Here is a 56,163-nt window from a genome sequence, read left to right as displayed (position 1 = left end):
CGATGCGCGGCCTGGCCGGTCCCGCCGTCGCGATGCTGGCGTGCGCGCTGGGCGGCGTCATGTCCGGGGGAGTGGCCCAGCGCGTCGCCGACTGGCTGGACGGCACCCGGGACGCGCTGGTGAGCCCGCCGGTGCTGCTGACCTGGCAGGCCTCCGCGATCCCGCCCCTGCTGCTGGTCCTGCTGGTGCTCGCCGGCTGGCTGGCCGCTCGCACCCGCCTGCTGCGGCACCGGGAGATGCGCGGGGTGGAACTCGACTACCCGGGCGAGGCGAAGGACACCGTCCGCACCCGCCGGATCGCCTCCACGCGCGCGCATGCCGCCCTCACCGACCGCGCCCCCCGGATCATCGGGATCACGTCCGCGGCCACCCTGCTCCTCGGCGCCGCGGCGCTGCTCGGAGCGGGGCTCACCGGGAAGGCGCCGGGCGAGGCCGCGCGGGGCTCGTCCGCCTTCGTGCAGGGCGCGGCCCAGACCGCGCAGGCTCTCGGGTCCTGGCTGATCGGACTCGGCTTCCTGCTCTTCGTCACCTGGGGGCGCCGCGCCTACAAGGACGCCGCCGCGCGCCGCACCATCGGCATCCTCTGGGACGTCGGCACCTTCTGGCCCCGCGCCGCGCACCCCTTCGCACCGCCCTGCTACGCGGAGCGCGCCGTCCCCGACCTGACCTGGCGCATGGACACGTGGACCCGTGCCACCGGCGGACGCCTCGTCATCTCCGGCCACTCCCAGGGCAGCGTGCTCGCGGCCGCCGCGGCCTGGCAGCTGAAGCCCGCCGTCCGCAGACGGGTCGCGCTCCTCACCTACGGCTCACCGCTGGAGCGGCTGTACGGGCGCTGGTTCCCGGCGCACTTCGGACCGGCCGCCCTGACCTCCCTGCACCGCGAGGTCGACTGCTGGCGCAACCTGTACCGTCCCACCGACCCGATCGGCGGACCCGTACGGCTGCCGGGAGACTGCGGCCCGCAGGTCGACCGCGAGGCCCTGCGCGACCCCCTCGCCTACGGCCGCACCGAGCGGCACCCGCTGCCCGCGCCGGTCCTCGGGCACAGCGACTACCAGGCCGATCCGGCGTTCGACGAGGAACGCGAGTGGCTGCTCGCCCGGCTCACGCCCGGCGTGCCGGGGCCGCGCACCCGGGAGGACGACGGACCGGCCGGCCCGTCGCCCCACGAGGACCCTCCTCAGGGCGCCTCCGGCAGGTCCTCCGCGTAGAGCAGGGTGAGGTCGTCCGTGCTCGGCTCGGCGAGCTGGGCGACCCGCCCCGCGTGCCGCTCGACCATCGCCTCGAAGGTCTGGCGCGCCGTGCGGCCGTTCCCGAAGGCGGGGCCCTTGGGGAGGTCCGTGAAGTACTTGAGCAGCGCCTCGGGCGCGCCGGGCGCGAGCCGGTACTCGTGCTCCTCGGCCTGCTGCTCCACGATCCGCAGCAGCTCCTCCGGGCCGTAGTCGCCGAAGGTGATGGTCCGTGAGAAGCGGCTGGCGACACCGGGGTTGACGGAAAGGAAGCGCTCCATCTCGGCCGTGTAGCCCGCGACGATCACCACCACCGCCTCCCGGTGGTCCTCCATCAGCTTCACGAGCGTGTCGATCGCCTCGCGGCCGAAGTCGCGGCCCGAGTCCTCCGGGGACAGCGCGTACGCCTCGTCGATGAACAGCACACCGCCGCGCGCCCTGTCGAAGGCCTCCTGGGTGCGGATCGCCGTCGAACCGATGTGCTCGCCCACCAGGTCGACGCGGGACACCTCGACCAGGTGGCCCTTCTCCAGCACACCGAGGGAGGCCAGGATCTCGCCGTAGAGCCGGGCGACGGTCGTCTTGCCGGTGCCGGGGGAGCCCGTGAAGACCAGGTGGCGGCGTGCGGAGGCCGCCTTGAGGCCCGCCTGTCGGCGCCGGCGGCCCACCTCGATCATGTCGGTGAGGGCGCGCACCTCGCGCTTGACGCTCTCCAGGCCCACCAGGGCGTCGAGTTCACCCAGTACGGCCGTCGAGGGCCGCGCGGGCCGGTCGGCCTCCGGCGCCGGCGCGACGAGCGGTTCCTGCTCGGTGGTGCGCTGGCCGGGGATGGCGCCCAGCAGGCCGGGGGAGTTGCTCGCCGTCTGTACGGCCGTCTCCTGCGCCGGGGGCCGCGGGCCCGCGCTCTCGTCGCTGGTGCAGTCCTCGACGAGCGGTCCGCCGTCGGACGCCGTGCCCGTGCCGGCGTCCGCGAACTCGTATCCGCCGCGCGCGCAGCGCTCCGTCCGGCACTTCTTCAGCGTCGTGCGGCAGCCGTCGATCACGTGGAAGCCGTAGCCGCCGCTGCCCGTGACCCGGCAGTTGTGGAAGCTGCCCCGGCCGCCCGCCGACACGTAGAAGCCCGCCTCGGCGGGTGAGTCCACCGTGCACCGCTCGATGGTGGGGTCGGCGCCCTTGGTGACGATGACGCCGGTCTGGGTGCCGTCCACGGTGCAGCCGGACAGCGTGCCGCCGCTGCCGTGGTCACGGAACCAGGCGCCCGTCGCGGCGTCCCGGATGCGGCAGTCGTCGAGCTGCGCGGTGGCGCCGTCGCTGACCGACACCGCCGTGTTCCGCACCTGCGAGAGGTCGCTGTCGACGACGTCCGCGCGCGAACCGCGGTCGAGGACGAACAGCGCGTCCGGCACGTCGTGCACCCGGCACGACTCCAGGACGACCGTCGCGCCGTCGCTGACCCACACCGCGGGGTAGTCGCCCGTGCTGTCGAAGATCTCGCACTGGTTGGCGTCGACGCGGGTGCCGGGATCCCACACGGACAGGCCGTTTCGGCCGAACTGGCGCACCGTCGTGCGCGTCAGCGTCAGCACCGAGCGGGAACGCAGGTCCACCGCGTTCTCCGGGATGTCGTGGATGCGGCAGTCGGCGAGGGTGAGGACGGCGTCGGTGTCGAGCGTCACGCCGTCCGCGGTCGTGCGGTGCACGTCGCAGTCGGTGAGGTGCGCCGTGGCCCGTCCGGTGATCTGCACCCCCGAGCCCTTGACCTCGTACACCTCGCAGCCGACGGCCTCCAGGGACGAGTTCTCGCCCGTCGCGGACAGGCCCGCGCCCGAGGCGTGGTGCACCCGGCAGCGCTCCAGCCGCGGGCGGGCACCGCCGCGCACCGCGACGCCGGACTGCCCGGCCGCGACGACCTCGCACTCCTCGAAGACCCCGCCCCCGCCGTCGACCACGGCGATGCCGATGCCCGCCGGGTTGTCGACCGTGCACCGCCGCACCGTCGGGCGGGCACCGCCGCGCACCTCGATGCCGGCCGCGGAGCGCGTGACGATCCGCAGGTCCGTCAGCTCGGGCGTGCCCTCCTCGACGAGCACCGCGGGCGCCGCCGCGTCCTGCCCCTCGATGTGCAGGTCCTGCACCACGGCCGAGGCCCGCACGGTGAGCGGCACCCCGTCGACCGGCGCGATGCGGACCGAGCCGGGTGTGCCGTCGGGGCCGCGCAGCGTCACCGCGCGCTGCACGACGAGGTTCTCCCGGTAGGTGCCTGGGGCGACGGTGAGGACGTCGCCGTCGGCCGCGGCCTCAAGGGCGGCGGCGAGCGAGGCGTACTCCCCTGTGCGGCGCCGCCACCGCGAGGTGCCGGTGTGCGTCACCTGGACCGTGCCCTGTGCCATGGCGCTGCTGTGCCCCCACCTAGTCGTACGCGGGTCCTGAGAGGCCGACCGCGTCATGCCGGAGATCCGATCCCGCCCAAGGGGGATCCGATCGTGTGTCGCAGACAGAGGACGACCTCTCACGAGGTGCCGAACAGTTCGGCCGGTCCACCGTAGCGTGCGCGGACGCGGCGGGTTGACCGGAGCGGCAAGGCTGTCAGCTGCCGGTGCCCGTCCTTCCCCAGTCGGGGCCCGCTCTGTCCCAGGCCCGGTCCCAACGCGCGTACCTGCGAAGGGTCATGCGCCACATGATCAGGCGCCGCCCTCCCTCGACGAGTCCGACGGTCAGCGCCGCCGCTCCGAACCCGGCCAGGAAGGCGTGCGTCGTCGCGGTCGCGGAGTCCAGAGGACGGGCGGCCAGGCGGCCGTGCCGGTCGGTCCACACCGTGAAGTGGTCGCCGCGGTGCGGGGTTCTGAGGTCGGCCGTCACCGCGCCGTGCCGTGCGGTGCCGTCCGGGCCGGTCCAGCCGGCCAGCACGCGGCTGTGCGCGTTGCGCGCCGACGAAGTCTCCGGATCCGGGTCGAGCGGGGAGCGGTCGAGCCTTCTGACGACGGTGGCGACGACCGGATGGCGCGCCTGGCGCTGCTCGCGGACGGACTGCTGAAGGGCCCGCTGGGCGGCGCCTCCGACGACGGCACCGACGAGGGGCGCGGCGCCCAGGACCAGCAGGACGGCCGCCAACGCCAGCCAGGCTTCGATCAGATCGGTCGTACGGCGCAGCGGATTGTGCCGCCACCGCCAGAGTCCGCCGATTGCCCGCACCGTCCCGCACCCCCTTCCCCCTCCGTGACAACCCCCGCGAAGCCGTCCACGCGTGAGCCCGGCGAAGACGGAGCGATGTCACCCGCCGGTCCCGCGAGGCCCTCTCATGGACTTCTCACAGGCTTTCAACGACCGTGCGGGGCCTTCGGGTTCCCCGCTCAAGGGTTCCCTCACGCATTCCGGCGGACACGGGGCTCGGCGGAGGGCGGCGCGTGCGGTGGTCAGCCGAGGATGCGGACGGGGTCGCCGACCCGCACGGTGCCGCGGGACTCGGGAACGAGGTTCTGCCCGAAGGCCAGCTGGTCGCCGAAGCGGCGGTGGCGGCCGAGGGTGCGCAGCGGTTCCTTGCCGCGCTCGGCCGTGCCCTGGTCGGTGGTGGTCACGACGCAGCGGCCGCACATCTTGGCGACCCGGAAGGAGACCTCGCCGATGGCGATGCGCGTCCAGTCGTCCTCGGCCCACGGCGGGGTACCGGCCACCACCACGTTGGGCCGGAAACGGTTCATGGGCAGCGGGCCCTCGTCGGGGTGGTCGCCCTGCGCGATCAGGGAGTTGAGGGCGTCCAGGGAGGACTGCGTCGTGAGCAGCAGCGGGTAGGCGTCGGCGAGGCTGACGGTCTCACCGGGAAGGGCGTGCGGGGCGTCGTCGATGGGACGGCGCGTGGCGGGGTCGTCGAGGTGGACGAGCGTGACGTCCACGCCCAGGTACGCGCTGAACCAGGTGCTCGCGGACGCGTCGGCCGCGACCGTCTCGACCTTCTGGCGCGGGAACTTGGCGGGGATCGTGACGGCCGGGTCGGGCACCGGCACGGTCAGCGGGTCGGTGCCGGGCGCGGACAGCCGGATGCCGCCGCCGGGCAAGGGCTCGGCGGCGGCCAGTGCGAGACGGGGCCGCTGCCGCTGGGTGACGACCTTGCCCGCCTCGTCGATCACTGCCCAGCGCCGGTCACCGGCCAGCCCCCAGGGCTCCACCACGGCCTCGCCGGGTGCGTGGCCCCGCAGTGCCTTGACCGGGTGGACGTGAATCGCTTGCAGCGCCGGGTTGTTCGCCATGAGGCCATGGTGCCAGGACGCGGCGGCCACCCGGGACCCGGACCCCGAGGGGCCCGGGGTGCTCAGTAGCCGCGGTACTGCTGCCCGTTGTTGTACGGGTCCTGGTACGGCGCGGGGGCGGGGCGTGGAGCCGCGGGGCGCATGGCCTCGTAGCCCGTGTTGGCCGCCATCGGACGGGGCTGCTGCTGCTGGTGCCCCGGGTAGCCGCGGGGGCCCGCCGCCTGCTGGGGGATGTAGCCCGTGGGCGCCTGGTGCAGTGGTGCGGGCTGCTGGGCCTGCGGGTAGCCGTAGGAAGGCTGGGACGGTCCGGCCGGCAGCGCGGGGAGAGCCGACGGCAGCGCGGGCAGGTGGCTGCCCGTGTCGTATGCGGAGGGGACCCGGATGGGGGCGATCTGAGGGGTGCCACGTTCCGCGACGAGGGAGTCGTAGATCGGGGTGTCCGGGAAGGACGGCGCGGAGTAGTAACCGCCGCCATAGGTGGAGCGGGGGGAGGTCATGGCACATAAGTTAAGCCCACGATGTGCTGGTTGGGGAGACCGATAAGAGGGTTGTTTTCCGTGTCGGCGGTGACGTGGGATCCCCAATGCGAGCGAACTCGGCAAAAAAGGACGCCAAAGAGGGTTCAGATCGTGTAAAGGCCGAGTTCCTGGCGGGTTACCGGCGGTTGGCCACCGGTCTTCCGGCCCGGATCATGGGCGTTCGGGGCTCGGGGGAATAGGTTTGGCCGAACGGGTCCGACGAGCCGGTCGGATCCTCTGCACTGTCCTGGGTGGCTCGGTGCGAAGACGGTGATGGGGGCGTACATGTCAATGTCCAAGGGGTCGAACGTGGCCGTGCCGACGGCCGCGCTGCGGGTCGAGCTGGGCCGGGGTTCCGGACCCGGGGTGCCCGACGCCGACGCGTCGGCGCTGCTGCTCGTCTCGGGAAAGGTGCGGTCGGACGCCGACTTCGTCTTCTACAACCAGCCGGTGCACTCCTCCGGCGCGGTCCGCCACGAGGGCAAGGGGACCGCGGGCGGCCAGGCGACCGACACGCTCCTGGTCGACCTCGCGCGCGTGGAGCCCGCGATCGAGACCATCGTCCTGGCCGCGTCGTCGGACGGCGGCACCTTCGGACAGATCCCCGGTCTGTACATCCGCGTCCTCGACGCGCAGGGCACCGAGATCGCCCGCTTCGACAGCGCCGCCACCGTCGAGACCGCCTTCGTCCTCGGGGAGTTCTACCGCCGTCAGGGCGCCTGGAAGTTCCGCGCCGTCGGACAGGGCTACGACAGCGGCCTGGAGGGACTCGCCACGGACTACGGCATCACCGTGGACGAGCCTCAGCACACGCCGCCGCCCGCCGCGCCCCGCACGCCGCCCCCGGCCGCCCCGCCCGTGAACACGTCCCGGCCGGTCGCCCCGCCGCCGGTCGCCCCGCCCGTCACCATGCCGCCGCCCCACCCGGCCCCGCCGCCCGCCCCGCCGACGGCCCCGGTCCGGCTGACCAAGGTCACGCTCACCAAGGAGGCCCCCTCGGTCTCGCTGGCCAAGCAGGGCGGCACGTCCGGCGCCATGCGCGTGAACCTCAACTGGGAGGTGCGCAAGCAGTTCTCGGGGTGGGCCAGCAAGCTCGGCCGGGCCGTCGCGATGCACTCCGACCTCGACCTCGACCTGTGCGCCCTGTACGAACTGTCGGACGGTCAAAAGGGTGTCGTCCAGGCGCTCGGCAACGCCTTCGGGGCTCTGCACCAGCCCCCGTACATCCATCTCGACGGGGACGACCGCACCGGCGCCGCGGCGAGCGGAGAGAACCTCTCCATCAACCTCGACCACAAGCAGCGCATCCGGCGCATCCTCATCTTCGTCACCATCTACGAGGGGGCCCGCTCCTTCGCCGACCTGCACGCCACGGTGACGCTGCACCCGCTGAACGGCGCGCCGATCGACTTCTCGCTCGACGAGTGCACGGTGCCCTCGAACGTCTGCGCCCTCGCGCTGATCACCAACAACGGCGGCGACCTCGTCGTCCAGCGCGAGGCCCGCTACCTGATCCCCGAGCGCGGGGTCAGCCCGCAGCGCACCGTCGACTACGCCTACGGGTGGGGCATGAACTGGACCCCCGGCAGGAAGTGAGCGCTCAGCCCTCGTCGAGGACCGCGGCGTCCGGACGTGCGTAGGTGCGGCCCTTCCAGGCCGCACCACGCCCCCGGTAGTGCTGCACCGCCGAGTCGACCGTCATCAGGAGGTAGAGGAACGCGGTGGCCGGCAGCAGCGGTGCCAGCCACGCCGGCTGACGGTAGTAGCGCAGCATCGGCAGGTAGGTCGCCGTCATCACCAGCCACGCGAGCCCGCCGGCCGCCGTCGCCCCCGCACTCCCCGCGGCCAGACCCGCCGCGAAGGTGACGGGTGGCGCCAGGTAGACGAGGGCGAGCCCCAGGACCGTGCCCAGGAGCAGCGGGGGGCTGTGCCGCAGCTGCGCGTAGGCGCTGCGGGAGACCATGCGCCACAGGTCGTGCAGCCGGGGGTAGGGGCGCACGCTGTCCACCCGGTCGGCGAGACCGAGCCAGATGTGCCCCCCGGAGCCCTTGACCGCGCGCGCGAGTGCCACGTCGTCGATGACGGCGTGCCGGATCGCGTCCGGGATCCGCGCCCGCTCGGCGGCGTCGGCGCGCAGCAGGACGCAGCCGCCCGCCGCGGCCGCGGTCCGCGACCCGCGCACCCCGATCCGGCGGAACGGGTACAGCTGGGCGAAGAAGTAGACGAAGGCGGGTACGACGAGCCGCTCCCACACGCTGTCCACGCGCAGCCGGGCCATCAGGGAGACGAGGTCGAAACCGCCGGTGCGCGCCGCCGTGACCAACTGCCTGAGGCTGTCCGGCGCGTGCGCGATGTCGGCGTCCGTCAGGAGCAGATAGGCGGGGGTACGCGCGCGTGCCAGGCCGATCCCGTGCCGGACCGCCCACAGCTTGCCCGTCCAGCCGGCGGGGGGCTCGCCGGGGGAGTCCACGGTGAGCGGCAGCCCGCCGTGCCGCCGGGACAGTTCCCGGGCCAGCTCCCCGGTGCCGTCCGTGCTGCCGTCGTCCACCAGGAAGATCTCGGCCCGCCCCGGATAGTCCTGGGCCAGCAGTGAGGGCAGGCTGTCCGGCAGCACCGCGGCCTCGTCCCGCGCGGGGACGACGACGCAGACGGACGGCCACTCGTCCTGCTCCCGGCGCGGCGGCAACCGCACGTCGGTGCGCCAGAAGAAGCCCTGGCAGAGCAGCAGCCACAGCCAGGCGGCGAGTGATCCCACGGCGATCCACACAACGGCGCTCACCCGTCGAAGTCTGCCCCACCCCGCCGGGCCGCCGGGGCGGATCGTCTATGGTGACCGGGTGAAGATCGCGCTCATGGACTCCGGAATCGGCCTGCTCGCCGCGGCCACCGCGGTACGCCGTCTGCGGCCCGACGCCGATCTCGTCCTCTCCTCGGACCCCGGCAGCATGCCCTGGGGACCCCGCACCCCGGAGGACGTGACCGCCCGCGCCCTCGCCGTCGCCGAGGCCGCCGCCCGGCTCGAGCCCGCCGCGCTGATCGTCGCCTGCAACACCGCCTCCGTACGCGCCCTGCCCGCCCTGCGGGCCCGCCTGGAGCCGGGCGTGCCCGTCGTGGGCACGGTCCCGGCGATCAAGCCGGCCGCGGCGGGCGGCGGACCCGTCGCGATCTGGGCCACGCCCGCCACCACCGGCAGCCCGTACCAGCAGGGCCTCATCCGCGAGTTCGCGAGCGGGATCGACGTCACCGAGGTGCCGTGCCCCGGGCTCGCCGACGCCGTGGAGCACGCCGACCAGAAGGCGGTCGACGCGGCGATCGCGGCGGCCGCGGCCCTCACCCCCGCCGACGTCACCACCGTCGTCCTGGGCTGCACCCACTACGAGCTGGTCGCCGAGCGCATCCGGGACGCCGTGCAGCGGCCGGGACTCCCGCCGCTCGTCCTGCACGGCTCGGCCGGCGCCGTGGCCGCCCAGGCGCTGCGCAGGATCGGTGAGCTCCCCGCTCCCGACGCCCCCGCGACCGGCTCCCTGACCGTGCTGCTCGGCGGACGCGAGGGAACGCTGCCCGAGGCCGCGCTCGCCTACGAGGAAGGCCGCCTCCTGCAGTCGCTCAGCCCCGCGAACTGACCCGGCGCGACCGACGGGTCCGCCCGCGCGCCGGCCGCCCGGCCGGAGCAGTGACTGTCCGCCACCAGGTACCAGCACAGCGAAACCTGAGTAGTCTCATACGCATGAGGGACCACCCCCACGGCGAGAACGCCCCCCACCCCGAGGTCTGGACGGGACGCGCGCGGAACCGCGTCCAGTGGCTGCCGGCCCTCGGCGGTGTCGCCTGTCTGGCGCTCGGTATCGAGCTGGCCGTCGACTCCGCATGGACCTCGGGCAGCGCTCCGCTCGTGATGTCCGTCGTCGGATGCATCGCGGCGGGACTGCTCATCCTGTTCGGCACGCTCGCCTTCGTGCACGTGGCCGTGCGGGTCGACAAGGACTGCCTCGAGGTGCGCTGCGGCCACATCGGTGTGCCGCGCCGCCGCATCCCGCTGTCGCACGTGGTCACGGCGGACTTCGCGCCCCAGGTCACCCCGCGCCAGTGGGGCGGCTGGGGATACCGGTGGCGTCCCGAGAAGGGGACGGCCGTCATCGTCCGGCGCGGTGAGGGAGTGGTCCTGCGCCTCGGCGACGGTCACACCTTCACGATCACGGTCGACAACGCGGAGGCGGCCGTACGGATCATCCGCGACCACCTGCGCCCGGGGACACCCGCGGCACCCTGACGCCCACGGGGGCCCGCAGGGCACGGAGGGCGCCGTGAGGTCCTTGCCCGACCGTCACCTCAGAACGACACCCCGCGCGAGCGTTCCCCGGCGTCGGCGTCGTCTCTCTCCTCGGCCAGCGGCCGGGCAGTGGCGATGCCCGCCAGCAGCCCCGCGCCCGCCGTCACCGTCGTGAAGCTCAGCGCGTTGCCGACCGCCGCGATGGCGGCCAGCGCGGTCAGGGCCGCCCCGGCGCTGAGCGCGACGGGCGTGGAGCGCGGCGACCGCCACAGCGCGTACAGGACCCAGCCGAAGGCCACGGCCAGCAGTGCCACGCCGACCACGCCCTGCTCGGCGGCCTGCTGGAAGGCCGCGGAGTGCGGTTTGCCGTCGGGGGACGGCGACAGCGCCGCGGTGGCGCTCAGCTCGCCGAAGCGGCCCGGGCCGGCGCCGAGCCCCGGATCGCGGCTCACCATGCCGAGCGCGTCCTGCCACAGCAGGACCCGGTGCTCGGTGAGCCGGCCCTCCAGGGCGGCGGTCGGTCCCTCGGGGAGCGCGTTCTCGGCGATCGCCCACGTGGTGCCCGCGACCAGGGCCGCCGTGAGCCCGAGGCCGGCCAGTCCCAGGGCCCGGTGCCGCAGCCGGCCGCCCGCCAGTGAGCACAGGAGCACCCCGACGCAGGCGGCGAACCCCGTCGTCGAGCCGACGAGGAGCGCGGTGAGTGTCGTCGCCGCGGCCAGCGCGAACAGTGTCAGGCGCGGTCCCGGGGAGCGGGCCGCCGAGGACGCGCAGCAGGCGGCGCCCGCGGACAGGGTCAGCAGCGCGGCGGTCGCCCCGGTGTGCCCGAGCGGCGACAACAGCGCGGGGGCGGTCGTGATGTGCGGGGCGGCGAGCGCGAGACCGAGACCGGCCAGGGCGCCCGCGCAGGGGGCGGCGACCGGAAGCAGCGCGCCGCAGATGCGTCCCGAGGCGTAGCCGGCGGCCAGTGCGAGGACGGCCAGAAGTACACCCTCCGGTCGGCCGTCGCGCGCCGCCGCCGAGACGAGGGCCCAGCCGGCGCACGCGGCGAGGACGATCATGCCCGTGGCGTCCGAGGTGCCGCGTCTCTCGCCCGCGGCGGACGCACCGGCCGCGGACTCCGTCCCCGTGGACCCCACCCCGTCGCCCCCCGACCCGTGACGCCCCCCGGCCGCCGATAGCGCCTCCGGTCGCACGTCAGAGGCGTGGGCACACCGTAACGGCTGATGTGCCGTTTGTGGACGAGTTGCGCAGAAACGTTGTGCCAGACGGGTCCCGGCCACCCCCGGGCCGCCGCCGACCGTGCTGTCGGGGCCCAGGTCACGCGCCGTAGACTCGCCGGGTGACCGCGACCGCAACCTCCGTGGACGAGCCGGAACAGCTCGGATCCCAGGCCCTGCCCCTCTCCCGCGGTGCCCGGTGGGCGCGGCGGCTCGTTCCGTCCGCCGCCGCGGCGCTCGCCGGAGTCCTGCTCTACGTCAGTTTTCCGCCACGCACCCTGTGGTGGCTCGCGCTCCCGGCCTTCGCCGTCCTCGCCTGGACGCTGCGCGGCCGCACGTGGAAGCGGGCCCTCGGTCTCGGCTACCTCTTCGGCCTCGGTTTCCTGCTGCCCCTGCTGGTGTGGACCGGCGTGGAGGTCGGGCCCGGCCCGTGGCTGGCGCTCGTCGTGGTGGAAGCGGTGTTCGTCGCGCTCGTCGGTGCCGGCATCGCGGCGGTCTCGAAGCTCCCCGGGTGGCCCCTGTGGGCGGCGGCCCTGTGGACGGCGGGAGAGGCGGCACGCGCGCGTGTGCCGTTCGGCGGCTTCCCCTGGGGCAAGATCGCCTTCGGCCAGGCCGACGGCGTCTTCCTCCCGCTGGCCGCCGTCGGCGGCACCCCGGTGCTCGGCTTCGCCGTCGTGCTCTGCGGCTTCGGGCTCTACGAAATCGTCCGCCAGGTGATCGAGGGACGCCGCACCGGTGCCGTACGGCGCGGGGCGGCGGCCGTGGCCCTGCTCAGCGTCGCCGTCCCGGTCGCCGGAGCGTTCGCGGCGCGGTCCCTCGTCAGCGACGCGGCGGAGGACGGCACGGCCACCGTGGCCGTGATCCAGGGCAACGTGCCGCGCGCGGGACTCGACTTCAACGCCCAGCGGCGAGCCGTCCTCGACCACCACGTCCGCGAGACCGAGCGCCTCGCCGCCGAGGTCGAGGCCGGCAGGGTCGCCCGGCCCGACTTCGTGCTGTGGCCGGAGAACTCCTCGGACATCGACCCCTTCGCCAACCCCGACGCACGCGCCGTGATCGACCGGGCGGCCCGGGCGATCGGCGCGCCCATCTCGGTGGGCGGTGTCGTCGAGCGCGACGGCAAGCTCTACAACGAGCAGATCCTGTGGGACCCGGACAAGGGCCCCGTCGACACGTACGACAAGCGGCAGGTCCAGCCGTTCGGCGAGTACCTGCCGCTGCGCTCGCTCCTCGGCGCCATCAACGAGAACTGGACGTCCATGGTGCGCCAGGACTTCAGCCGCGGCACCGAGCCGGGCGTGTTCACCATGGCGGGCACCCAGGTCGGCCTCGCCACCTGCTACGAGGCCGCCTTCGACTGGGCGGTGCGCGACACGGTGACCGGCGGCGCCCGGATGATCTCGGTGCCGAGCAACAACGCGACCTTCGACCGCAGCGAGATGACCTACCAGCAGCTCGCCATGTCGCGGGTCCGGGCGGTGGAGCACAGCCGCACCGTCACGGTCCCGGTGACCAGCGGCGTCAGTGCCGTGATCATGCCGGACGGGCGCATCACCCAGCGGACCGGGATGTTCGTCGCGGACTCCCTGGTCCAGAAGGTGCCGCTGCGCTCCTCGCAGACGCCCGCGACCCGTCTCGGGATCCTGCCCGAGATGGTCCTGGTGGCGCTCGCGCTGGGCGGACTCGGCTGGGCCGCCGCCTCGGCGGCCCGCGCCAGGCGGGGCGGCGACCTGTAGGACCCGGCGGCCACGGTTGCCCCCGAGGGGGCGCGGCCAGGCCGTTAGGGTCGCTCCATGGCTACTCCAGACTTCATCCGCACGATCCGCGCCTCCGCCGGCCACCAGCTCCTCTGGCTCCCCGGCGTCACCGCCCTCGTCTTCGACGACGAGGGCAGGGTGCTGCTGGGGCGCCGCACCGACACCCGCAAGTGGTCGGTCATCGGCGGCATCCCGGATCCGGGCGAGCAGCCCGCGGCCTGCGCCGTGCGGGAGGTCCACGAGGAGACGGCGGTGCACTGCGTCGTCGAGCGGGTCGTGCTGGTCCAGGCGCTGGAACCGGTGACCTACGCCAACGGGGACACCTGCCAGTACATGGACATCACGTTCCGGTGCCGTGCCGTCGGCGGTGAGGCCCGCGTCAACGACGACGAGTCGCTCGAAGTCGGCTGGTTCGACGTGGACGCCCTGCCCGAGCTCAACGAGTTCGGACTGTTCCGGATCAAGCAGGCGCTGTCGGACGCACCCACGTGGTTCGACCCCATGACCTGAGGGCGAAGTATGGGTGGCGGCCATATCGGGAGGGGTGCGGGCGCTGCCTAGGGTCGAGACATGACCGCGCTCAGTGCCCTTCCGGGTCTCCACGCCCCGTCTCTCGACCTCGGCGGCCGCACCGCCCTCGTCACCGGCGCCGCGAGCGGCATCGGCCGCGCCTGCGCGCTGCGGCTCGCCGGAGCCGGCGCCGAGGTGAGGGCGGTCGACCGCGACGCCGTGGGCCTGGACACCCTCACCGAGCAGGCGGCGGGGCTGGCGGGCACCGTCGAGTCCCACGTGCTCGACCTCACCGACCTGGACGCGGCCGAACTCGCCGCCGCGGGCACCGACGTGCTCGTCAACAACGCCGGACTGCAACTCGTGCGCCCGATCGAGGAGTTCCCGCCCGACGTCTTCCACACCGTGCTCACCGTGATGCTGGAGGCACCGTTCCGGCTGATCCGCGGAGCCCTGCCGCACATGTACGGGCAGGGGTGGGGCCGCATCGTCAACATCTCGTCGGTGCACGGGCTGCGGGCTTCCGCGTTCAAGTCGGCGTACGTGTCCGCCAAGCACGGCCTCGAAGGACTGTCCAAGACCGCCGCCCTGGAGGGCGCCCCCCACGGAGTCACCTCCAACTGTGTGAACCCCGCCTATGTGCGCACCCCACTGGTCGAGAAGCAGCTCGCCGACCAGGCGCGGGCGCACGGCATCCCCGAGGAGCAGGTCCTCACCGACATCCTGCTGCGGGACAGCGCCGTCAAGCGCCTCATCGAACCGTCGGAGGTCGCCGAGGCCGTCGCCTACCTGTGCGGCCCGCAGGCCTCCTACGTCACCGGCACGTCCCTGACGCTGGACGGCGGCTGGACCGCCCACTGATGCGCCGGCCGCCGAGTTGTCCACAGGGCTGGCGGCGCCGGCCCGCCGACAGGTAATCCTGTGAGCATGTCCCGCGATCACGTGCAGTCCGCCGAGCGCCCCGCCGTCGGCGCCGAGGCGCCCTTCCTGGAGCTGCTGGCCCGCGGCGCGTCCGCCGACGCGTACGAGCAGCCGGTCCTGCTGGCCCGCGCCGAGGGCCGCTCCGCCGAGCGCGTCGCCGCGCTGGAACAGGCGAAGCAGCTGGCGCTGCGCGTGCGCTCCGAGATGGAGGGACGCCGCCGACGCGAGGCGGAGCTGTCGGCCCTGTTCGAGACCGCCCACGACCTGGCGGGACTGCGCGACCTCGACGCCGTCCTGCAGGCCATCGTCCAGCGGGCCCGGTCCCTGCTCGGCACGGACGTGGCGTACCTGAGCCTGAACGACCCGGCCAGGGGCGACACCTACATGCGGGTCACCGAGGGTTCCGTCGCCGCCCGCTTCCAGCAGCTGCGGCTCGGCATGGGGGAGGGGCTCGGCGGCCTCGTCGCGCAGACCGCCCGCCCCTACGTCACCGACGACTACTTCAAGGACGACCGCTTCCAGCACACGCAGACCATCGACACCGGCGTGCGGGACGAGGGCCTCGTCGCGATCCTCGGCGTGCCGCTCATGATCGGGCCCCACGTGATCGGGGTGCTGTTCGCGGCGGACCGGCGCGCCCGCGTCTTCGAGCGGGAGCAGATCGCCCTGCTCGGTTCGTTCGCCGCGCTGGCCGCCGCGGCCATCGACACCGCGAACCTCCTCACCGAGACCCGCTCGGCCCTCGACCGGCTGGGCCGCGCCAACGAGATCATCCAGGACCGCAGCGCGGTGATCGAGCGCGCGTCGGACGTCCACGACCGCCTCGCCGAACTCGTGCTGCGCGGCGGCGGGGTCCACGACGTGGCCGCGGCGGTCTCCGAGGTCCTCGACGGCACCGTGGAGTTCGCCGAGGCCGGCACCACCCCCGACCCGGCCCTGGAGGCGTCCCGCGCGGAGGGCCACGCCGTGCGAAGCGGCGACGACTGGGTGGCCGCGGTGACGGCCGGCGGCGAGCTGCTGGGCGCCCTCGTGCTGCGGGGCCAGCCCGGCCTCGACCCCGTCGACCAGCGCACCCTGGAGCGCGCGGCGATGGTGACCTCGCTGCTGCTGCTCGCCAGACGCTCCGCCGCCGAGGCCGAACAGCGGGTGCGGGGCGAGCTGCTGGACGACCTGCTCGACTCCCGCGACCGCGACCCGCGCCTGCTGCGCGACCGGGCGGCCCGGCTGCACGCCGACCTCGACGCCACCCACGTGGTCCTCGCCGCCCGTCTCGACGGCACGGCTGCCGACGCCGACCAGGAGGCCGCGGCCCGCCGGCGCCTGTGGTCCGCCGCCTCCCACCTCGCCGGCACCCGGCGCGGTCTGGCCGCGGCCCGCGACGGCGGCACCGTCCTGCTGCTTCCCCTCGACCCGGGTGACACGGCGACGGACCTCGCCCGCCGTACCGCCGCACACCTCGGCACCGCCGTCCACGACGCCGTCACCGTCGGCGCCTCACCGCCCGTCGAGAACCTCGCGGCCCGTCCCGACGTGGTGGCGGCGGCCTACGCGGAGGCACAGCGCTCTCTCGAAGCACTCCGGCTGCTCGGCCGGGCGGGCGACGGCGCGGCCACCGAGGACTTCGGCTTCCTCGGTCTGCTGCTCGCCGGCGACCGGGACATCTCCGGCTTCGTCGAGCGCACCATCGGACAGGTCGTGGCGTACGACGAGCGGCGCGGCACCGATCTGCTGCGGACCGTCGACGCGTACTTCGCGTGCGGCATGAGCCCGGCGCGCACCAAGGACGAGCTGCACGTGCACGTGAACACGGTCGCCCAGCGGCTGGAGCGCGTGGGCAGACTGCTGGGGGACGACTGGCAGAGCCCGGCCCGCGCACTGGAGATCCAACTGGCCCTGCGCCTGCACCGGTTGTCGTCGGCGGCACAGCACTGACCCTCGTACGCCGGTGCGTACGAGGGCCGGTGCCGTGCGGCGGGGTCAGACGGTCCGGGCGTCCGCGGGCGGGGCCACCGGGGCGGGCTCCGCGTCGGAGGGCGCGCTCACGTCGGCCAGGTCCCGGTGCCGGGTCTCCTTCGCGACGCCCACCGCGACGAGCGTGAGGAGGACCGCCGCGATCACGTACAGCGCGATCGGGGTGGAGTCGTCGTACTCGGCGAGCAGCGCGGTCGCGATGAGCGGTGCGGGCGCGCCGGCCGCGACGGAGGCGAACTGGGCGCCGATGGAGGCTCCCGAATAGCGCATCCGGGTCGCGAACATCTCGGAGAAGAAGGCCGCCTGGGGCGCGTACATGGCCCCGTGGAACACCAGGCCGACGGTCACCGCCAGGATGAGGTTGCCGAAACCGCCGGTGTCGATCAGCCGGAAGAACGGGAACATCCACAGCCCGACCCCGGCCGCGCCCAGCAGGTAGACGGGGCGGCGGCCGACGCGGTCCGAGAGGGCGCCCCAGGCGGGGATGACGGCGAAGTGCACGGCGGAGGCGATGAGCACCGCGTTGAGGGCCGTCTGCTTGGAGACACCGGCGGACGTGGTGGCGTACACCAGGATGAAGGCGGTGATCACGTAGTAGCTGATGTTCTCCGCCATCCGGGCGCCCATCGCGACCAGCACGTCACGCCAGTGGTGGCGCAGGACGGAGACCAGCGGCATCTTCTCGGGCTCCGACGCCGAGGCGCTCGCCGCCTCCGCCGCCTTGCGGGCCTCCGCCTGGGCCAACGCCTCCTTGAACACCGGTGATTCGTCGACAGACAGACGAATCCACAAACCGACCATCACCAGGACGCCCGAGAGCAGGAACGGGATGCGCCAGCCCCAGGAACCGAAGGCGCCGTCCGAGAGCGTGGCCGTCAGCAGCGAGAGCACACCGGTGGCCAGGAGCTGACCGGCGGGCGCTCCCGTCTGCGGCCAGGACGCCCAGAAGCCGCGCCGTTCCGCGTCCCCGTGCTCCGACACCAGCAGTACGGCGCCGCCCCATTCGCCGCCGAGGGCGAAGCCCTGGACGAGACGCAGCGCGGTCAGCAGGACCGGTGCCGCGACGCCGATCGTGCCGTAGGTGGGCAGCAGGCCGATCGCGAAGGTCGCGCCGCCCATCAGCAGCAGGCTCAGCACCAGCAGCTTCTTGCGGCCGAGGCGGTCGCCGAAGTGCCCGAAGACGAGCGCGCCGATCGGCCGCGCCGCGAACCCGACGGCGTAGGTCAGGAACGAGAGCAGCGTTCCGACGAGCGGATCGGAGTTGGGGAAGAAGAGCTCGTTGAAGACGAGAGCGGCGGCCGATCCGTAGAGGAAGAAGTCGTACCACTCGATGGTGGTGCCGATGAGGCTGGCGGCGACGATGCGCTTGAGACTGGAGGGTGTCGGGGGAGCGGATGCTGCGGAGGCCATGTGCGCCACTTCCTCGTGTGCGGTGGGGACGGGTACGTGTGGCACACCGTAGGAAGATGCAGGTCAGGGTCACATGTGGTGGGGCAACATAGTTCCGGGCGTGCCTATGCGTGCGGCCACCATGCCTGCCCGTGGGCGGGCCTTCCAGGGAGACGGAGGCGGCCCCGCCGACGTGAAAATCCGTCGGTGGGGCCGCGCCCTGGTCCGGGACGAGGGGGTCAGCAGGGGGAGTTGGTCTGGGTGAGCAGGCCCATCCGCCAGGGCAGCCGGAGATAGTCGCCGCCGGCGCCGGGATCCATGCCCTGGTAGACGTACTGGAGACGGCACGGGTCGATGGTCAGGGTCTGGTCGTTGGACGCCCGGACGAGTTCGCCGTGGCTGATGTCCTGAGTCCACGCGCCGCCGGGGAAGGTCACGTTCGCGCGGCCCGCGAACGGTTCGTTCTCCGTGGCCGCGAGGGGGGTCCAGGTGCCGGTGAGACTGCCGGACGTGTACGAGCGGAAGTAGCGCCGGCCGGTGGAGCCGATGGCCTCCTGGATGAGCACGTACTGGTCGCGGCCCGAGACCTTGTAGACGTTGGTGGCCTCGAAGAGGTTGAACTTGCTGTCGGACATCACCATCCGGGTGTTGCCGAAGCCGTTCGGGAAGTTGGCCAGGCTGGTCTGGGCCCGGTACACGTGCCCGTTGTCGTCACTGAAGAACAGGTGGCAGTTGCCGGCGTCGCAGATCACCCAGAAGTCGATCCACGTGCCGTCCCCCTTGTTCTGGCTGACGACGGCCGGCTCCTGGGAGATGAGGGTGCGCGGCGCGGACCAGGAGCGCGGGTCCGCCGGGTTGGTGCTGGTCGAGTAGGTCGGCGGGCCGGTCTGGTAGACCATGTACCAGAGGTTCTGCGGCGCGAAGTAGAAGACCTGCGGGGCGGCCCGGTAGCCGGGACCCATGGGTGAGTTGTCGAGGTAGCTGTGCGACGCGGAGGCGGCCTGGGACCAGTCGCCGAAGTCGAACTGCACGAGGCCCCAGCCGGAAGGGCTGGCGGTCGTCGCGAAGGTCAGCCACCGGTTGTTGTGCCGGACGATCGAGAAGTCCTTGATCGCCAGTGCCTGCGGATGCTGGGCGTCCGGCTTCGGCCCTGCCAGGACGCCGCTGGAGGACCAGCGGAACGTCGACGGCAGCGAGCCGCTGCCGGAACCGCCGCCGACGCGCACCAGTTGCCACTGCTGGTTTGCCCCGCCCCAGTCGGCGTACTGCACGACCTTGGTGCCGTCCGCGGTGGAGCCGCCCTGGACCTCGACGGCCTTGCCGCTGTTGCGGTTGATCACACGGACATAGCCGTCGGCGGAGTCGGCCAGCCGGAACTGCTGGTTGGCGCCGTTGAGGTCGGTCCACTGGACGACGGCCGCGCCGTCCGCGGTGGAGTGGTTGTAGACGTCCAGCACCTTGCCGGAGTGCTGCGCCTTGAGCCGGTAGTAGCCGCCGCCCGAGTCGACGAACTGGAACCGCTGGTTGGTGCCGTCGGCGCGGGCCCACTGCTGTACGGGCGCGCCGTTGGCGGTGTCCGAGCCGGAGACGTCGAGCGCCTTGCCGCTGCCCCGGTTGACCAGCACGTACCACGCGTTCGGATCCACGGTTGCGGCCTGCGCCGTCCCGGCGGCACCCAGGGCGGACAGGAGCGCCGCGAGTAAGGCGGTCACCGCGGTCAGGACCAGGGTTCGTCTGCCGCGCCTCCGCGATCGGCAGAACGTCATGCGCATGTCATTCACAGGTGGGACTCCTTCGCTGGGTTCTGTACGAGCGATCACGCGGCGGACCCGCCCGGCCCTCGCGCGCGGCCCGCCGCGACTGCCGCCGCGACCGCGGACCCGTGGGCTCCTAACACCGTGACGACATCGCGCCCTTTCGACAGCCCGTGTTCGAGATACCGAATGCGGATCGACCTGTCGACGCTCTGGATGATAGGAGGCCGGTGCGCACCGTCAACCCCTCGCGCAGGAACCGCACTTGCCTCGAAACTTTCGGACTTCTCGGGGCCGAGACTCCCGAGGTCATCTTCCGGCGCTGCGGCGCATCGCCCCCCGACCTCCCCGGTCGCACGCCGAAGCCGATCCGACGCGCAGTGTTGACATGTTCAGTCACCCCCCTAGGATCCGTGGGGCCTCACCAAGTTTCCGAACGCTGCTCGAAATTTCGAACTCCTCGTTTCCCTCGCGTGCTGAAGGAGCCCTTGGTGCCCAGACGATCAGGCGGACGACTGCTCCGTCTCCTCACGGCCGTCGCGCTGACGGTCGCCGCGTCCGTGACGGCCGCCGTCCAGCCGACCGCCTCGGCCGCGCCCGGCAGTCCCGCCCTCACCCCGCCACTGGGGTGGAACAGCTGGAACAGCTTCGGGTGCGGAGTCACCGAGGCGCAGGTCCGCCAGGCCGCCGACGCGATGGTGTCGTCGGGGATGCGGGACGCCGGCTACCGGTACGTGGTCGTCGACGACTGCTGGTTCGACCCGCAGCGTGACGCGTCGGGCAATCTGCGGGCCAACTCCACCAAGTTCCCCAGCGGGATGAAGGCGCTCGGGGACTACATCCACGGCAAGGGACTCAAGTTCGGCATCTACCAGGTGCCGGGCGAGCGCACCTGCGCCCAGGCCACGGGCGGCTACCCGGGCTCCACCGGCAGCCGGGGACACGAGACCCAGGACGCCGCCACGTTCGCCGCCTGGGGCGTCGACTACCTGAAGTACGACTGGTGTTCGTCCAGCGGCACCCGTGACGAACAGGTCGCGCGGTTCACGCTCATGCGCGACGCCCTGCGTGCCACCGGACGGCCGATCGTCTACAGCATCAACCCCAACAGCCTGCACGCCATCACCGGCGCCACCTACGACTGGGGCGAGGTCGCCGACCTGTGGCGGACCACCGAGGACCTGCTCGACATCTGGCAGAACGGCAACACCAACAGCTACCCCATGGGCGTCGGCAACGTCCTGGACGTCACCGCGCCCCTGGCCGCGCAGTCCGGCCCGCGGCACTGGAACGACCCCGACATGCTGGTCGTCGGCCGGCCCGGTCTGTCGCTGACCGAGTCCCGCTCCCACTTCGCCCTGTGGTCCCTGCTGGCCGCCCCGCTCATGGCCGGCAACGACATCCGCACCATGTCCGCCGAGGTGAGCGCCATTCTGCGCAACCCGCGGCTGCTGGCGGTGAACCAGGACGCGCTCGGCGCGGGCGGACGCAGGGTGCGTGACGACGGCGACACCGAGGTGTTCGCCAAGCCCCTGTCCGACGGTTCGGTCGCGGTGGGTCTGTTCAACCGGGGCGGCGGCACCGCCACCGTCACCACCACGGCCGCACAAGTCGGCCTGTCCGCGGGGCCGTTCACCCTCACGGACCTGTGGACCGGCGGCACGTCGAGCACGTCCGGGCAGATCTCGGCGAGCGTTCCCGCCCACGGCGCGGCCGTGTTCCGGGTGAGCGGCGGTACCCCCGTCGCCGCCACCACCTCACGGCTGCGCGGCAACGCGTCCGGCCGCTGCGCGGACGTGGACAACGCCTCCACCGCCCCCGGCGCCACGGTCCTGCTCTGGGACTGCCACACCGCCGCGAACCAGTTGTGGACCACCTGGGCCGGCGGCGAGATCCGGGTCTACGGCGACAAGTGCCTGGACGCCTACGACCAGGGCACCACGAACGGCACCCGCGTCATCACCTGGACCTGCAACGGCCAGAACAACCAGAAGTGGACCGTCGGTTCGGACGGCACCCTCCGCAATGTGCACGCGGGGCTGTGTCTCGACGCCGACGGTGCCGGCACCGCCGACGGGACGCGGCTGGTCCTGTGGACCTGCGACGGCCGGGCGAGCCAGAGGTGGACCCGCACATGAACCAGACACGTGACGCCGCCGCCCGGTCCCCGGGCGGCAGCCGAGACGACGGCGCCCGTCCGCCGCGTCGGCACGGTCCTGCGCCGCGCGCCTCACGGCGCGATCCGGTTCCGGCACGGGCGTTCACCTGCGTCGTGGGGGCAAGCGGGTGAGGGTGGCGTTGCCCGTCGCAGGGGGCGTCGTTAGGACGGGCATGATCAAGAAGCTTGCCCTCGTCTCCGCCGTCGCCGCCGCTCTGCTGGCGTCCGCCCCCGCCGCCGAGGCCGCTCAGGCCACCCGTGCTCCGGCTCCGTCCGGCGGCGCTCCCCTCGTGCCCTTCCTCAACGGCGTCCTCGGGTCCCTGGAAGTGGGGCACCCGGCCACCTCCCTGCAGTCGATCCTCCCCGCGGGCACCGTCGGCCACTGAGGCCGCCGCACCCGAGGCCGCCCACGACAGCGCGCCGGCCACCGGCATCTTCAGCCCGGTGACCGGCGCTCTGCCGTTCCGGGCGGCCGTTCCGTTTCCGGGCGGCGGGCGGGGCACGCCGGTCGATCAGACGCCGCCCAGGAAGCCGACCAGCTCGTCCCGGAACGCGGGGGCACCGACCGCCCGCATGTGGTCGCCGGGCACCAGGCGCAGCGTCGCGTCGGGTATGGCCTGCGCGAGCACGTGCGGACGCACCGCGAGGGGGTCGTCCCGGCCGGCGAGGACGAGCGTGGGGGCCTTGATCCTCTCCAGCGGGATCGGCCGGTCGTGGGCCGCGGCGGCCTGCGCGGCCAGGGCGGTCCGGTCGCCCCCGACGGCGTCGACGAACGCACGGAAGCCCGCTGCCGCCGGGTCGGTGACGTCGGCCGGATCGTCGGCGCGCATGGCCTGTCGCAGCGCCCGTCCGCCGATCACCCGCGTGTCCACGCCGCCGAGTTCGACCACCGCGGCGCCCACACCGCCGACCACCAGGCGGCGTACGCGGGTGTCGGCCACGGCGGTGAGCAGCGAGACGATCGCCCCCATCGAGTAGCCCACCAGGTCGTAGGTCGGCTCCTGAAGCAGGTCGATCAGTGTCCGCACGTCCTCGGCCATGCGGGCCTCGCCGTAGGAGGCCGGATCGTGGGGTTTGTCGGAGCGCCCGTGGCCGCGGGCGTCGACGGCGGCGACCCGGCGGCCGGCGGCGGTCAGTGCCGCGACGACGCCGGGGGAGACCCAGTTGGACTCCCCGTCCGCGATGAAGCCGTGGTGCAGCAGGACCAGGGGGAGTCCGGAGGCGCCCGGCCAGACCCGGTAGGAGAGGCTGATGCCATCGGTGGCGGTGAAGACCGGCATGCGCGGTCCCTTCTCGGACGGCGGACGATCAAAGGCTGCGCCCGGCGAGCGTACTCACCGCGCCGCCGACCTCGAAGAGGGCCGGGGCCCCACTCCGGACCCGGTGGCGTACTCCCGGGGGCTCCTGAGCGGGGAGCGACCTGCGTGCATCGCGCAACGAAAGCGTGGAAGAAGGCTGGCATGTCTACGAACCATGAGGACCAGCTCGCCGCGGACTTCTACGACTACGAATCCGCGCTGTCGGAGGAGGAACGCAAGACGCTGCTGAGGACGCGCGGCTTCATGCGTGAGGAGATCAAGCCGCTGCTCAACGAGAACTGGGCCGCGGGCACCTTCCCGGCCGAGCTGATCGGCAAGTTCCGCAGCAGCGGTCTCGTGGGCCTGCCCTACGAGGGCTACGGCGAGCACGGCCCGGCGGCCGGTCACCTGCTGACCGGGATGATGGCGATGGAGATGGCCCGCGTCGACGCCTCGGTCGCCACCTTCTTCGGCGTCCACAACGGGCTGGCGATGTACTCGATCCAGGCCGGCGGCAGCCAGGAGCAGCGCGACCGCTGGCTGCCGGGGATGGCGAGGATGGACACGATCGGCGCGTTCGCGCTGACCGAGGCGCTCGGCGGCTCCGACGTGGCGGTCGGCATGCGCACCACCGCGAAGCGGGAGGGCGACACCTGGGTGCTCAACGGGTCCAAGCGGTGGATCGGCAACGCCACCTTCGCCGACCATGTCGTGGTGTGGGCACGCGACCTCGACGACGACCAGGTCAAGGGCTTCGTCGTCGGAAAGGGCACGTCCGGCTTCGAGCCGCGGAAGATCGAGAACAAGACGTCGCTGCGGATCGTCGAGAACGCGGACGTCACGCTGACCGACGTACGGGTGCCGGAGAGCGACCGCCTGCAGAACGTCGAGTCCTTCCGCGACGTGGCCGAGATCCTGCGCGCCACCCGCAGCGGTGTCGCCTGGCAGGCGCTCGGCGTGATGGTCGGCGCGTACGAACTGGCGCTGGCGTACGCCACGGAGCGCGAGCAGTTCGGGCGGCCCATCGCGGGGTTCCAGCTGGTGCAGGACCTGCTGGTCAAGAGCCTGGGCAACATCACCGCCTCGTGGGGCATGCTCGTGCAGCTGGCCCGGCTGCAGGACGAGGGCGTGTTCCGTGACGAGCAGTCCTCGCCGGCGAAGGCCTACGTCACCGCGCGTATGCGGGAGGTCGTCGCCTGGGCGCGCGAGATCTTCGGGGGCAACGGGATCGTCCTGGACTACGACATCGCCCGGTTCTTCGCGGACGCCGAGGCGATCTACTCCTTCGAGGGCACCCGGGAGATGAACACGCTCATCGTCGGGAAGGCGATCACCGGTCAGAGCGCGTTCGTCTGAGCGCCGGCGGCCGGACGAGGGGCTCGCCGCCCGGCGGCGAGCCCCTCGTCTCAATCCGTGCGCGTCACGGTGAAGTGCGCCCCGTCGGGGTCCGAGAGGATCGCCTCCGTGGAGCCCATGCCGCCCTGGATCGCGGTGCCGCCGTGGGCGCGGGCGGCGCGGGCGCAGGCCTCCACGTCCTTCACCGCGAAGTGGATCTGCCAGTGGGGCCGCAGGGTGGGGTCGGGCGCGGCCCCGAGGGCACCGGAGTGGATGCGCGCCACGATGTCGCCCCGGCTGCGGAGCACGACCTCGTTTTCCTCGTAGTCGACGTCGCAGCAGCCGGCGTGCTCGGACGCCCAGTCCAGCACCTCGCCGTAGAAGATCGCCGCGTCGAAGGCGTCACGGGTGTGCAGCCGTACGAAGGCCGGCGCAGCGCGGCGCCAGTCCTCCCAGCCGGTGACGAGCTTGCCCTCCCAGATCCCGAAGACCGCCCCGTCGCGGTCGGCCAGCAGGGCCGCCCGCCCGGGAGGGAAGGCGATCGGCCCCACCGCCGTCGTACCGCCGCGCTCCTGGCTGCGGGCCACGGCCTCGTCGGCACTCGGAACGGCGAAGTACGGGGTCCAGGCCGCGGCGATCTGCCACATGGACGCCACCGCGGCCACCCCGGCGACCGGGACCCCGTTCACGTGCGCGACCTTGAACTGCTCACCCAGCTTGACCGAGCGCCACTCCCAGCCCAGGACGGCCGCGTAGAAGTCCTGGGTGGCCCGCAGATCGCGCGCGGTCAGGCTGACCCAGCACGGGGCCCCGAAGACCGACTGGCTGGAGTAGACCTTGCTGGGGAGCGTTCTGTCGCTGTTCATGGTTCGTCGCACTGCCGTTCTGGTCTTGTCGTCGGCTCCTGAGGTCAGAGCCGGGTTGCGAAGCGCTCCCACACACGATGCTTGCCCAGCAGCCCGGTGACCTGTTCCAACACGCCCGTGCCGCTGTCCGCGGTCACCACGCCGGGAGCGTCGAGGGGGATGCCCGCGGCGGTCAGCACGGCGTCCGCGCCGGCCCAGCCGCCGATGGCCTTGCCGTGCCGGAACGCCTCCGCCAGCATCAGCGTCACCCGCGGGTCCGCGGGCGCGTCGACGGCGCCGTCGCCCGCCTTGGCGTCGCGCGCTCCGAAGGCGTCCTTGGCGGGACCCGGGACGCCCGCCAGGAGCAGCGCGTCGCACTCCACGGACCGGGCCGTGGCGAAGCTGCGCTGCACCGTGAGCGGTTCGCCGTCCGGGTCGAGCTTGCCTCCGGTGGGGGCGATGACAAGCGGCACCATGCCGGCGTCCAGCACGGCCTGCTGGACGGCGCGGACACCGTCGAGGTCACCCTGTGCGTCGGTCACGATCCCGATGACGCGTCCCTCCAGCGGCCACACCTTGCCCAGCTGGGAGAGAGCCAGGCTCGGCTCGGGGGTCAGCAGGGGCTCCGTGGCCTCCGGGGCCGGCAGCCCCAGCCCGGCGGCGACCTGCTCGCACAGTTCCGGGTCGATGTTGGCGAGCACCTGCAGCGCCCGCTCCTTGATCGCCTGCTCGTAGCACTTGCCCAGCTCGAAGGTGTACGCGCCGACGATGTGCTCGCGCTCGGTCGGGGTCATGCTGAGCCAGAACAGGCGCGGCTGGGAGAAGTGGTCGGAGAACGACGCGGGCGCCTCACGGACCTTGTGGGCGGCGGGCACCTCGACCGGGGTCTCGACGTACGCGCCCGTGTCGGCGCCGGCCGTGAACGGGCAGCCGCCGTCGAGGGAGTTCGGCCGGTAGGGGGCCACTCCGGTGTGCACCGCCGTCTGGTGCATGCCGTCGCGCAGCATGTCGTTGACGGGCGCGTGGGGGCGGTTGATCGGGAGCTGGCCGAAGTTCGGGCCGCCGAGCCGGCTGATCTGCGTGTCCAGGTAGGAGAAGAGCCGCCCGGCCAGCAGCGGGTCGTCGGTGACGTCGATGCCGGGGACGAGGTGGCCGGGGTGGAACGCGACCTGCTCGGTCTCCGCGAAGTAGTTGGTCGGGTTGGCGTTGAGAGTCAGCATGCCGATCGGCTGCACAGGCGCCAGCTCTTCGGGCACGATGTTGGTCGGGTCGAGGAGGTCGATGCCCTCGAACGTCTGGTCAGGGGTGTCCGGGAACGCCTGGATGCCCAGCTCCCACTGCGGGTACGCGCCGGCCTCGATCGCGTCGGCCAGGTCCCGTCGGTGGAAGTCCGGGTCCATGCCGTTGACGATCTGGGCCTCCTCCCACACCAGCGAGTGGACACCGAGCTTCGGCTTCCAGTGGAACTTCACCAGCGTGGTCGCGCCCTCGGCGTTCACCAGCCGGAAGGTGTGGACGCCGAAGCCCTCCATCATGCGGTACGAGCGCGGGATGCCCCGGTCGGACATGTTCCACAGGGTGTGGTGCGTGGCCTCGGTGTGCAGCGTGACGAAGTCCCAGAACGTGTCGTGGGCGCTCTGCGCCTGCGGGATCTCGCGGTCGGGGTGCGGCTTCCCGGCGTGGATGATGTCCGGGAACTTCACCGCGTCCTGGATGAAGAAGACCGGAATGTTGTTGCCGACCAGGTCGAAGGTGCCCTCGCTGGTATAGAACTTCGTCGCGAAGCCCCGGGTGTCGCGGACGGTGTCCGACGAGCCGCGCGAGCCCAGGACCGTGGAGAACCGGACGAACACCGGCGTCTCGACGTCCTTGCCGAGGAACGCCGCCTTCGTGACGTTCGCGGCGGTGCCGTAGCCCTGGAAGACGCCGTGGGCGGCCGCGCCGCGCGCGTGCACCACGCGCTCCGGGATGCGCTCGTGGTCGAAGTGGGTGATCTTCTCCCGCAGGTGGTGGTCCTGGAGGAGGACCGGTCCCCGGGCTCCGGCCTTCAGCGAGTGGTCCGTGTCGTACAGGCGGGCCCCCTGGGCCGTGGTCAGGTACGCGCCTCCCTGAGCCCGGTCGGTCGGGGCGGCGCCGGTCGGCAGACCGGTCGGGCCGACCGTCTCGGGGGCGCCCTGGTCCGGCTTGGGCGGCAGCGGCTCGCGCGGTTCGGTGGGCTCGGCGACCGTCGGCGGCTGCACGGCGGGCTTGCCCGGCACGGAGCTCGACGGGTCGGTCTCACGGATCGCGTCGACGACCTTGTCGGCCGTGGCCTTCAGGGGGTTCTTCTCAGTCATCACACTTCCAAGGGGGTCGGGGATCGCCTGGGTACCCGGGCCCCGCTGGTCGAATCGCACGTCGCGCGCGGGCTCCTCGACCTGCGGGCGGCGGCCGGCGGTGTCGCAGACCGGGCGGTCGGTGCTCAGCGCCCCGGTGCCCGGACGGGACGGGCGCGCTACGAGGTGCCGACGACCACGACTCTGCCGGTCCTGGCGGCCGAGTACCCCTCGCACCCGGGCCAAACGGGTCACGGAGCCGACCGCCCCCCACCGTTCGCCCGGCCCTCCTGACGGGAGACCTGTCCGCAGACGCAGTTCCGGGCCGCCTGTCTCCCCGGCCCACACGGCCGACGCCTGCCCTCCCGCGGACGCGGTGATCCCACCCGGCGCACCTCGCACCGGGACCCCGCGTGCCCGCACGGGTTTCCCGGCGGCGACGAGGGGGACCCGTGACGGACGACAGACAGCGCGGAACAGAGCCAGTCCCGAGCGGAACCGGGCAGAAGGAAGATGAAGAGCCGTGACCACGGACGTCAGAAGAGAGAACGCCTCCCGCCGCCCCGAGACGGGATGGGCGGAAGCCCGTCGCCGGCGGGAGCGTGCCATACGGACCTGCGTCCCGGCGACGGCCGACGGCGACACCCGCCAGGCCCAGGCGGGCCCTGAGTGGAACATCGTCAGAGGCGAGGACTGACCGGCGGTTCCGCGCCGGGTACCGACCCGCGAGGGAAGGCAAGGGAAAAGACCGGGAGCCGGAGAAACGTCACGTCTCTCCGGCTCCCGGCACGCCCTGTCGCGCCCGCGACCGGTCCGGGACCGCCATGCCTGAATTGCCGGTTACGGGGGACTCTCCGGGCATGCGCGATGTGCGACGGCGCCCGCCGGGACGCGGGAGCGGGCAGACGGCCGGTGTCAGCACCGGCGGACGCGATACGGCCGGGAGGCCCGGGCGCGGTGGCGGGCGCGCGGGGCCGGGTACGGACGGACGGCCCGCCTCGGCCCCGGGACGGCCGCCGTGCGGCTGAGGACGAGCGACATCGACGGTCCCGGGATCACGAGGACCCGCTGCGGACGCGGATTCCGCTACACGGACCCCTCGGGGCGTGCCCTCGGCGATCCGCGAGAGAAGGAGCGCCTGCGCGGGCAGGTCATCCCGCCCGCCTGGCGGGACGTGTGGATCTGCCCCTGGCCCAACGGCCACGTCGAGGCCGTCGGCACCGACGCGGCGGGACGCCGCCAATACCTCTACCACCCGAGGTTCCGTGAGCGGCAGGAGGCGAGCAAGCACGACCACGTCCTGAAGGTCGCCTCCGTGCTCCCCGACCTGCGCTCCGAGGTCGCCGGCAGCCTGGCCGGCCGCGGCCTCACCCGGGAACGGGGCCTGTCGTGCGCGGTGCGCCTGCTCGACCTCCGCTTCTTCCGCATCGGCAACGAGGCCTACCGGCGCGCTAACGGCACGCACGGGCTGACGACACTCCTCAAGGAGCACGCCACCTGGCGCGAAGGACGAGGTGTGCTTCACCTATCCGGCGAAGTACTCCAAGACGCAGACGCGTGCCCTGGTCGACGAACCCGCCTGCCGGGCCCTGCGCTCACTGCTGCGCCGCCGCGGCGGCGGTCCCCGGCTGTTCGCCTACCGGGACGCCGGGACCTGGCACGACCTGCGCGCGGAGGACCTCAACGCCTACCTGCGCGACCACACGGGCGCGGACATCACCGCCAAGGACTTCCGCACCTGGCACGCCACCGTGCCGGCGTCCGTCGCCCTCGCCGTGTCCTGGCGGGTCGCGGGCGACTCCAAGGCCGCCCGGAAACGCGCGATCACGCGTGCCGGGAAGGAGGTCAGCGGCTACCTGGGCAACACCCCGGCGGTGTGCGGGCGTCGTACATCAACCCGCGGGTCGTCGAACTCTTCGAGGAGGGCCGGACCATCGCGCCCGACCTCGACCGGCTCGGCGACGGCGCCGCCTTCGGCAGGCCCGCCACCCAGGGACCCATCGAGGAGGCGGTGCTGCGCCTCCTCGCGTAGCCGGACGGTTCGTGTGGGGCGGTGGCACCGGGGAACCCGGACGGCCCGTCCGGCGGAGCCCCGCCCCGCGGCGCTCCGGTACGAGGGCAACACCGCCGGGGCCGCATGGCTCCGGACCCGCACGAGAGGACCCACGACGTGACGGACTCACCCGGCAAGAAGATCGTCGTCACCGGAGCCACCGGCAACGTCGGCACCAGCGTGGTGCGCCTGCTCAGCGAGGACCCCGCGATCGGTTCCGTGGTGGGCCTGGCACGCCGGGTCCCGGACTGGTCGCCGCCTCGCACGACGTGGCACGCGGTGGACCTGGAAGAGGACACCGACCCCGTCGAGCTGTTCCGCGGCGCGGACGCCGTCGTCCACCTCGCCTGGAAGTTCCAGCCCGCCCGGGACCCGGCCGTCACGTGGCGCACCAACGTCCTGGGCAGCGCCCGCGTCTTCGAGGCCGTCGCGGCAGCCGGCGTCCCGGCGCTCGTCCACGCCTCGTCCGTCGGGGCGTACTCGCCCGGCCCCGACGACCGTGCCGTCGACGAGTCCTGGCCCACCCACGGCTGGCCCGGAGCCGCGTACACCCGCGAGAAGGCCTACCTGGAGCGCGTCCTCGACACCTTCGAGCGCGACCACCCCGAGACACGCGTCGTGCGGATGAGGCCCGCGTTCCTGTTCAAGCGGGAGTCCGCCAGCGAACAGCGCCGCATCTTCGGCGGCCGCTTCCTGCCCGGCCCCCTGATGAGGCCCGAGACGCTGCCCGTCGTGCCCGACATCCCAGGGCTCCGCTTCCAGGCGCTGCACACGGACGACGCGGCCGAGGCGTACCGTCTCGCGGCGCTGGGCGACGTACGCGGTGCCTTCAACATCGCCGCCGACCCGCCGCTCGACGCCAAGGTCCTCGGCGAGCTCTTCGACGCCAGGCCCGTGCGCCTGCCGAGCCCGGTCGCGCGCACCGGACTGGCGGCGGCGTGGGCGCTGCACCTCCTGCCGGCCTCGCCGCAGCTCTTCGACGCCGTGCTGCGGGTGCCGCTGCTGGACTGCACACGCGCCCGCACCGTGCTCGGCTGGCAGCCCCGGCACACCGCCGTCGAGGCGCTGGAGGAACTGCTGGCGGGCATGCGCCGCGGCGCGGGGGCGGACACCGCCCCGCTCCAGGGCCACACCGTCGGCTGACGTGTGGACCACCGTCCGCTGGGCACCCACGACCAGGCGTACGCGCCACGCTTCCCCCAGAGCGAGAAAGGCAGCACCCCATGAGTGACCACGGGCAGCAGAACCCCGTCGACAAGCACCCGCAGCCCGACTTCCCGCAGCAGGAACAGCAGCACCCCGGCTGGACCGGCCCCATGGACCCGCCGCCGGACCACGGCGAGGAGTCCTACCGGGGCAGCGGCCTCTTGGCGGACCGCAAGGCACTGGTGACCGGCGGGGACTCCGGCATCGGCCGTGCGGTGGCGCTCGCCTACGCCCGCGAGGGCGCAGACGTCCTGTTCACGCACCTGCCCGAGGAGGCCGAGGACGCCCGCGAGACCGCCCGCCTGGTGGAGGAGGCCGGGCGCAAGGCGGTCGCCGTGCCCTGCGACATCCGCGACGAGGAGCAGTGCCGTCGGCTGGTCGAACGCGCGGTCGCGGAGTTCGGCCGCATCGACGTCCTGGTGAACAACGCCGCGTACCAGATGTCCCAGCCGGACGGGATCTCCGCCATCTCTACGGAGCAGTTCGACCGGGTCGTGCGCACGAACCTGTACGGCATGTTCTGGCTCTGCAAGATGGCCCTGCCGCACATCCCCGAGGGCGGTTCGATCATCAACTCGACGTCCGTGCAGGCCTACAAGCCGAGCCCGCACCTCCTCGACTACGCCATGACCAAGGGCGCGATCGTGACGTTCACGCAGGGACTGGCGCAGATGGTCGCCGGTGACGGCATCCGCGTCAACGCCGTCGCCCCCGGACCGGTCTGGACGCCGCTCATCCCCGCGACCATGCCGGACACGACCGAGTTCGGGAAGCAGTCCCCGCTGGGCCGGCCCGCGCAGCCCGCCGAGATGGCCCCCGCGTACGTCTTCCTCGCCTCGCAGCACGCCAGCTTCATCACCGCGGAGATCATGAACGCCACCGGCGGGACGCCCCTGCCCTGACCGGGCCGCGGACTGGCGACGAAGAACGACTGACGACTGACAACCGGCGATTCACGACGACAGGAGGACGGTGCGACAGCGGGTGACGGAACGGAAGGCCGCGAAGGAACGCCATGTCGTTCTGCACACCCTGCGCTGGGAAGCGGGGGAGATCGGACGCTCCGTGCACCGGGCCTTCACGGTGGCGGGATCGGAGCGCAACACCGCGGTGCAGTCCCTCAAGGCGGCGGCCGCGGCCCTGCTGGCCTGGGCGGTGGCCGGCTGGTGGTGGGAGGCGCCGATGGCGCTGATGGCTCCCTGGACGGCGCTCTTCCTCATGCACAACACCGTCTACCGCTCCCTGCTGTCCGCGCTCCAGCAGTTCGTGGTGGTGCTGGTGGGCACACTGCTGGCCGCCGGAGCGGGAGTGCTGACGCACAACGAGATGGCCGCGATGGCCCTGGCCCTCCCCGTCACCGTCCTCCTCGGCAACTACGCCCGCTTCGGAAGCAACGGCCTCTACGCGCCGACCGCCGCGCTGTTCGTCCTCGTCTACGGCTCCTACACCGGCGCCGACATCCTCCACCGCCTCCTGGAGACCCTCCTCGGCGCGGTCATCGGCATCGGGGTCAACGCACTCGTCTTCCCGCCCGTCCACACGCGGCGCGTGACGCAGCTGCGCGAGCAGCTCCCGCACTCCTGCGGTGACCTGCTGCACCACGCCGCCGACGAACTGGCGGCTGACTACGACCCGGAGCAGGCCCGGCGCTGGTACGAGTCCGCGCAGCGCCTCACCGATGTGGTGACCGAACTGCGGGAGGCCCGCCGCTGGTCGGCCGAGAGCTACCGGATCAACCCGGCGCGCCGACTGCGCCGCGTCCCGACCGAACCCCCGGCCGCCTGGGACTTCGTCTGGGACCAGGTCACCGAGCACACCGCGCGGACCATGCGCACGCTGACCGAGGCCGCGGTACGGCCGCCGCTCCCGGCCGAGGCGCGGGACGCCCTCGCGGCGCTGCTGCGGGCGGCGGGCGACACCTGCCTGCTCGACGACCACCTCCGCGAGGACGGACGACCGGACGACGCGCGGACGCACGAGGCCCGGCGGGCGCTCGCCCGGGCCTCCGCGGCCCACCGCCGCCTGACCGCGGCGGCCCGGACCGGCCGCGGGCTCACGTCCACCACGGGAGGCGTGATCGCCGACACCCGGCGTCTCCTGTCGGCCCTGCTGCGCGTCGCGGACCCCGACGCGGCCTTCGACCCGCAGCTTCCCGACCAGCGCGAAACGCCGGAGCCGGCGCGCCACTGAGCCGTCCGGGCGTCGCCGCGCTTCGGTCTCGGCGGCCGGGGAACCCGGGCCGCATGAACACGTACGCGGACGAGCAGAAGTCGTACTGGATCGAGACGGCGCCCTCCGGAGACCTTCAGCCGTCCCTGGACGCGGACATCACGGTCGACGTCGCCGTGATCGGCGCCGGGATCGCGGGCCTCAGCACGGCGTGGGAGCTGGCGCGCCGAGGGCGCAAGGTGGCGGTGCTGGAGGCGGGCCGCATCGCGGCGGGCGTCACCGGTCACACCACGGCCAAGGTCAGCGCCCTGCACACCCTCGTCTACGCGCGCCTGCGGCAGACCCGGGGCGCCGAGGGGGCCAGGCTGTACGCCCGCTCGCAGATGGAGGCCATCCGGCACGCGGCCGGGATCGTGGACGAGCTGGGCATCGCGTGCGACTGGGAGGACACGGCCGCCTACACCTTCGCGCAGGACCCCTCCGGCGTGGACGAGCTGAAGGCGGAGGCGGAGGCCGCCCGGGAGGCGGGACTGCCCGCCGAGTACGTGACCGAGACGGGACTGCCATTCCCCGTCGCGGGCGCGGTGCGGGTCACGGAGCAGGTCCAGTTCCATCCGCGCAAGTACCTCCTCGCCCTCGCCGACGACCTGCGCCGGCAGGGCGTGGTGATCCACGAGAAGACCAGGGTCGTCGGACTCAAGGAGGGCGAGCCCTGCCGCCTCACGACCGAGAACGGGTCCACGGTGACGGCAGCGGACGTCGTCGTCGCCACGCACTACCCGATCTTCGACCGGGCGCTGCTCTTCACCCGCCTCTCCCCGCGCCGCGAACTCGTCCTGGCCGCGCCGGTCCCGGCCGAGCTCGATCCGCACGGCATGTTCATCACCCAGGAGCAGGGCACCCGCTCGGTGCGCACCGCCCCCTACGGAGACGGGCAGCGCCTGCTGATCGTCACCGGTGAGCACTTCACGCCCGGTACCGCCGACGTCGAGGAGCGGTTCGGGCGGCTCGCGGGCTGGGCCACGAAGCACTTCGGCACACTCGACTTCACCCACCGGTGGGCCACGCAGGACAACGACCCCACCGACACCGTGCCGCTCGTCGGGCCGATGCACGCGGGCAGCCGGCACACCTACGTGGCCACCGGCTTCGGCGGCTGGGGCATGAGCAGCGGCGTCATGGCGGGCCGGCTCCTGGCGACCCTGATCAGCGGGGAGAAGTCGCCGTGGAGCGACCTGTACGACCCGCGGCGCCTGCTGCCGGCGGTGCGGGAGGCACCGACGTTCCTCAAGAACCAGGCGAAGGTCGCGGGCCACTTCCTCGGGGACCGGCTGTCGTCGGGTCCGGCGCACTCGGTGGACGACATCGCGCCCGGGGACGGAGCGGTGGTGCGGGTCGAGGGCAAACGCTGCGCGGTCTACCGCGACGACAGCGGACAGGTGCACGCCGTCTCCGCGCGGTGCACGCACATGGGCTGCCTCGTGGCCTTCAACCGCGCGGAGCGGGCCTGGGAGTGCCCCTGCCACGGCTCCCGTTTCGGCACCGACGGCGAGATCGTCCAGGGTCCCGCCACCCGTCCGCTCGAAAAGCGCGACATCTGATCCGCGTACGGTCCGTCGGCGCCACCGCACCGGGGGTCCGCGTCCTGTCCGCGTGAGGCGGCGCGACGATGCGGGCGGCGGCGGCCGGCGGTGAAGAGGCAGAGGTCAGCGGGGGTCCGTGCAGGGGACATAGGTGGATTACTTGTCCGTTGCGGGGTACCCGGCAGCCATGAAAGCGACGGGATACGAACTGGCTGTTTTCAAGGACGCGGCATTCGGCGTGATGGGCGCCTTCGTGGGCGGTCTGATCATCGCCGGCGCGCTGATCTGGGCCGTACGCCTCGGTATCAAGACGCGGCGCCGCGAACCAGCGCCCCCGAAGCCCGAGGAGCAGCCGAAGCTTCCCCCGACCGGACCCGTCCACGAGACGCGTGAGACGCGCGAGCCGAACGAGGTCCCGCGGGCCGGGAGCGAGGGCGAGCGGCTGCGGCCCCAGCAGGTCCACCAGTCGGGCAGCAGGACCGCCGACGAGGAGCAGCCGCGTCCCCGCTGGGAGTCGGGCTCCAGCGGTTCCTTCGGAAGCGGCGGCTCCGGCAGCACCTGACAGCACCCGCCGCACGGGGGCGGAGCATGAGGGGGACTCGAACGGTACGGGGTTCGGAAAGGTAGCCCCGTTGGGCTCTCCACGCCGTGAGGCGCGGAGGGCTCAAGCCGTTTCCGGGGTCCTGCCGTCCGAGGAGGCGCGGTCCCGTCACCGCGGAGAACACGTGCCGACGCCCGTCGGCGCGTCCATCGAACGAATCCGCGGCACGCAGAAAAATACGTGAACCGTATTTCGCCCTTTTGTATACGCGAATGTCTGGCCATATGCTGGGCTCATGGGCGGAGTACCTGAGACACATACGGGCTGGACCTTTCTCACCAATCACGCCCGCGTGCTGGCCGCGATCGCCGAGGATCACACCACCCGGATCCGCGACATCGCCGCCCGTTGCCGGCTCACCGAGCGCGCGGTGCAGAAGATCATCTCCGATCTGGAGCAGGACGGGTACCTCACCCACACCCGGCAGGGACGCTCCAACCAGTACCGCATCCAGACGGGCACGCTGCTCAGGCACCCCGCGGACTCCAACCTCACGGTGGGGGACCTGCTGTCGCTCCTGGCGCAGCACGACCGTCGGCACGGCGACCAGGATGCGCAGCGGCAGACCGAGCCGAGCCACGCGGGCGGTCCGAAAGCCGACCATTGAGTCATGCCCACGGACGGCCGGTGCCGGTTCCGTGGGCACGGGACGGTGACGGAGCCAACGCACTCCCCGGGCCCCGGAGTTGACGTCGACCGCCGACACACACGTGAGGCGGCAGGATGCCGAACTGATCGTCGACTGGGCCCGCGTCGGGCCGGCTGCCGGCTGAGATCAGGGACCGGCTGGAGCGCGGATGTTTCCGTGCCGCGGATGCCGGGCGCGTTCCGCCAGCACTTCAACTCCCCTCCTTGTGCGCTCAGTTGGACTGCGTCAGGACCTCAGGCGTTCCAGAAGCAGCCGCATCGCCCGGTGCACCGCCTCCCGTGACTCGTCCGTCGGGTCGAGCGTCTCGAACATGTGGTGGCCGTGCGGTACGTCGACCACCTCGACGTCCGCCCCGCACTGCCCGGCCGCCGTCAGGAACTCCTCCACGGTGGCGGCGATCTCGGCTTGTTCGCGTCCCGCCCGGGTGAGCACCACGGGCAGTGAGCCCGCCTTCGCCACCGCCTCCACCGGACGGAAGCGGACGTCGGTCAGCCCCCAACCCTGCAGCGGCGCGAGCACCGGGTAGGTGGCGGCGAGGCAGCGCAGCCAAGCCGGTGGGCCCGCCAGCCAGTCCGCCGTGAGCAGGCCACCGCCCGAGAAGAACCACAGCGCGACCCGGTCCCCGTCCACCCGCGGATCGGCCCTGACGAACTCGACGGCGGCGGCGACGTCAGCGGCTGCGCGCTCGTAGCCGTCCAGGCCGTGCAGGCGGTGGTCGAGTGTCGCGGCCACCACTCCCTGTCCCGCCGCGTACCGCGCGTACCCCGTCAGGGTCGGCCAGTCCCGGGGCGTCGGCCGGGCCCCGGCGGGCACCGGACCGCCGTGCACGAAGACGACCGCCGGCCGCGGTTCCTCGGCCTCGGGAACGTACAGATCGACGTTCCCGGTCCGTTCACGCGGCAGTTGGGGCACGTCGAGAAGGAACGGCCGCAAGTGCGGGGGCGGTTGGGCGGCACCGGGCGGCCTCAGTCGGTGCCCCTCACCGGCGGCGGCCCGCAGCAGGACCTCGGCCAGTTCGGCTGGGCAGGACAGCATCGGCCAGTGTCCGGTGGGGAGTTCGAAGAAGGTGACCTTCTCGTCGGTGAGCGCCCGCAGCGCGGGATCGCCGAAGTCCACCTGCATCTGGACCAGTTCGATGCTCGCGCCGTTCTCCGTGCACAGCACACCGGTGCTGGGCACCCCGTCCACGGCGCCGGTCAGCCGCAGCGGCTGGAGCAACGTGCCGAGCGGCTGGGGGAAGGCGAGGGCGGTGAGCCGGTCCAGCGCCGCGTCGGACAGACCAGCGGTGCTGCCCCAGCACCCCCACTTCCCGCGGGCCGGGGGGCGCAGCTCTCCGTCCGCTCCTTCGGCCCCGTCAGCCGCCGCACCGGCCCCGTCAGCCGCCGCACCGGCCCCGGCGTCCTCCGCGAGGCGCCGGCGCAGGGCCTGGTCGGGCACCGCGGCCAGGGCCGGCACGCCGTCCTGGGGCATCCCCGCGTCCAGGTGGACCACGCGTGCGACGCGCCCGGCGCGGCGGTCGGCGGCGCCCCGTACCGGATGGATGCCGTAGTCGTGGCCGACCAGCACCAGATCCCGGCCGCCCGCCGGACCCGTCGAGTCGATCACCGCCAGTACGTCCGCGACATGCGTCTCCAGGTCGACGACGGCGCCTGTCGCGGCGCGCGGGCCCCCGAGCCCGGTGAGGGCCACCGTGTGCACCTCGGCTCCGGCCGCGGCCAGCCGTGCCGCCGTCTCCTCCCACACCTGTGGGCCGGTGAACGCGCCCGGCACCAGGATGAATGCGGTCATGGGCCTCTCCTCGGTAGGTCGTTCCGTTGGTGGTGGGCGGACCGTCCCGATCACTCGGCCGCGCCCGCCGGTACCGTAGGAACTCCCCCTGAGGGAGGTTCAAGTGTTCCTGTCGCACGACGGTCTGTGCAGCATCGGAGAGCTCGCCGAACAGGCGGGTGTCACCGTCAAGACGGTGCGCTTCTACTCCGACCGCGGACTGCTGCCCGAGGCGTCCCGCAGTGCCGGCGGGCACCGCCGGTACGGCCCCGACGCCCTCGACCGGCTGCGGCTGATCCGCTCCCTGCGCGCTCTCGACCTGCCCCTTCCAGAGGTGCGCCGCATCCTGGACGAGGAGGACGGGGCGGCCGCGACGGGCGGCGCCCTGGAGGACGCCGTCGCCGGGCAGCTGCGCGAGCTCGGCTCCCGCCTTCGGGCCCTGCGCTGGCGGGAGGCGGCCCTGCGGCTGGTGCAGGAGTCCCCGACCGACGAGCGGGCCGACCGGCTGCTCCTGGTCGGCGCCGTGACCGTGCCGCCGAGCACCGCCCCGCTGGCCCGGTTCTGGCGGGCCTGGCTGCCGCCGCGGATGCCGGCCCGCTCGACTGCGGCGTTCCTGGAGGCGACGGTCCCGCAGCCGCCCGACGACCCGGCGCCGGCCCAGGTCCTCGCCTTCGCCCGGCTGAACGCCCTCACCCTCGGGTCCTGCCCGGGCACCGGACGGCCCCAGCCGGAGGCACACCGGACCGCGGGTGCTCGCGGGGCCGCGGTCCTGTACGCGGGCCTCGCCGAGGCCTACGAACTGGCGGGCGCCCTGCTGCGTCGGGGCCGGGCACCCCGGCCGGGTGAGGCGCTGGACTGCTTCGTCGCCGCGTACGTGAGCGCGTACGGCACCCGGGACACCCCGGACTTCCGCCGCTCGCTGGCCCGGCAGCTCGCCGCCGACCCGCGGATCGACCGGTACTGGGAACTGGTGGCCGAGGTGATCACCCCGCCGGGCGGCCCGACGGAACCGACGCCGGGGTCCGCGCATGACTGGCTGCTCGCGGCCCTGGACGCGCAGACGACCGCCACCGCGGCCTGAGCCGCCGGCCCCGACGGAGGCCACGGGGTCAGCGGGCGCGCGGGGTGACCAGACCGGACTCGTAGGCGAGGACGACGAGTTGGGCGCGGTCCCGGGCCCGCAGCTTGCCCATCGCCCGGTTGACGTGGGTCTTCGCCGTCAGCGGACTGATCACCATGCGGCCGGCGATCTCGTCGTTGGACAGGCCCTGGGCGACCAGGGCGACGGCCTCGCGCTCGCGGCCGGTCAGCTCCTCCAGACCCGCGCCGACGCTCGTGCGCAGCGGCTGGGTGACGTACCGGTTGATCAGTGTGCGGGTGATCGACGGGGCGAGCAGCGCGTCACCGCGGGCGGCGACGCGCACCGCGTGCAGCAGGTCCTCCGGCACGATGTCCTTCACCAGGAACCCGGCCGCGCCGGCCCGCAGCGCGTGGAAGACGTACTCGTCCAGGCCGTAGTTGGTCAGGATGACGACGTGCACCGCGGCCAGGGCCGGGTCCGCGGCGATGCGCCGGGTCGCCTCGATGCCGTCCACGACCGGCATCTGGATGTCGACCAGCGCCACGTCCGGCAGGTGCTCGCGGGCGAGGGCGAGCCCCCGCTCCCCGTCGGCGGCCTCGGCCACCACAACGATGTCGTCCTCCAGGTCGAGCAGCGCGCGGAAACCGCTGCGGATGAGCGGCTGGTCGTCGACCAGCAGGACCCGGATCACGACGTGCCGTCCACGGGAAGCTCGGCCTGCACGGTGAAGCCGCCCCCGCTGCGCGGTTCCGCGCGCAGCCGCCCGCCGAGTGCGGTCACCCGTTCCCGCATCCCCAGCAGCCCGACGCCCGGCACCGGGGCGGCGGACGCCGTCGCCCCGCCGTCGTCGTCCACCCGCACGGCGAGAGCCTCCGGGCGGCAGTCGATCCGTACGTCGGCCGAGGCGGCGGCCGCGTGCCGGGCGACGTTGGTGAGGGACTCCTGGACGATCCGGTACACGGTCCGGCCCACCGCCGCCGGCACGTCGTCCCGCTGCCCCTCGATGGTCAGCGTCGCGTCCAGGCCGCTCCTGCGGGCCCGTTCCACCAGCTCCGGGACGTCGGCGAGGCCGTGCGGCGGTGCCGTGTCGTCGTCGCGCAGCGCGCTCAGGGTCGCGCGCAGCTCCCGGCTCGCCTCACGGGAGGCCTCCTGGATCGCCAGCAGCGCCTCCGGCACCTGGGTGTCCTGCCTGCGGGTGAGGTGGACGGCGACCTCGGACTGCACCTTGATGATCGAGATCTGGTGCACCAGCGAGTCGTGCAGCTCGCGCGCGATGTGCAGCCGCTCCTCGTCCGCGCGCCGCCGTGCCGTCTCCTCCCGGGTCCGCTCGGCCTCGTCCGCCCGCCTCTCGGCCTGCCGCAGCGCTTCTCCCGCGGCACCGGCCGCGATCAGCCAGGCCAGCTCCAGGGCGCCCCGGGCCCGCGCGAACGCCTCACCGGTGTCGTGCAGCGAGACCAGGACCGCGAGCGGGAGAGCCGCCAGCATGGACACGCTCGCCACCACTGTGACCAGGCGGTGCCCCGCCCGCATCGCGGCGTACACCGCGAAGAGGAACGCGATGGCCGGTACGTCGAAACCGGCCGCCTGGTACCCCACGGCGCACAGTCCGGTGACGGCCAGGACGGGAACCGGGGCCCTGCGCCCGGTGGCCAGCGCCAGGCCGCCCGCCACCAGCAGCACCTGGCCCAGAAGTGCGGTGCCGCCGACCGGAAGCGGCTCCGACAGCCCCGCGACCAGCAGCGTCGCGGCGACGCCTACGGCGGTCACCCAGTCCCTGACACCGGCCGGAATCCCGGGCCGTCCTCTGCTCATGCGCGCACCCTAGCCGCAGGCCACCGTCCGGCGAGTCCCGCCGGCGGACGACCGTCCGGCTACCGCGTACGCAGTACTTCGCCGGCTCCTGCCGCGTCCGCGGCAGCCGTCCGCCCCGGCGGTGGCAGGGCGAAGTGTCTCCTCCCGCCGGACGACCCGCGGGTGCGACGGGCGGAAGGATCGGACCACATCCCAGAGGGCCGGCCCGGGCCCCCGCAGCGAGACGCGGGCGGCGCGCACGAGGAGAGACACATGAACGCATCGAGAACCCGCACCCCCGTCCGAGCCGTCCTCGGCGCGGCCGGAGCCGCCCTGCTCGCGGTCGTCGGGTCGGCTGGTCCTGCCGCCGCGCACGTCTCCGTCGTCGCCGGCGGTGTCGGCAGCGGCTCCGGGCGCACCGGGGCCGTCGTGGCCGGACTGGTTGCGCTGACCGGCGTGGTCGCCGGCGGACTCGCGCTGGCCCGCTCCGCCGGACGGACGGGCGACGGCTCCGGGCGGGACGGGGCGGTGGTGGCCGTCGTGACGGGGCTGCTGGGCATCGCCCTCGCCGTGCTCCATCTCGCCACCTTCAGCGGCGGTTTCGGCACGGGTAACGGGCGCGCGGGGGCCGTGGTGGCACTGCTCCTGGCGCCGGTGGCCTTGGTCCTCGGCGGGCTCGTCGTGCGCCGCACCCACCGCACCGGGTGACCCCGCCGCCGACGCGGGCCGGACGCGGACGAGCGCACGGCCACGGGACGCGCTCCCCGGGCAGGATCCGCCGCGCCGATCCGCAAGCGCGGCCGGGCCCTCAGCCGAGGACGAACGGGAGCCTCGCCCCCAGTTCGCCCAACTCGGCCGTCTCCGCGCCGGTCGGGGCTCGCCGTCCGGTGCCGACCAGCAGCGCGTCCGTGTCGGAGAGGGCGGCGGGGAAGGCGGCCCCGGCGATGCTCTCCAGCAGCTTCCGTGACCGGGCGAGGCCCTCCGGCGGCGGTCCCGCCACGGCGGGGAGGTGCGCCACGAGGTCGAGATGGTGCAGCGTCCACTCCAGGACGTACGCCGAGAGGTAGTCGCCCGCGGTCAGGACCTCCCCGCGAGTGCTCACCCGCCGGGCGGGGTCGGCCAGTTCGGCCGCGCGCCCCGCGGCGGAGCCGACGTCGTCCAGATGGAACCGCAGCAGCTCCGGCTGCTCGTACGCCGCGGCCAGCCGGACGGTCAGCGCGTCGAGCGGATCGTCGCCGGTCGGCGGTGTCCCGCTGACCTCCCAGTAGGTCACGGCGTCGCGCGTCGGCTCCGTGGAGGCGGGCGTCACCAGCGTGATCAGGACGTCCTGCGCGTCGATGACCAAATGGCACACCAGGTCCCGGACGAGCCAGCCGGCGCACCCGGAGGGCCGCGCGAAGTCCTCGTCCCGTAGCTCTGCGACAGCGCCCCGAAGGGCCGCCCACGTATGTGAGAAGAGAGTCACGTCGGCACGGTAGTGCCTCGACAGCGGCGGCCGCCGCCGGATCACGCCCGTGCCGCTCGCCCGGACCTTCCTCCGGCGGCCGCCGACGGCAGGGAACGACTTCGGCGACGTTCGAAGCGTCGGCCCACCGTGGACGCCGGAACGTACCGTGCCGGCTGGTGTGCGACCCCGACGCGGACGCCGTCGCCCCGTCTGTTGCCGTCCGGTGACGAACGGGACGGATCCGTAGCGGTGGGAGGGGGCAACGGTCGGGGACCGTCGCGGGTCGTACGTGGCGTGGTGGGTGACCGGAGGCATGATCCGGTGTGACCCGCGCATTCTGACGAACCGTCAACAGGGGGAACCATGAACATCCGTACTCGCGGCACGCAGCTCGTCCTGGCCGCCGTCGCGGTCGGCGCGGCGGTGACGGCGACCGCCGTACCGGCCAGTGCCTCGGCTGCCGCGTCCGACTCGCCGGCCTTCCTGGAGCCGGGCGAACTGCCGCCGCACCCGTCGTCGGCCTGGTTCGCCGGTGACGTGACCGCCGGCCAGCCGGACCCGCTGCCGATCTGCGTCGGGCAGGCGCTGCCGTCGATCTCCAGCCACCGCACCTTCTGGACCGACTACGACACCAACGCCCTCCAGGTCACGGTGGAGGAGCGCAGTGTGAAGCGGGCCAAGGACTTCGCGGCGCTGCTGCGCGCGGACCTCGCGAACTGCGCGGCCCAGCTCATGGAGCAGGACCCGGAGGTGACGGCGACGCAGAAGTACTACGGGAAGCTGAACGTCGAGGAGGGCGCCCACGTCTACGGCGTCCACACCGAGACCTCCTGGGGCGCCTCCGACATCAGCCTGTTCTCGGTCGGCCGGGACGGCACGGCCGTGACGATCGTGAAGTGGGCGCAGCTGGGCTCGTTCGAGAACGCCCCGGTCACCGACTTCAAGGCGACGACCGTCACCGCCGTCGACAAGCTGTACTGAGCGGGAGTCCGGCCCGACGGGCGGGAACCGGGCCCGGCCGCGTACGGCGCGTCACGCGCCGGCCGGCCGGGCCCGGTTCCGCGTACGGGCAGGAATGCCCCGGCTGTGTCCGGGTACGCGACGGGAGTTGCGCCCCGGGGTGATCTTGTCCCGGGTGGCCCGTCCGTACTACCTGGGAATCAGCCATGGAGAAGCCCTCGAACGACCACACCGCTCCCGCGGAGCACCTCACCGCGGTGCCCGTGCCCGCGACCCCGGCGCAGGAGGCGCTGGACACCCTCGCCCGCGATACCCAGGACGTGGTGGCGCTGGACACGCTGGCCGGGAGCGACGTCCTCGTTCCCGTGCCCGACGACGCCGCCGAGGAGGACGAGGTCGACCCGTCGGCCGTGGCGCTGCCCGTGCTGGAGCAGCCGGGCGGTCGGCAGGTGGTACCGGTGTTCACCTCCGAGGTGGAGATGGCGGGGCTGCTGCCCTCCGTCTCGCGCTACCGCCTCGTGCCGCTCGGGGCGCTCGCCTCGCAGTGGCCCGCCAGCGATCTGTCGCTCACGATCGACGCCAGTTCCCCGCACGGCCTGACCCTCACCTCCGAAGGCGTCCGCACCCTGCTGGCCCGGCCGCGGGCGTAACCGCCGCGAGCCGTACGGGCCCGGCCGTCACCGAGGAGGGGAGCGGCCGGGCCCGTGACTGTCCCCGGCCCGACGCGGCCGCGAGGCGGAGTCCCAAATACGGCGGACGCGGCCGTCGGTCTGCCGGCGTCAGCCGTTCAGCATGCGGTCCAGGACGTCCCGCTGGAGCGGAAGCACCTGGGCGTGCAGGTCACGGCCCTTGGGAGTGAGGGCGACCCACACTCCGCGCCGGTCCTCCTGGCAGACGGTGCGCTCGACCAGGTCCTCCTTCTCCAGCCGGCCGATGAGACGCGACAGCGCGCTCTGGCTCAGGTGGACGCGGCCCGCGATGTTCTGCACGCGGCACTGCTCGCCCGCGTCCGCCGCGGCGCTCGTGGCGAGGATGTCCAGCACCTCGAAGTCACTGGCACCGAGGCCGTGGGGATGCAGTGCACGGTCGATCTCGCACATCGTGCGCGCGTGCACCGCCAGGATGTCCCGCCATTGCTCTTCGAGGCGGGCGCCGGTCGTCTTGGCTGCCATATATGCACGGTAACAGACATCCGGCCATTCATTGAGCATGCAACTAGTGCAGACGCATACGACTTGGGGCCGGCGTGCCGAGCGCGCCGCCCCGGACGATCCGCCCGCCCCGAGCGCTACGAACCGGCGGGCTCCTGGATTAGGCCGATCAGGTTGCCGTCCGCGTCCTTCAGCGAGGCGATCAGCTTGCCGCCGCCGACGTCCTGCACGTCCTGGAGCGTCTCGGCTCCGGCACCCAGCAGGGCCGCCTGCGTGGCCTTGATGTCCTCGACGGTCCAGTAGGGGACCGGGCCCGTCATGCCCTTGGCGTGGCCGTTGGGGTCCAGGCCGATCTCCTGGTCCGCGGTCCGGAAGCCCACGTAGTACGGCTCGTCCGCGTACGGCTCCACTCCCAGGAGGGCGGTGAAGAGGGGCTTGGTCAGGGAGAGGTCCTTGACGGGGTAGACGATGGTCTTGGGGCCGGCGGTCATGGCGTACTCCTCCGTGCTGCGAGTGGAGCCGGCGTGTCCTCGCCGGCTCCTCCCACGCTAGGCCGGGGAGGGGCGGACCGCTTCTCCGATCCTGACCGGTCGCCGCCGGCCGTGCTCACGTGGAGTCGCGGCGCACCAGTTCCGTCGGCAGGATCACCGCGGCGGGGTCCTCGCCGCCGATCTGGGCGAGCAGGACCCGTACCATCTCGGCGCTGATCCGGTCCCAGGGCTGCCGGATGGTGGTGAGCGCGGGGGACGCCGAGGTGGCCGCGGGCGAGTCGTCGAAGCCGCCGACCGCCACGTCCTCGGGAACGCGCCGCCCGGCCCGCCGCAGGGCGGCGAGCACCCCCTGCGCCATCAGGTCGGAGGCGACGAAGACCGCGTCCATGTCCGGCGCCACCGCCAGCAGCCGCTCGGCCCCCGCCTCACCGCTGGCCCTGCTGTAGTCGCCGGACACGACGAGGCGCTCGTCGGCCTCGACGCCCGCCTCGGTCAGCACCTCGCGGTAGCCCGCGAGCCGTTCCACGCCGCCGGGGGTGTCCAGCGGCCCGGTCACCACGCCGATGCGGCGCCGGCCCAGGGACAGCAGATGGCGCACCATGTCACGGGCGCCGTCCCGGTCGTCCGCGGCCACGTAACTCACCTTGGACCCCAGCCCGATGGGCTTGCCGCAGGCGACGAGCGGCACCCCCGCCCCGCGCAGCTCCTCGGCGACGGGGTCGCCGGAGTGGCTGGAGACCAGCAGTACCCCGTCGACATGGCCGGCGGTGATGTACCGCGTGATGCGCCGCCGTTCGTCCTCGGTGCCCGCGAGCATCAGCAGCAGCGGGACGTCGTGCGCGGCCAGGGCCTGCGTGCAGCCCCGCAGCAGCACGTTGAAGTTGGGGTCCTCGAAGAACCGCTCCTGGGGCTCGGTCAGCAGGAAGCCGACCGAGTCGGAGCGCCCGGTGATCAGCGAGCGGGCATGCCGGTTCACGACGTAACCCGTCCTGCGGATGGCCGCGTTGACGGCCTCCTGCGCGGCGGGGCTGACGTAGTGGCCGCCGTTGAGGACGCGCGAGACCGTTCCCCGGGAGACGCCGGCCTCGCGTGCCACGTCGTGGATCGTCGGCGGCCTGCGTCTGCCCCCCGTGTTGTTCATGGTCACGACTTTACGGCTCCGGACAGCAGGTCGAGACTCCAGAAGCGCTGGACCACCAGGAACAGGGCGATCAGCGGGACGACCGCCAGCAGGGCCCCGGTGATGACCAGCGTGTAGAGCGCCGGGGTGTTGGAGCCCTGTTCGAGCAGGGTGAACAGGCCGAGCGTGATCGGGAACCGCTCGTCGTCGCTCAGCATGATGAACGGCAGCAGGAAGTTGTTCCACACCGCGACGAACTGGAACAGGAACACCGTCACCAGTCCGGGCACCATCATCGGCAGAGCGATCCGGGTGAAGATGCGCCACTCGCCCGCCCCGTCCATCCGCCCCGCCTCGACCACGTCACCGGGAATGGCCGCGGCGGCGTAGATCCGCGCGAGGTACACGCCGTAGGGGGACAGGACGAGGGGGAGGAGCACGGAGGCGTACGAATCGGTGAGGTCGGCCTTCGCCAGCAGCAGGTACTGCGGGATCGCGAGGATCACCGGTGGCATCAGCACGCCCGCGAGCAGCACGTTGAACGCGGCCTCGCGTCCCCGGAAGCGGTAGACGGCGAGCGCGTAGCCGCTCACGGCCGAGACGGCCGTCGACAGGAGCGCGCCGAGTCCGGCGTACAGGGCGGAGTTGCCCATCCACCGCCAGTAGATGCCGTCACGGTAGGCGCCGAGGTCCCTGACGTTCTGGGTGAAGCCGGTGCCGGGCAGGAACGTGAAGGTGGAGAACAGCTCACTGCCCGACTTGGTGGCCGCGATCACCACCCAGGCGACGGGCAGCAGGCAGTACACCGCGCCCAGCACCAGCGTGAGCGTCGGCACCAGGGCGATACGGCGGCGCGGCGGCGGCCCCTGGGCGGTCCCGGGCGTGGTGCCGGCGGCGGGGACGGACTCGCGGACGGCGAGGGAACTCATCGGGCTTCCTCCTGCTGGTCACGGGAGTTCGCGGCGCGCAGGAAGCCGAAGGACAGCAGGAGCGTGGCGACGGCGATGATCACCGCGGTCGCGGCGGCCGAGTGGATGTCGCCCTTGCCGAAGGCGTCCTGGTAGACCTTCATCAGCGGACTCCAGGTCGTGGAGACGGAGTTGGTGAGCGGTTTCAGCGTGGTCGGCTCGCTGAACACCTGGAGCGTCGCGATGATCGAGAAGAAGAAGGTGAGCACCAGCGAGGGCGCCACCATCGGGATCTTGATCCGCAGGGCGGTCTGCAGGGGTGTGGCGCCGTCCAGCCTCGCCGCCTCGTACACCTCCGCCGGGATCGCCCTGAGCGAGGTGTAGATGACGATCATGTTGAAGCCCGTGCCGCCCCAGACCGCGATGTTGGACAGGGCGAGGTACAGCGGGCCGCCGTCCAACAGGTCGGGCTGGGGCAGGCCCAGCCGGTCGAGCACGAAGTAGAAGGGGCTGACGTCGGGCAGGTAGAGGAAGCCCCACAGCAGGGCGGCGACGACGCCGGGAATGGCGTACGGCAGGAAGATCGCCAGCCGGGTCACCGGGGCGAGGCGGACCCGCTCGGTGTCGAGCATCAGCGCGAAGAGCAGGGCGAGGCCGAGCATGACCGGGACCACGATGGCGCCGTAGCCGAGGACGCGCAGCGCGCCGTCGAGGAGTTCGGAGTCGGTGAACGCGTCGGCGTAGTTCCCGAGCCCGGCCCAGACCTCCTCGCGGGCGCCGGCGCCCAGGCCCAGGCCCTTGACCCGCACCTTGTGCAGGCTCAGCCAGACCGCGTAGCCGATGGGCAGGGCGAAGAAGAGGGCGAACAGGGCGGTCGCGGGCAGCAGGAAGAGGTAGGGGGCGCTTCGGGTGCGTTTTACGGGGGCGGCGGGGGAGGAGGGGCCGTACGAGGACCCCGGGGCCCCGTACGGCCTGCGGCGTGCCGTCCTCACCGGGCGACCTCGAAGCCCTGCTTCTCGAGGTCGGCGACGGTGTCGTCCTGCATCGTCTTCAGCGCGGCGCCGAAGTCCGACCTGTTCTTCGCGGCGGTGGCGAAGGCGTCCTTGAAGGAGGTGTACGCGACGTTCACGTTCGGTCCCCAGGCGGAGGGGGCGGTCGTCCCGGCGATCTTGGCGGCCTGCGGGTAGAAGTCCGGCTGGTTGGCGAAGAACGCCGGCGGCTTCAGGAACGCCTCGCTGGTCTGCGCGGTGGTGGCGGCGGGGTAGATGCCGCCCTCCTTGGCCAGCGCGGTCAGCGCGTCGCGGTCCGTGTTGAGCCAGGCGGCGAACTTGGCGGCGGCCTCACGGTGCCCGGAGTCCGTGGTGACGGCGGTGGAGGAGCCGCCCCAACTGCCCGTCACGTCCTCGGAGGCGGACCACTGCGGCAGCGGGGCCATGGCCCACTTGCCCTTGGTGTCGGGGGCGGCGGTGGTGAGCGTGCCGGGTGCCCACACCGCGCTCACCCAGGCGATCTGCCTGCCCGTGTTCAGCGCCTTGTTCCAGGCCGGCGTGTACATGGGCTGGTTGTCGATCGCGCCCTCCTTCACGAGGCCGCCCCAGAAGTCGGCGACCTTCCGCGTCGCCGTGTCGTCGATGCCGACCTTCCACTTGTCCCCCGAGGTGGTCCACCACTTGGCGCCGGCCTGCTGGGCGAGGCCCGCGAAGAGCCCGGAGTCGTTGGCGGAGAAGGTGGTGAGGTCCTTGTCCGGGGCCTTCTTCTTCAGCGCGCGGGCGGTCCCGGCGAACTCGTCCCAGGTCGTCGGGACGGTCAGGCCGTACTTCTTGAACAGGTCCTCGCGGTAGTAGAACATCATCGGCCCGGAGTCCTGCGGGATCGCGTAGACCGCGTCCGAGCCGAGGGTGGTCTGCTGCCAGACGCCGTCGGCGAACTTGTCCTTCACCCCGTCCACGTCGGCGGATATGTCGGCGAGGGCGTCGTTGCTGACCAGCGTCGGCAGTGCCTGGTACTCGGCCTGCACAAGGTCCGGGGCCTTCTTCGCCTTGTGCGCGGTGAGGATCTTGGTGACGAGCGTGTCGCCGGACGCCTGCTTCTTGACCGTGACCTGGATCCGCTGCTTCTTGCCCGGTCCCTCGTTCCACAGGTCGACGACCTTGTCCATGCCCGGTGTCCAGGTCCAGTACGTCAGCGAGACCGGCCCCGACTCGGCGCCGTCGTCCGACGAGCCGCAGGCGGTGAGCGCGCCGGCGCCGAGAGCGACGGCTGCGGTACCTGCCGCGAGACGGTGGAGCTTCTTGTTCGGCATGGATTGTTCTCCCCTGACCTGGGCCTCCGCCTGCTGCGGACGACCTGCCATGCTTCTGTGAGCGTTCACAGTAGAGAAACATCCCGGACACTTGTCAATGGTTGTTGCTGTGCGGTTATGTTGGGCTCTCGCCACCGGGGATGTGTGTGCACGTTCCCAATTGATCGACTCAAACGGGAGAGATCCATGCCGGAGACCACCCCGAAGGGCCTCACCCGGCTCGCCTTCGGTGGGGACTACAACCCCGAGCAGTGGCCGGAGTCCGTCTGGCCGGAGGACGTCCGGCTGATGCGCGAAGCCGGCGTCACGATGGTGAGCGTCGGGATCTTCTCCTGGGCGCTCCTCGAACCCGAGCCGGGCGTCCACGAGTTCGGCTGGCTCGACCGCCTCCTGGACCTGCTGCACGAGAACGGCATCCGTGCCGACCTGGGCACGCCGACCGTGGCACCGCCCGCCTGGTTCTACCGCGCCCACCCCTACGCGCTGCCCGTCACCGCCGACGGCACCCGCTACGCGTTCGGATCACGCGGCGCGATCTGCCACAGCAACGCCGCCTACCGCCGGGCCGCCGCCGCCGTCACCACCCGACTCGCCGCGCGCTACGCCGGCCACCCCGCGCTCGCCCTGTGGCACGTCCACAACGAGTACGGCGTCCCCGTCTCCGCCTGCTACTGCGAGAGCTGCGCGCAGCACTTCCGCCGCTGGCTCACCCGGACCTACCGGACGGTGGACGCGGTCAACGAGGCCTGGGGGACGGCGTTCTGGGGCCAGCGCTACGCCTCCTTCGAGGAGATCGACCCGCCGCGCGTCACGCCCACGGTCGGCAACCCCGGCCAGGCGCTGGACTACAGGCGCTTCGCCGACGCCACACTGCGCGAGAACTTCGTGGCCGAACGGGACATCCTGCACCGCCTCGCCCCCGGCGTCCCCGTCACCACCAACTTCATGACCGCCCTGAGCCAGTGCGACTCCATCGACTACTGGGCCTGGGGCCGCGAGGTCGACCTCGTCACCAACGACCACTACCTGATCACCGACGGCCGCCGCACCCACGTGAACCTCGCGATGGCCGCCGACCTCACCCGCTCGGTGGGCGGCGGCGCGCCCTGGCTGCTGCTCGAACACTCCACCTCGGGCGTCAACTGGCAGCCCCGCAACCCCGCGAAGGCCCCCGGCCAGATGGCCCGCAACTCCCTCTCCCACGTGGCCCGCGGGTCCGAGGGCGCGATGTTCTTCCAGTGGCGGCAGTCCCGGCGCGGCGCCGAGAAGTTCCACTCGGCGATGCTGCCGCACGCGGGCACGGACTCACGGGTGTGGCGCGAGGTCGTCGAACTCGGCGCCGCAGTCGAGTCGTTGGCCGAGCTGAAGGGCACCCGCACGGTCGCCGACGCGGCGATGCTGTGGGACTGGCAGTCCTGGTGGGCGCAGGGACTCCAGTGGCGGCCCAGCGAGGACCACGACGCACGCGAGCGCGCCGACGCCTTCTACGAGGCGCTGTACGACCGTCACCTCACCGTCGACTTCGCCCACCCGGAAGCCGACCTGTCGGCCTACCCCCTCGTCGTCGTGCCCGCCCTGTACCTGATGACGGAGGCCGCGGGCAGGAACGTCCGCGCGTACGTCGAGAACGGCGGCACCCTCGTCGTCTCGTACTTCTCCGGCATCGTCGACGAGCACGACGCCGTGCACGAGGGCGCCTACCCCGGGGCGCTGCGGGACGTACTCGGCCTGACCGTCGAGGAGTTCTCGCCCCTGCTTGCAGAGGACCGGGTGCGGATCACCGGGCCCGACGGCGCGGAGCTGACCGGCGACGTGTGGAGCGAGTTCGTCGTCCCCCGCGGCGCCGAGACGGTCTGGACGTACGCCGACGGACTCACCGCGGGCCGTCCGGCCGTCACCCGGCACCGCCTCGGCGAGGGCACCGCCTGGTACGTCTCGACCCGGCTGGCCGCCCAGGGGCTCGACGCCGTGCTGGGCCGCGCGGCCGACGACGCCCGGATCGCGCCCCGCACCGACCTGCCGCGCGACGTCGAGGTGGTGCGCCGCAGCGGGGAGTCGGGCACGTACCTCTTCGCCCTCAACCACACCGCGACGGACGCCAAGGTGCCGCTGGACGCCGCCGGCACCGAACTGCTCACCGGCGAGCGCGCGGCCGGCCGTCTTCCGGTGCCCGCGGGCGCGGTCCGGGTCGTACGACTCGACGGCTGACCCGGCCCGGGGCGGCGCGCTGCACCACCCGGCCCGAAAGACGACCTGCCGACAAGCCGACGTGTCGACCGCCCCGGCCGCGCGCCGTCCAGGCGGCCGAACCATCCCCAAGACATCGGCCGGATTCCGGGGGGACATCCGGTCGGCCCGCGGTGCCGTGCCCGCTCCCTCGGCACGGCACTGCCCTCTCCCTGTCTCCCCGCCTTCGTCGAAGGGACGACGATGTTCCACGCGAGACGCGCCCTACGGACCCTGCTGATACCGCTGTTCGCGGGTCTGGCACTCACCACGCTCCCCGCCGGCCCCGCCCACGCCGCCGCGACCCTCACCAACGGCGGCTTCGAGTCGGACGGCACCGGGACGGCGACCCCGACCGGCTGGTCGACCTACTCGGCGGCCGGCCACGACGCCGCCTCCTTCACCGAGTCCGGCGGCCACAGCGGCGGTCACCGCCTCACCCACTGGTCGTCCGCCGCCTACAAGGTCGAGACGTACCAGTACCTGTCCGGGCTCACCAACGGGACGTACACCCTGACCGCCTGGGTCCGCTCGGGCGGCGGACAGAACGCGGCCCGGCTGGCGCTGAAGAACTGCGGCGGCGCGGAACAGCGCACCGACCTGCCGGTCTCCACGAGCGGCTGGATCCGGATCGTCACCTCCGTCGCCGTGACGAACAACCAGTGCACGATCAGCGTCTACTCCGATGCCGACGCCGGCAACTGGATCAACGTGGACGACCTGGCCTTCACCCGCGGCTCCACCGGGGTCCCCGTGAAGGGCGCCGACATCTCCTCCCTCGCCAAGAGCGAGGCGTACGGCGGCGTCTACCGGACCGCCTCGGGCACCAAGAGCGACGCCCTCGCCGTCCTCAGGTCCGGCGGCATGAACTACGCCCGCCTCAAGGTCTGGGTGAACCCGGCCGACGGCTACAACGACAAGGCGCACGTCCTCGCGACCGCCAAGCGCGTCAAGGCCCAGGGCATGAAGCTCCTGGTCGACTTCCACTACTCGGACACCTGGGCCGATCCCGGCGCCCAGACCAAACCGGCCGCCTGGTCCGGCCATTCGTACAGCCGGCTCAAGACCGACGTCTACCAGCACACGTACGACGTCCTCAACTCCCTGAAGGCGCAGGGCACCACCGCCGACATGGTGCAGATCGGCAACGAGATCAACGGCGGCATGCTCTGGGCCGAGGGCTCGACGGACAACTGGACCCAGCTCGCGGGGCTGCTCGACTCCGGGTACAGCGCGGCCAAGGCGGTCTCCTCGTCCACCGTCGTGGCGCTGCACCTCGCCAAGGGCGGCGACCTCGCGGGCACCCGCTGGTGGTTCGACAACGCGGTGGCGAACGGCGTGCGCTTCGACGCCATCGGCCTGTCGTACTACGGGTACTGGCACGGCTCGTTCGCCGACTTCCAGACGACTATGGACGACGCGGCGGCCCGCTACGCCAAGCCGGTCTTCGTCGCCGAGACGGCGTACCCGTTCCGGCTGGGCAGCGAGGACTCCCTCACCGACATCATCGACACGACCGGTGAACTGGTCCCCGGCTACCCGGCCACGCCCGCCGGCCAGTCCGCGTGGATGCGGGACGTGACGAGCATCGTCGAGGCCGTCCCGAACGGCCGCGGCCTCGGTGTCTTCTACTGGGAGGCCACCTGGACCGCGGTCGCCGGCAACGGCTGGGACCCCGCGGACCCGGCGTCCGGCAACGGCTGGGAGAATCAGGCCCTGTTCGGCTACGACGACAGGGCCCTTCCGGCCATCGCCTGGTTCGGTCACCGCTGAGCGTATGAGGGCCCGGCTGCCGGGGCAGCCGGGCCCTTGAGGGGTCCCACGGGTCCGCCGGGGTGATCTGTTGGCCACTTCTGCCCGTTCGGCCCTCGCCAAAGGACCGAAGGGCCCTACGCGTCACCTCCGGACGCGGGACAGTGGCCCCAGAAGCCGCGACGGAGGGGGACGAGATGCTGAAGGTACCCGCCGGTGAAGACCGCCTGGAGATCCTGGAGTGGATGAAGAACCCCGCCGGGGCCTCCCCGCCGTGCCGGGCCGCCGACAGGGAAGCGGACGGCGTCAGCCCCGGGTCGGTCGCCGCCGCGCTCGGGATGAGCGTCCCCGTGGCGGGCGCACACCTCGAACTCCTCGCCCGCTGCGGTCTGTTGCGGGCCGAGCGAACCGCAGGACGCACCGTGTACCGCCGCGACGAGTACCGCATCGCCGAGGTCAAGCACCTTTTCGAAAAGGGCTGGTAGCCGGGCGCCCGCCGCCACGCACGGACACCCGTCCGACAGGCAGGGGCACCCACCCGGCACGCACGGGCCACACCAGGCCCGCACGCGCGGGCAACACCCCCCGGACTCCTACGGGTTGCCCCGCCCGTACACGTACGGGCCGCACCGCGCGGCCGGCCGCCACGACGATCGGAACAGGCGTATGACCCAGTCGCAGGACACCGGCCGCCCCGCCGCGCTCACGCCCCGCCGGTACGTCGGGATCGGGGGCCGGGGTCCGGAGGACGTGGTCGCCGACGACAGGGGCCGGGTGCTGACCGGCGACGAGGACGGCCGCATCCTGCGCCTGGACGGCCTCGCCGGCCCGGGTGAGGCCCGAGTCGAGGTGCTGGCACGTACCGGCGGGCGGCCGCTGGGGCTCGAACTGCTCCCGGACGGCGACCTGTTGGTGTGCGACGCCCACCGGGGCCTGCTGCGTGTGACCCTCGGCGACGGGACCGTACGCGTCCTCGCCGACTCGGTGGACGGCGAGGCGCTCCGCTTCTGCAGCAACGTGACCGCACTCTCCGACGGCACCCTCTACTTCACCGTCTCCAGCCGCAGCCACCCGCTGGAGCAGTGGATCGGCGACCTGGTCGAGCACACCGGAACCGGACGCCTGCTGCGCCTCACGCCGGGCGACAAGGAGCCGGAAGTCCTGCTCGACGGCCTCCAGTTCGCCAACGGAGTCGCGGCGGCCGCCGACGAGTCGTTCCTGGTCCTCGCGGAGACCGGCAGGAACGGCCTCACCCGCTACGGGCTCACCGGACCGGACGCCGGTCGGGCCGCGACCTTCGCCGCCGGTCTCCCCGGGCAGCCGGACAACATCTGGCGCGGTCCCGGCGGCCTCATCTGGGTGGCGCTGGCCGGCCCGCGCATCCCCGCCCTGGAACTCCTGCACCGGCGCGGCCCCGCCGTACGGCGCGCGGCGGCCCGGTCCGCGGTGCGCGCCCCCTTCCGCCCGCCCGGGTTCGCGGGCGTCCTCGCCGTCGACGACCACGGCCGCTTCGTGCACCACCTGGAACGCCGCCACTCCGGCTTCCGCATGGTCACCAGTGTGTGCGAGGCCGACGGCCTGCTGGTCCTCGGCAGCCTGTGGGAGAGGGGCGTCGCCGTCTGCGAGCCGCCCGCCGCCGACTGACCCGCATGCGCCGCCCGCGCCCCCGGCGTTACGCTGTTCACCGTCCGTGATCTTCACCCGCGGCGCGCGGCGGCGGTGCGCACCGCCCCGGAGCGCGGCACGGGTGCCGCCGACGGCTCCCGCCCGCGCCGGTGCGCACGCGGCCGGAGCGCGCGGACGCAGGACCCGCCGGGTCCCGGCGAGGAGGAGAAGCGCCCCATGACAGTGCCGCACCCCGACCGGCTGGACGCGTCCACCGGTCCGGGCCTCCCCGGCTCCACCGGTCCCGACGTCACCCTGCCCGCGCCCGCACTCCGGCCCTCGCCGTGGCGAGGCCAGGCCCCGGTCGTGGCCGTGGTCGCCCTCGGCGGTGGCGTCGGCGCCACCGCCCGGTACGCGGTCTCGCTGCTGTGGCCCACCCGCACCGGCGGCTTTCCCTGGGCGACGTTCGGGGTGAACGTGACCGGCTGCGCCGTGATCGGCGTCTTCATGGTGGTGATCACCGACGTGTGGGCGGCCCACCGGCTGGTGCGCCCCTTCTTCGGCACCGGTGTCCTCGGCGGCTTCACCACCTTCTCGACGTACGCCGTCGACATCCAGAGACTTGTCGACACCGGTCACATCCGGACGGGGTTCGCCTACCTCGCCGCGACCCTCTGCGCGGCGCTCGCGGCGGTGTGGCTCGCCGCGGCGGGGACACGCCGGGTCCTGGAGCGGAGGCGGACATGACGAGGCTGACGGGCCGCGCGCTGCGGGTGACCATCCTCATCGGCGAGAACGACACCTGGCACCGCAGGCCGCTCTACTCCGAGATCGTGCACCGCGCCCGCGCCGCCGGGCTGGCGGGCGCGAGCGTCTTCCGGGGCATCGAGGGCTACGGCGCCTCCTCCCTGATCCACACCTCCCGGCTGCTCTCCCTCAGCGAGGACCTGCCCGTCGCGATCGTGATCGTGGACAGCGAGGACCGCGTCCGCGGCTTCCTGCCGCAACTCGACGAACTCGTCAGCGAAGGGCTCGTGATCCTCGACGACTGCGAGGTCGTCCGGTACGCGGGCCGGACGGACGAAACCCGTCAAGCGGGCGAAACGGGCGAGGAAAGGTAAGAGGTCGTTGTGAACTGGGTGCTCGTCGTCGCGGGCGCGGTCGTCGGTGCGCCGCTGCGCTATCTGACCGACCGCGCGGTGCAGGCGCGGCACGACAGCGTCTTCCCCTGGGGCACCTTCACGGTGAACGTCGTCGGCTGTCTCGTCCTCGGCCTGCTGACCGGCGCCGCCGCCGCGGGCGCCGCGACGTCGCACCTCCAGCTGCTCCTCGGCACCGGTCTGTGCGGCGCGCTGACCACGTACTCGACCTTCTCCTACGAGACCCTGCGGCTGGCCGAGGGCGGTGCCCGCGGGTACGCGGCCGTCAACGTCGTGGCGAGTGTGGTCACCGGCCTGGGGGCCGCGTTCGCCGGGGTCGCCCTCGCCGAAGCGTGGTGGACGTAGCCGCCGGGCCCCCGCAGATGGCCGAAGACGCTCACGTCCGTGTAGTAAGACTGGGGCCGCCG

At 73.0% G+C, this 56,163-nt stretch carries 50 protein-coding genes and 2 pseudogenes (1 of these 52 running past the window's edge); 31 read left to right on the top strand and 21 right to left on the bottom strand.

Annotated elements, in window-relative coordinates:
• A protein-coding gene (locus ACFYQQ_RS14485) for a hypothetical protein (protein WP_388904657.1) crosses the window boundary here: on the top strand, positions 1-1,214 show its 3' end. The gene continues 1,216 nt to the left of window position 1, outside the view; only the last 1,214 of its 2,430 coding nucleotides appear in the window; its start codon lies off the left edge, out of view; the stop codon is at positions 1,212-1,214.
• Here the strand turns inward: ACFYQQ_RS14485 and ACFYQQ_RS14480 are convergent.
• The 4 genes from ACFYQQ_RS14480 to ACFYQQ_RS14465 form a co-directional block, all read right to left on the bottom strand.
• Positions 1,184-3,622: a right-handed parallel beta-helix repeat-containing protein gene (locus ACFYQQ_RS14480; RefSeq protein ID WP_388904655.1), complete on the bottom strand. Its 2,439-nt coding sequence runs from the start codon at positions 3,620-3,622 to the stop codon at positions 1,184-1,186. The two genes, ACFYQQ_RS14485 and ACFYQQ_RS14480, sit on opposite strands and share 31 nt — an antisense overlap.
• Before the next feature lie 196 nt (positions 3,623-3,818).
• Positions 3,819-4,424 (bottom strand): hypothetical protein, encoded by a 606-nt coding sequence (locus ACFYQQ_RS14475; protein ID WP_355784673.1) that lies wholly within the window; start codon positions 4,422-4,424, stop codon positions 3,819-3,821.
• A 221-nt stretch (positions 4,425-4,645) separates the two neighbouring features.
• Positions 4,646-5,476 (bottom strand): MOSC N-terminal beta barrel domain-containing protein, encoded by an 831-nt coding sequence (locus ACFYQQ_RS14470; RefSeq protein ID WP_356165698.1) that lies wholly within the window; start codon positions 5,474-5,476, stop codon positions 4,646-4,648.
• Between the two features lie 62 nt (positions 5,477-5,538).
• Positions 5,539-5,973 carry a DUF6643 family protein gene (locus tag ACFYQQ_RS14465; protein ID WP_355794410.1) on the bottom strand — a complete coding sequence of 145 codons (435 nt, stop codon included), beginning with the start codon at positions 5,971-5,973 and terminating at the stop codon, positions 5,539-5,541.
• Positions 5,974-6,279: 306 nt separating this feature from the next.
• On the opposite strand from ACFYQQ_RS14465, the gene ACFYQQ_RS14460 reads away from it, so the two are divergent.
• On the top strand, positions 6,280-7,590 hold the full coding sequence (locus ACFYQQ_RS14460; RefSeq protein ID WP_356165694.1) for a TerD family protein: 1,311 nt from the start codon (positions 6,280-6,282) through the stop codon (positions 7,588-7,590).
• A 4-nt stretch (positions 7,591-7,594) separates the two neighbouring features.
• Here the strand turns inward: ACFYQQ_RS14460 and ACFYQQ_RS14455 are convergent, their stop codons facing one another.
• Positions 7,595-8,773, bottom strand: a complete 1,179-nt coding sequence (locus ACFYQQ_RS14455; RefSeq protein ID WP_356165692.1) for a glycosyltransferase — start codon at positions 8,771-8,773, stop codon at positions 7,595-7,597.
• A gap of 58 nt (positions 8,774-8,831) precedes the next feature.
• Here ACFYQQ_RS14455 and ACFYQQ_RS14450 point away from each other — a divergent pair, with 58 nt between their 5' ends.
• A complete protein-coding gene (locus tag ACFYQQ_RS14450; RefSeq protein ID WP_356165689.1) occupies positions 8,832-9,617 on the top strand; it encodes an aspartate/glutamate racemase family protein in 786 nt (261 codons plus the stop codon).
• A 104-nt stretch (positions 9,618-9,721) separates the two neighbouring features.
• Positions 9,722-10,264, top strand: a complete 543-nt coding sequence (locus ACFYQQ_RS14445) for a hypothetical protein (RefSeq protein WP_355795680.1) — start codon at positions 9,722-9,724, stop codon at positions 10,262-10,264.
• A 59-nt stretch (positions 10,265-10,323) separates the two neighbouring features.
• On the opposite strand, the gene ACFYQQ_RS14440 is transcribed toward ACFYQQ_RS14445, so the two are convergent.
• Positions 10,324-11,400 carry an O-antigen ligase family protein gene (locus ACFYQQ_RS14440; RefSeq protein ID WP_388904651.1) on the bottom strand — a complete coding sequence of 359 codons (1,077 nt, stop codon included), beginning with the start codon at positions 11,398-11,400 and terminating at the stop codon, positions 10,324-10,326.
• Between the two features lie 203 nt (positions 11,401-11,603).
• Here ACFYQQ_RS14440 and lnt point away from each other — a divergent pair, with 203 nt between their 5' ends.
• The 4 genes from lnt (at position 11,604) to ACFYQQ_RS14420 (ending at position 16,601) form a co-directional block, all read left to right on the top strand.
• Positions 11,604-13,217: an apolipoprotein N-acyltransferase gene (gene lnt, locus ACFYQQ_RS14435; RefSeq protein WP_356165683.1), complete on the top strand. Its 1,614-nt coding sequence runs from the start codon at positions 11,604-11,606 to the stop codon at positions 13,215-13,217.
• A 57-nt stretch (positions 13,218-13,274) separates the two neighbouring features.
• Positions 13,275-13,748 (top strand): NUDIX domain-containing protein, encoded by a 474-nt coding sequence (locus ACFYQQ_RS14430; protein WP_355795558.1) that lies wholly within the window; start codon positions 13,275-13,277, stop codon positions 13,746-13,748.
• 60 nt (positions 13,749-13,808) lie between these two features.
• Positions 13,809-14,609, top strand: a complete 801-nt coding sequence (locus ACFYQQ_RS14425) for a 3-hydroxybutyrate dehydrogenase (RefSeq protein ID WP_356165678.1) — start codon at positions 13,809-13,811, stop codon at positions 14,607-14,609.
• Between the two features lie 66 nt (positions 14,610-14,675).
• A complete protein-coding gene (locus tag ACFYQQ_RS14420; RefSeq protein WP_356165675.1) occupies positions 14,676-16,601 on the top strand; it encodes a GAF domain-containing protein in 1,926 nt (641 codons plus the stop codon).
• Between the two features lie 45 nt (positions 16,602-16,646).
• Here the strand turns inward: ACFYQQ_RS14420 and ACFYQQ_RS14415 are convergent, their stop codons facing one another.
• Positions 16,647-18,050 (bottom strand): MFS transporter, encoded by a 1,404-nt coding sequence (locus ACFYQQ_RS14415; protein WP_355783827.1) that lies wholly within the window; start codon positions 18,048-18,050, stop codon positions 16,647-16,649.
• A 218-nt stretch (positions 18,051-18,268) separates the two neighbouring features.
• Positions 18,269-19,795, bottom strand: a complete 1,527-nt coding sequence (locus tag ACFYQQ_RS14410) for a non-reducing end alpha-L-arabinofuranosidase family hydrolase (protein WP_388904783.1) — start codon at positions 19,793-19,795, stop codon at positions 18,269-18,271.
• Positions 19,796-20,274: 479 nt separating this feature from the next.
• Here ACFYQQ_RS14410 and ACFYQQ_RS14405 point away from each other — a divergent pair, with 479 nt between their 5' ends.
• Together ACFYQQ_RS14405 and ACFYQQ_RS14400 are read left to right on the top strand one after the other, a co-directional pair.
• A complete protein-coding gene (locus ACFYQQ_RS14405) occupies positions 20,275-21,921 on the top strand; it encodes a ricin-type beta-trefoil lectin domain protein (protein WP_355783821.1) in 1,647 nt (548 codons plus the stop codon).
• 193 nt (positions 21,922-22,114) lie between these two features.
• Entirely contained in the window at positions 22,115-22,327 is a 213-nt protein-coding gene (locus tag ACFYQQ_RS14400; RefSeq protein ID WP_356165667.1) for a hypothetical protein, read from the top strand.
• A 126-nt stretch (positions 22,328-22,453) separates the two neighbouring features.
• Here ACFYQQ_RS14400 and ACFYQQ_RS14395 read toward each other — a convergent pair whose 3' ends face one another.
• Positions 22,454-23,221 carry an alpha/beta fold hydrolase gene (locus ACFYQQ_RS14395; RefSeq protein WP_355783815.1) on the bottom strand — a complete coding sequence of 256 codons (768 nt, stop codon included), beginning with the start codon at positions 23,219-23,221 and terminating at the stop codon, positions 22,454-22,456.
• Positions 23,222-23,401: 180 nt separating this feature from the next.
• Between ACFYQQ_RS14395 and ACFYQQ_RS14390 the strand changes: the two genes are divergently transcribed.
• The gene (locus tag ACFYQQ_RS14390; protein ID WP_355783812.1) at positions 23,402-24,595 is read left to right on the top strand and encodes an acyl-CoA dehydrogenase family protein; all 1,194 of its coding nucleotides are present in this window, start codon (positions 23,402-23,404) and stop codon (positions 24,593-24,595) included.
• 50 nt (positions 24,596-24,645) lie between these two features.
• Here the strand turns inward: ACFYQQ_RS14390 and ACFYQQ_RS14385 are convergent, their stop codons facing one another.
• A complete protein-coding gene (locus ACFYQQ_RS14385) occupies positions 24,646-25,440 on the bottom strand; it encodes a VOC family protein (RefSeq protein WP_356238402.1) in 795 nt (264 codons plus the stop codon).
• 44 nt (positions 25,441-25,484) lie between these two features.
• A complete protein-coding gene (locus tag ACFYQQ_RS14380; RefSeq protein WP_356238401.1) occupies positions 25,485-27,755 on the bottom strand; it encodes a catalase in 2,271 nt (756 codons plus the stop codon).
• 502 nt (positions 27,756-28,257) lie between these two features.
• Between ACFYQQ_RS14380 and ACFYQQ_RS14375 the strand changes: the two genes are divergently transcribed.
• The 9 genes and pseudogenes from ACFYQQ_RS14375 (at position 28,258) to ACFYQQ_RS14335 (ending at position 35,953) form a co-directional block, all read left to right on the top strand.
• Positions 28,258-28,431, top strand: a complete 174-nt coding sequence (locus ACFYQQ_RS14375; protein ID WP_355793731.1) for a hypothetical protein — start codon at positions 28,258-28,260, stop codon at positions 28,429-28,431.
• Between the two features lie 321 nt (positions 28,432-28,752).
• Positions 28,753-29,551, top strand: a pseudogene (locus ACFYQQ_RS14370) (DNA topoisomerase IB); the annotation flags it as partial.
• 59 nt (positions 29,552-29,610) lie between these two features.
• Positions 29,611-29,766 carry a hypothetical protein gene (locus ACFYQQ_RS14365; protein ID WP_388904789.1) on the top strand — a complete coding sequence of 52 codons (156 nt, stop codon included), beginning with the start codon at positions 29,611-29,613 and terminating at the stop codon, positions 29,764-29,766.
• A 138-nt stretch (positions 29,767-29,904) separates the two neighbouring features.
• Positions 29,905-30,930, top strand: coding sequence for an SDR family oxidoreductase (locus ACFYQQ_RS14360; RefSeq protein WP_356238399.1), 1,026 nt, complete (start codon positions 29,905-29,907; stop codon positions 30,928-30,930).
• A gap of 80 nt (positions 30,931-31,010) precedes the next feature.
• A complete protein-coding gene (locus ACFYQQ_RS14355; protein WP_355794429.1) occupies positions 31,011-31,895 on the top strand; it encodes an SDR family oxidoreductase in 885 nt (294 codons plus the stop codon).
• A gap of 82 nt (positions 31,896-31,977) precedes the next feature.
• The gene (locus tag ACFYQQ_RS14350) at positions 31,978-33,183 is read left to right on the top strand and encodes an FUSC family protein (protein ID WP_356165650.1); all 1,206 of its coding nucleotides are present in this window, start codon (positions 31,978-31,980) and stop codon (positions 33,181-33,183) included.
• 53 nt (positions 33,184-33,236) lie between these two features.
• Entirely contained in the window at positions 33,237-34,763 is a 1,527-nt protein-coding gene (locus tag ACFYQQ_RS14345; RefSeq protein ID WP_355786821.1) for an FAD-dependent oxidoreductase, read from the top strand.
• 169 nt (positions 34,764-34,932) lie between these two features.
• On the top strand, positions 34,933-35,307 hold the full coding sequence (locus ACFYQQ_RS14340; protein ID WP_356165648.1) for a DUF6479 family protein: 375 nt from the start codon (positions 34,933-34,935) through the stop codon (positions 35,305-35,307).
• A 274-nt stretch (positions 35,308-35,581) separates the two neighbouring features.
• Complete coding sequence (locus tag ACFYQQ_RS14335) at positions 35,582-35,953, top strand: helix-turn-helix domain-containing protein (protein ID WP_356165645.1); 372 nt, start codon at positions 35,582-35,584, stop codon at positions 35,951-35,953.
• Between the two features lie 267 nt (positions 35,954-36,220).
• On the opposite strand, the gene ACFYQQ_RS14330 is transcribed toward ACFYQQ_RS14335, so the two are convergent.
• A complete protein-coding gene (locus ACFYQQ_RS14330) occupies positions 36,221-37,783 on the bottom strand; it encodes an alpha/beta fold hydrolase (RefSeq protein WP_356238396.1) in 1,563 nt (520 codons plus the stop codon).
• A 103-nt stretch (positions 37,784-37,886) separates the two neighbouring features.
• Here ACFYQQ_RS14330 and ACFYQQ_RS14325 point away from each other — a divergent pair, with 103 nt between their 5' ends.
• On the top strand, positions 37,887-38,843 hold the full coding sequence (locus ACFYQQ_RS14325; RefSeq protein ID WP_356238395.1) for a MerR family transcriptional regulator: 957 nt from the start codon (positions 37,887-37,889) through the stop codon (positions 38,841-38,843).
• Between the two features lie 28 nt (positions 38,844-38,871).
• Here the strand turns inward: ACFYQQ_RS14325 and ACFYQQ_RS14320 are convergent, their stop codons facing one another.
• Positions 38,872-39,534, bottom strand: coding sequence for a response regulator transcription factor (locus ACFYQQ_RS14320; RefSeq protein WP_356165636.1), 663 nt, complete (start codon positions 39,532-39,534; stop codon positions 38,872-38,874).
• Complete coding sequence (locus tag ACFYQQ_RS14315) at positions 39,531-40,655, bottom strand: histidine kinase (protein ID WP_356165634.1); 1,125 nt, start codon at positions 40,653-40,655, stop codon at positions 39,531-39,533. Before ACFYQQ_RS14315 ends, ACFYQQ_RS14320 begins: the two co-directional genes overlap by 4 nt.
• Before the next feature lie 252 nt (positions 40,656-40,907).
• On the opposite strand from ACFYQQ_RS14315, the gene ACFYQQ_RS14310 reads away from it, so the two are divergent.
• Positions 40,908-41,342 carry a DUF6223 family protein gene (locus ACFYQQ_RS14310; protein ID WP_355795417.1) on the top strand — a complete coding sequence of 145 codons (435 nt, stop codon included), beginning with the start codon at positions 40,908-40,910 and terminating at the stop codon, positions 41,340-41,342.
• Positions 41,343-41,442: 100 nt separating this feature from the next.
• Here ACFYQQ_RS14310 and ACFYQQ_RS14305 read toward each other — a convergent pair whose 3' ends face one another.
• Positions 41,443-42,099, bottom strand: a complete 657-nt coding sequence (locus tag ACFYQQ_RS14305) for a maleylpyruvate isomerase N-terminal domain-containing protein (RefSeq protein ID WP_355787448.1) — start codon at positions 42,097-42,099, stop codon at positions 41,443-41,445.
• 345 nt (positions 42,100-42,444) lie between these two features.
• Here ACFYQQ_RS14305 and ACFYQQ_RS14300 point away from each other — a divergent pair, with 345 nt between their 5' ends.
• Together ACFYQQ_RS14300 and ACFYQQ_RS14295 are read left to right on the top strand one after the other, a co-directional pair.
• Positions 42,445-43,062 carry a hypothetical protein gene (locus ACFYQQ_RS14300; RefSeq protein ID WP_355787451.1) on the top strand — a complete coding sequence of 206 codons (618 nt, stop codon included), beginning with the start codon at positions 42,445-42,447 and terminating at the stop codon, positions 43,060-43,062.
• A gap of 185 nt (positions 43,063-43,247) precedes the next feature.
• Positions 43,248-43,691 carry an SseB family protein gene (locus ACFYQQ_RS14295; RefSeq protein ID WP_355787454.1) on the top strand — a complete coding sequence of 148 codons (444 nt, stop codon included), beginning with the start codon at positions 43,248-43,250 and terminating at the stop codon, positions 43,689-43,691.
• A 129-nt stretch (positions 43,692-43,820) separates the two neighbouring features.
• Here ACFYQQ_RS14295 and ACFYQQ_RS14290 read toward each other — a convergent pair whose 3' ends face one another.
• From ACFYQQ_RS14290 to ACFYQQ_RS14265, 6 genes are all read right to left on the bottom strand, one after another.
• Positions 43,821-44,213, bottom strand: a complete 393-nt coding sequence (locus ACFYQQ_RS14290) for a MarR family transcriptional regulator (protein ID WP_355787457.1) — start codon at positions 44,211-44,213, stop codon at positions 43,821-43,823.
• A gap of 116 nt (positions 44,214-44,329) precedes the next feature.
• Positions 44,330-44,683 carry a VOC family protein gene (locus tag ACFYQQ_RS14285; protein ID WP_355787459.1) on the bottom strand — a complete coding sequence of 118 codons (354 nt, stop codon included), beginning with the start codon at positions 44,681-44,683 and terminating at the stop codon, positions 44,330-44,332.
• 115 nt (positions 44,684-44,798) lie between these two features.
• A complete protein-coding gene (locus ACFYQQ_RS14280) occupies positions 44,799-45,830 on the bottom strand; it encodes a LacI family DNA-binding transcriptional regulator (RefSeq protein ID WP_355787462.1) in 1,032 nt (343 codons plus the stop codon).
• Positions 45,827-46,732 carry a carbohydrate ABC transporter permease gene (locus ACFYQQ_RS14275; protein ID WP_355787465.1) on the bottom strand — a complete coding sequence of 302 codons (906 nt, stop codon included), beginning with the start codon at positions 46,730-46,732 and terminating at the stop codon, positions 45,827-45,829. Before ACFYQQ_RS14275 ends, ACFYQQ_RS14280 begins: the two co-directional genes overlap by 4 nt.
• Positions 46,729-47,703: a carbohydrate ABC transporter permease gene (locus ACFYQQ_RS14270; protein WP_388904640.1), complete on the bottom strand. Its 975-nt coding sequence runs from the start codon at positions 47,701-47,703 to the stop codon at positions 46,729-46,731. The genes ACFYQQ_RS14275 and ACFYQQ_RS14270 overlap by 4 nt, the downstream gene beginning before the upstream one ends.
• On the bottom strand, positions 47,700-49,013 hold the full coding sequence (locus tag ACFYQQ_RS14265; RefSeq protein WP_355792886.1) for an extracellular solute-binding protein: 1,314 nt from the start codon (positions 49,011-49,013) through the stop codon (positions 47,700-47,702). The genes ACFYQQ_RS14270 and ACFYQQ_RS14265 overlap by 4 nt, the downstream gene beginning before the upstream one ends.
• 186 nt (positions 49,014-49,199) lie before the next feature.
• Here ACFYQQ_RS14265 and ACFYQQ_RS14260 point away from each other — a divergent pair, with 186 nt between their 5' ends.
• The 7 genes and pseudogenes from ACFYQQ_RS14260 (at position 49,200) to crcB (ACFYQQ_RS14230) (ending at position 56,101) form a co-directional block, all read left to right on the top strand.
• Positions 49,200-51,221, top strand: coding sequence for a beta-galactosidase (locus ACFYQQ_RS14260; protein ID WP_356238392.1), 2,022 nt, complete (start codon positions 49,200-49,202; stop codon positions 51,219-51,221).
• A 222-nt stretch (positions 51,222-51,443) separates the two neighbouring features.
• Positions 51,444-53,012 carry an arabinogalactan endo-1,4-beta-galactosidase gene (locus ACFYQQ_RS14255; RefSeq protein ID WP_355793315.1) on the top strand — a complete coding sequence of 523 codons (1,569 nt, stop codon included), beginning with the start codon at positions 51,444-51,446 and terminating at the stop codon, positions 53,010-53,012.
• A 176-nt stretch (positions 53,013-53,188) separates the two neighbouring features.
• Positions 53,189-53,476, top strand: a complete 288-nt coding sequence (locus ACFYQQ_RS14250; RefSeq protein ID WP_355793314.1) for a helix-turn-helix domain-containing protein — start codon at positions 53,189-53,191, stop codon at positions 53,474-53,476.
• 181 nt (positions 53,477-53,657) lie between these two features.
• Entirely contained in the window at positions 53,658-54,635 is a 978-nt protein-coding gene (locus ACFYQQ_RS14245; protein ID WP_356165611.1) for an SMP-30/gluconolactonase/LRE family protein, read from the top strand.
• Between the two features lie 198 nt (positions 54,636-54,833).
• Positions 54,834-55,343, top strand: coding sequence for a fluoride efflux transporter CrcB (gene crcB, locus ACFYQQ_RS14240; protein ID WP_356165608.1), 510 nt, complete (start codon positions 54,834-54,836; stop codon positions 55,341-55,343).
• Positions 55,340-55,730: pseudogene (locus ACFYQQ_RS14235) on the top strand (DUF190 domain-containing protein). Before crcB (ACFYQQ_RS14240) ends, ACFYQQ_RS14235 begins: the two are co-directional and overlap by 4 nt.
• Complete coding sequence (gene crcB / locus ACFYQQ_RS14230; protein WP_356165604.1) at positions 55,727-56,101, top strand: fluoride efflux transporter CrcB; 375 nt, start codon at positions 55,727-55,729, stop codon at positions 56,099-56,101. Before ACFYQQ_RS14235 ends, crcB (ACFYQQ_RS14230) begins: the two are co-directional and overlap by 4 nt.
• The last annotated feature ends 62 nt before the right edge of the window (positions 56,102-56,163 follow it).

Source organism: Streptomyces sp. NPDC005496 (assembly GCF_042872045.1).
Lineage (GTDB): Bacteria > Actinomycetota > Actinomycetes > Streptomycetales > Streptomycetaceae > Streptomyces.
This window is presented reverse-complemented; position numbering and strand designations above follow the sequence as displayed.

Bases quoted from the DNA above. Each gene is read 5' to 3' on its own strand.
- ACFYQQ_RS14285 (WP_355787459.1), bottom strand. From the start codon at position 44,683: ATGACCGCCGGCCCCAAGACCATCGTCTACCCCGTCAAGGACCTCTCC.
- ACFYQQ_RS14300 (WP_355787451.1), top strand. From the start codon at position 42,445: ATGAACATCCGTACTCGCGGCACGCAGCTCGTCCTGGCCGCCGTCGCG.
- ACFYQQ_RS14330 (WP_356238396.1), bottom strand. From the start codon at position 37,783: ATGACCGCATTCATCCTGGTGCCGGGCGCGTTCACCGGCCCACAGGTG.
- crcB (WP_356165608.1), top strand. From the start codon at position 54,834: ATGACAGTGCCGCACCCCGACCGGCTGGACGCGTCCACCGGTCCGGGC.
- ACFYQQ_RS14460 (WP_356165694.1), top strand. From the start codon at position 6,280: ATGTCAATGTCCAAGGGGTCGAACGTGGCCGTGCCGACGGCCGCGCTG.
- ACFYQQ_RS14340 (WP_356165648.1), top strand. From the start codon at position 34,933: ATGAAAGCGACGGGATACGAACTGGCTGTTTTCAAGGACGCGGCATTC.
- ACFYQQ_RS14265 (WP_355792886.1), bottom strand. From the start codon at position 49,013: ATGCCGAACAAGAAGCTCCACCGTCTCGCGGCAGGTACCGCAGCCGTC.
- ACFYQQ_RS14345 (WP_355786821.1), top strand. From the start codon at position 33,237: ATGAACACGTACGCGGACGAGCAGAAGTCGTACTGGATCGAGACGGCG.
- ACFYQQ_RS14310 (WP_355795417.1), top strand. From the start codon at position 40,908: ATGAACGCATCGAGAACCCGCACCCCCGTCCGAGCCGTCCTCGGCGCG.
- ACFYQQ_RS14255 (WP_355793315.1), top strand. From the start codon at position 51,444: ATGTTCCACGCGAGACGCGCCCTACGGACCCTGCTGATACCGCTGTTC.
- ACFYQQ_RS14295 (WP_355787454.1), top strand. From the start codon at position 43,248: ATGGAGAAGCCCTCGAACGACCACACCGCTCCCGCGGAGCACCTCACC.
- ACFYQQ_RS14420 (WP_356165675.1), top strand. From the start codon at position 14,676: ATGTCCCGCGATCACGTGCAGTCCGCCGAGCGCCCCGCCGTCGGCGCC.
- ACFYQQ_RS14390 (WP_355783812.1), top strand. From the start codon at position 23,402: ATGTCTACGAACCATGAGGACCAGCTCGCCGCGGACTTCTACGACTAC.
- ACFYQQ_RS14335 (WP_356165645.1), top strand. From the start codon at position 35,582: ATGGGCGGAGTACCTGAGACACATACGGGCTGGACCTTTCTCACCAAT.
- ACFYQQ_RS14290 (WP_355787457.1), bottom strand. From the start codon at position 44,213: ATGGCAGCCAAGACGACCGGCGCCCGCCTCGAAGAGCAATGGCGGGAC.
- ACFYQQ_RS14315 (WP_356165634.1), bottom strand. From the start codon at position 40,655: ATGAGCAGAGGACGGCCCGGGATTCCGGCCGGTGTCAGGGACTGGGTG.
- ACFYQQ_RS14465 (WP_355794410.1), bottom strand. From the start codon at position 5,973: ATGACCTCCCCCCGCTCCACCTATGGCGGCGGTTACTACTCCGCGCCG.
- ACFYQQ_RS14355 (WP_355794429.1), top strand. From the start codon at position 31,011: ATGAGTGACCACGGGCAGCAGAACCCCGTCGACAAGCACCCGCAGCCC.
- ACFYQQ_RS14445 (WP_355795680.1), top strand. From the start codon at position 9,722: ATGAGGGACCACCCCCACGGCGAGAACGCCCCCCACCCCGAGGTCTGG.
- ACFYQQ_RS14430 (WP_355795558.1), top strand. From the start codon at position 13,275: ATGGCTACTCCAGACTTCATCCGCACGATCCGCGCCTCCGCCGGCCAC.
- ACFYQQ_RS14250 (WP_355793314.1), top strand. From the start codon at position 53,189: ATGCTGAAGGTACCCGCCGGTGAAGACCGCCTGGAGATCCTGGAGTGG.
- ACFYQQ_RS14245 (WP_356165611.1), top strand. From the start codon at position 53,658: ATGACCCAGTCGCAGGACACCGGCCGCCCCGCCGCGCTCACGCCCCGC.
- ACFYQQ_RS14470 (WP_356165698.1), bottom strand. From the start codon at position 5,476: ATGGCGAACAACCCGGCGCTGCAAGCGATTCACGTCCACCCGGTCAAG.
- ACFYQQ_RS14260 (WP_356238392.1), top strand. From the start codon at position 49,200: ATGCCGGAGACCACCCCGAAGGGCCTCACCCGGCTCGCCTTCGGTGGG.
- ACFYQQ_RS14410 (WP_388904783.1), bottom strand. From the start codon at position 19,795: ATGACGTTCTGCCGATCGCGGAGGCGCGGCAGACGAACCCTGGTCCTG.
- ACFYQQ_RS14275 (WP_355787465.1), bottom strand. From the start codon at position 46,732: ATGAGTTCCCTCGCCGTCCGCGAGTCCGTCCCCGCCGCCGGCACCACG.
- ACFYQQ_RS14480 (WP_388904655.1), bottom strand. From the start codon at position 3,622: ATGGCACAGGGCACGGTCCAGGTGACGCACACCGGCACCTCGCGGTGG.
- ACFYQQ_RS14425 (WP_356165678.1), top strand. From the start codon at position 13,809: ATGACCGCGCTCAGTGCCCTTCCGGGTCTCCACGCCCCGTCTCTCGAC.
- ACFYQQ_RS14400 (WP_356165667.1), top strand. From the start codon at position 22,115: ATGATCAAGAAGCTTGCCCTCGTCTCCGCCGTCGCCGCCGCTCTGCTG.
- ACFYQQ_RS14380 (WP_356238401.1), bottom strand. From the start codon at position 27,755: ATGACTGAGAAGAACCCCCTGAAGGCCACGGCCGACAAGGTCGTCGAC.
- ACFYQQ_RS14395 (WP_355783815.1), bottom strand. From the start codon at position 23,221: ATGCCGGTCTTCACCGCCACCGATGGCATCAGCCTCTCCTACCGGGTC.
- ACFYQQ_RS14415 (WP_355783827.1), bottom strand. From the start codon at position 18,050: ATGGCCTCCGCAGCATCCGCTCCCCCGACACCCTCCAGTCTCAAGCGC.
- ACFYQQ_RS14385 (WP_356238402.1), bottom strand. From the start codon at position 25,440: ATGAACAGCGACAGAACGCTCCCCAGCAAGGTCTACTCCAGCCAGTCG.